The 57671-nt window shown below is 64.5% G+C and carries 52 protein-coding genes (1 of these 52 running past the window's edge); 31 read left to right on the forward strand and 21 right to left on the reverse strand.

All coding sequences use genetic code 11. The annotated features are described in order from the left end of the window. Window positions 1-475: 475 nt before the first annotated feature. Together rpoB and CH295_RS15435 are read left to right on the forward strand one after the other, a co-directional pair. The gene (gene rpoB, locus CH295_RS15430) at window positions 476-3982 is read left to right on the forward strand and encodes a DNA-directed RNA polymerase subunit beta (RefSeq protein ID WP_037191275.1); all 3507 of its coding nucleotides are present in this window, start codon (window positions 476-478) and stop codon (window positions 3980-3982) included. Window positions 3983-4082: 100 nt separating this feature from the next. Continuing rightward, complete coding sequence (locus CH295_RS15435; RefSeq protein ID WP_094741211.1) at window positions 4083-8039, forward strand: DNA-directed RNA polymerase subunit beta'; 3957 nt, start codon at window positions 4083-4085, stop codon at window positions 8037-8039. A gap of 185 nt (window positions 8040-8224) precedes the next feature. On the opposite strand, the gene CH295_RS15440 is transcribed toward CH295_RS15435, so the two are convergent. Together CH295_RS15440 and CH295_RS15445 are read right to left on the reverse strand one after the other, a co-directional pair. After that, the gene (locus CH295_RS15440) at window positions 8225-9049 is read right to left on the reverse strand and encodes an alpha/beta fold hydrolase (RefSeq protein WP_037191278.1); all 825 of its coding nucleotides are present in this window, start codon (window positions 9047-9049) and stop codon (window positions 8225-8227) included. Between the two features lie 22 nt (window positions 9050-9071). Continuing rightward, complete coding sequence (locus CH295_RS15445) at window positions 9072-10100, reverse strand: GlxA family transcriptional regulator (RefSeq protein ID WP_094741212.1); 1029 nt, start codon at window positions 10098-10100, stop codon at window positions 9072-9074. A 61-nt stretch (window positions 10101-10161) separates the two neighbouring features. Between CH295_RS15445 and CH295_RS15450 the strand changes: the two genes are divergently transcribed. Both CH295_RS15450 and CH295_RS15455 read left to right on the forward strand, forming a co-directional pair. After that, window positions 10162-10551 carry a VOC family protein gene (locus tag CH295_RS15450; RefSeq protein WP_094633965.1) on the forward strand — a complete coding sequence of 130 codons (390 nt, stop codon included), beginning with the start codon at window positions 10162-10164 and terminating at the stop codon, window positions 10549-10551. A gap of 71 nt (window positions 10552-10622) precedes the next feature. Then, window positions 10623-11162, forward strand: a complete 540-nt coding sequence (locus CH295_RS15455; protein WP_094741213.1) for an Rv2253 family sensor-like surface protein — start codon at window positions 10623-10625, stop codon at window positions 11160-11162. 24 nt (window positions 11163-11186) lie between these two features. Here the strand turns inward: CH295_RS15455 and CH295_RS15460 are convergent, their stop codons facing one another. Next, complete coding sequence (locus CH295_RS15460) at window positions 11187-11609, reverse strand: VOC family protein (protein ID WP_094741352.1); 423 nt, start codon at window positions 11607-11609, stop codon at window positions 11187-11189. Between the two features lie 121 nt (window positions 11610-11730). Between CH295_RS15460 and CH295_RS15465 the strand changes: the two genes are divergently transcribed. Then, window positions 11731-13344: an alkaline phosphatase D family protein gene (locus CH295_RS15465; protein WP_094741214.1), complete on the forward strand. Its 1614-nt coding sequence runs from the start codon at window positions 11731-11733 to the stop codon at window positions 13342-13344. Here the strand turns inward: CH295_RS15465 and CH295_RS15470 are convergent. Then, window positions 13341-14981, reverse strand: a complete 1641-nt coding sequence (locus CH295_RS15470) for a GMC oxidoreductase (RefSeq protein ID WP_094741215.1) — start codon at window positions 14979-14981, stop codon at window positions 13341-13343. The two genes, CH295_RS15465 and CH295_RS15470, sit on opposite strands and share 4 nt — an antisense overlap. A 133-nt stretch (window positions 14982-15114) precedes the next feature. Here CH295_RS15470 and CH295_RS15475 point away from each other — a divergent pair, with 133 nt between their 5' ends. Beyond that, a complete protein-coding gene (locus CH295_RS15475) occupies window positions 15115-16050 on the forward strand; it encodes an endonuclease/exonuclease/phosphatase family protein (protein WP_170945926.1) in 936 nt (311 codons plus the stop codon). Between the two features lie 14 nt (window positions 16051-16064). Here the strand turns inward: CH295_RS15475 and CH295_RS15480 are convergent, their stop codons facing one another. Continuing rightward, window positions 16065-16439, reverse strand: a complete 375-nt coding sequence (locus tag CH295_RS15480; protein ID WP_037191293.1) for a VOC family protein — start codon at window positions 16437-16439, stop codon at window positions 16065-16067. Between the two features lie 93 nt (window positions 16440-16532). On the opposite strand from CH295_RS15480, the gene CH295_RS15485 reads away from it, so the two are divergent. Then, window positions 16533-17495: an MsnO8 family LLM class oxidoreductase gene (locus tag CH295_RS15485; RefSeq protein WP_170945927.1), complete on the forward strand. Its 963-nt coding sequence runs from the start codon at window positions 16533-16535 to the stop codon at window positions 17493-17495. Here CH295_RS15485 and CH295_RS15490 read toward each other — a convergent pair. Further along, on the reverse strand, window positions 17471-18370 hold the full coding sequence (locus CH295_RS15490) for a LysR family transcriptional regulator (protein WP_094633958.1): 900 nt from the start codon (window positions 18368-18370) through the stop codon (window positions 17471-17473). The two genes, CH295_RS15485 and CH295_RS15490, sit on opposite strands and share 25 nt — an antisense overlap. Window positions 18371-18500: 130 nt before the next feature. On the opposite strand from CH295_RS15490, the gene CH295_RS15495 reads away from it, so the two are divergent. After that, window positions 18501-19835: an NAD(P)/FAD-dependent oxidoreductase gene (locus CH295_RS15495; RefSeq protein WP_094741218.1), complete on the forward strand. Its 1335-nt coding sequence runs from the start codon at window positions 18501-18503 to the stop codon at window positions 19833-19835. On the opposite strand, the gene CH295_RS15500 is transcribed toward CH295_RS15495, so the two are convergent. Genes CH295_RS15500 through CH295_RS15510 form a run of 3 tightly spaced genes read right to left on the reverse strand, consistent with a single transcriptional unit; the run spans window position 19832 to window position 22379 of the window. Further along, a complete protein-coding gene (locus CH295_RS15500) occupies window positions 19832-20482 on the reverse strand; it encodes a response regulator transcription factor (protein WP_094741219.1) in 651 nt (216 codons plus the stop codon). The genes CH295_RS15495 and CH295_RS15500 overlap by 4 nt on opposite strands. After that, window positions 20479-21795 (reverse strand): sensor histidine kinase, encoded by a 1317-nt coding sequence (locus CH295_RS15505; protein ID WP_094741220.1) that lies wholly within the window; start codon window positions 21793-21795, stop codon window positions 20479-20481. The genes CH295_RS15500 and CH295_RS15505 overlap by 4 nt, the downstream gene beginning before the upstream one ends. After that, on the reverse strand, window positions 21795-22379 hold the full coding sequence (locus tag CH295_RS15510) for a hypothetical protein (RefSeq protein ID WP_252342061.1): 585 nt from the start codon (window positions 22377-22379) through the stop codon (window positions 21795-21797). Before CH295_RS15510 ends, CH295_RS15505 begins: the two co-directional genes overlap by 1 nt. Window positions 22380-22559: 180 nt before the next feature. On the opposite strand from CH295_RS15510, the gene CH295_RS15515 reads away from it, so the two are divergent. The 3 genes from CH295_RS15515 to CH295_RS15525 all read left to right on the forward strand — a co-directional run bounded on the left by CH295_RS15515 (window position 22560) and on the right by CH295_RS15525 (window position 25554). Further along, window positions 22560-23891 carry a hypothetical protein gene (locus tag CH295_RS15515; RefSeq protein WP_141217033.1) on the forward strand — a complete coding sequence of 444 codons (1332 nt, stop codon included), beginning with the start codon at window positions 22560-22562 and terminating at the stop codon, window positions 23889-23891. Then, complete coding sequence (locus CH295_RS15520; protein ID WP_094741222.1) at window positions 23888-25291, forward strand: outer membrane protein assembly factor BamB family protein; 1404 nt, start codon at window positions 23888-23890, stop codon at window positions 25289-25291. Before CH295_RS15515 ends, CH295_RS15520 begins: the two co-directional genes overlap by 4 nt. Window positions 25292-25353: 62 nt before the next feature. Beyond that, window positions 25354-25554 (forward strand): membrane protein, encoded by a 201-nt coding sequence (locus CH295_RS15525; protein ID WP_027498199.1) that lies wholly within the window; start codon window positions 25354-25356, stop codon window positions 25552-25554. Here CH295_RS15525 and CH295_RS15530 read toward each other — a convergent pair whose 3' ends face one another. After that, complete coding sequence (locus CH295_RS15530) at window positions 25555-26079, reverse strand: SixA phosphatase family protein (protein WP_094741354.1); 525 nt, start codon at window positions 26077-26079, stop codon at window positions 25555-25557. Continuing rightward, entirely contained in the window at window positions 26066-26608 is a 543-nt protein-coding gene (locus CH295_RS15535) for a GtrA family protein (RefSeq protein ID WP_037191312.1), read from the reverse strand. The genes CH295_RS15530 and CH295_RS15535 overlap by 14 nt, the downstream gene beginning before the upstream one ends. Window positions 26609-26670: 62 nt before the next feature. Between CH295_RS15535 and CH295_RS15540 the strand changes: the two genes are divergently transcribed. After that, a complete protein-coding gene (locus tag CH295_RS15540; RefSeq protein WP_094741223.1) occupies window positions 26671-27864 on the forward strand; it encodes an MFS transporter in 1194 nt (397 codons plus the stop codon). On the opposite strand, the gene CH295_RS15545 is transcribed toward CH295_RS15540, so the two are convergent. Beyond that, a complete protein-coding gene (locus CH295_RS15545; protein ID WP_094741224.1) occupies window positions 27843-28448 on the reverse strand; it encodes a TetR/AcrR family transcriptional regulator in 606 nt (201 codons plus the stop codon). The two genes, CH295_RS15540 and CH295_RS15545, sit on opposite strands and share 22 nt — an antisense overlap. Before the next feature lie 66 nt (window positions 28449-28514). Between CH295_RS15545 and CH295_RS15550 the strand changes: the two genes are divergently transcribed. The 3 genes from CH295_RS15550 to CH295_RS15560 all read left to right on the forward strand — a co-directional run bounded on the left by CH295_RS15550 (window position 28515) and on the right by CH295_RS15560 (window position 30494). Further along, the gene (locus tag CH295_RS15550; protein ID WP_170945928.1) at window positions 28515-29156 is read left to right on the forward strand and encodes a GAP family protein; all 642 of its coding nucleotides are present in this window, start codon (window positions 28515-28517) and stop codon (window positions 29154-29156) included. 34 nt (window positions 29157-29190) lie between these two features. After that, window positions 29191-29442, forward strand: coding sequence for a hypothetical protein (locus tag CH295_RS15555; RefSeq protein WP_094633950.1), 252 nt, complete (start codon window positions 29191-29193; stop codon window positions 29440-29442). Window positions 29443-29546: 104 nt separating this feature from the next. Then, on the forward strand, window positions 29547-30494 hold the full coding sequence (locus tag CH295_RS15560; protein ID WP_252342062.1) for a CPBP family intramembrane glutamic endopeptidase: 948 nt from the start codon (window positions 29547-29549) through the stop codon (window positions 30492-30494). On the opposite strand, the gene CH295_RS15565 is transcribed toward CH295_RS15560, so the two are convergent. Then, complete coding sequence (locus CH295_RS15565) at window positions 30484-30993, reverse strand: GNAT family N-acetyltransferase (protein ID WP_094741227.1); 510 nt, start codon at window positions 30991-30993, stop codon at window positions 30484-30486. The two genes, CH295_RS15560 and CH295_RS15565, sit on opposite strands and share 11 nt — an antisense overlap. A gap of 74 nt (window positions 30994-31067) precedes the next feature. Between CH295_RS15565 and CH295_RS15570 the strand changes: the two genes are divergently transcribed. The 7 genes from CH295_RS15570 (at window position 31068) to CH295_RS15600 (ending at window position 38978) form a co-directional block, all read left to right on the forward strand. Further along, the gene (locus CH295_RS15570) at window positions 31068-33194 is read left to right on the forward strand and encodes an HNH endonuclease signature motif containing protein (RefSeq protein ID WP_141217034.1); all 2127 of its coding nucleotides are present in this window, start codon (window positions 31068-31070) and stop codon (window positions 33192-33194) included. Between the two features lie 152 nt (window positions 33195-33346). Further along, entirely contained in the window at window positions 33347-33898 is a 552-nt protein-coding gene (locus tag CH295_RS15575; protein ID WP_170945929.1) for a biotin transporter BioY, read from the forward strand. Then, on the forward strand, window positions 33895-35067 hold the full coding sequence (locus CH295_RS15580) for an AMP-binding protein (RefSeq protein ID WP_094741229.1): 1173 nt from the start codon (window positions 33895-33897) through the stop codon (window positions 35065-35067). The genes CH295_RS15575 and CH295_RS15580 overlap by 4 nt, the downstream gene beginning before the upstream one ends. 11 nt (window positions 35068-35078) lie before the next feature. Next, complete coding sequence (locus CH295_RS15585; RefSeq protein ID WP_094741230.1) at window positions 35079-36197, forward strand: thiolase family protein; 1119 nt, start codon at window positions 35079-35081, stop codon at window positions 36195-36197. A gap of 24 nt (window positions 36198-36221) precedes the next feature. Beyond that, window positions 36222-36902, forward strand: a complete 681-nt coding sequence (locus tag CH295_RS15590; protein ID WP_037191323.1) for an energy-coupling factor ABC transporter ATP-binding protein — start codon at window positions 36222-36224, stop codon at window positions 36900-36902. Next, a complete protein-coding gene (locus CH295_RS15595) occupies window positions 36899-37540 on the forward strand; it encodes an energy-coupling factor transporter transmembrane component T family protein (protein ID WP_094741231.1) in 642 nt (213 codons plus the stop codon). The genes CH295_RS15590 and CH295_RS15595 overlap by 4 nt, the downstream gene beginning before the upstream one ends. Next, window positions 37524-38978 (forward strand): AMP-binding protein, encoded by a 1455-nt coding sequence (locus tag CH295_RS15600; RefSeq protein WP_252342063.1) that lies wholly within the window; start codon window positions 37524-37526, stop codon window positions 38976-38978. The genes CH295_RS15595 and CH295_RS15600 overlap by 17 nt, the downstream gene beginning before the upstream one ends. On the opposite strand, the gene CH295_RS15605 is transcribed toward CH295_RS15600, so the two are convergent. The 5 genes from CH295_RS15605 to aroQ form a co-directional block, all read right to left on the reverse strand. Further along, on the reverse strand, window positions 38882-39673 hold the full coding sequence (locus CH295_RS15605) for an acyl-[acyl-carrier-protein] thioesterase (protein ID WP_502694502.1): 792 nt from the start codon (window positions 39671-39673) through the stop codon (window positions 38882-38884). The two genes, CH295_RS15600 and CH295_RS15605, sit on opposite strands and share 97 nt — an antisense overlap. A 21-nt stretch (window positions 39674-39694) precedes the next feature. After that, window positions 39695-41230: a C40 family peptidase gene (locus CH295_RS15610; protein ID WP_094741232.1), complete on the reverse strand. Its 1536-nt coding sequence runs from the start codon at window positions 41228-41230 to the stop codon at window positions 39695-39697. 119 nt (window positions 41231-41349) lie between these two features. Then, window positions 41350-41922, reverse strand: a complete 573-nt coding sequence (locus CH295_RS15615) for a vitamin K epoxide reductase family protein (protein ID WP_037191329.1) — start codon at window positions 41920-41922, stop codon at window positions 41350-41352. A 19-nt stretch (window positions 41923-41941) separates the two neighbouring features. Further along, window positions 41942-42697: a DsbA family protein gene (locus CH295_RS15620; protein WP_252342064.1), complete on the reverse strand. Its 756-nt coding sequence runs from the start codon at window positions 42695-42697 to the stop codon at window positions 41942-41944. Between the two features lie 79 nt (window positions 42698-42776). Continuing rightward, a complete protein-coding gene (aroQ, locus tag CH295_RS15625; protein ID WP_094741233.1) occupies window positions 42777-43211 on the reverse strand; it encodes a type II 3-dehydroquinate dehydratase in 435 nt (144 codons plus the stop codon). A 73-nt stretch (window positions 43212-43284) separates the two neighbouring features. On the opposite strand from aroQ, the gene CH295_RS15630 reads away from it, so the two are divergent. From CH295_RS15630 to CH295_RS15640, 3 genes are all read left to right on the forward strand, one after another. Then, window positions 43285-44574 (forward strand): MFS transporter, encoded by a 1290-nt coding sequence (locus CH295_RS15630; protein WP_094741234.1) that lies wholly within the window; start codon window positions 43285-43287, stop codon window positions 44572-44574. Between the two features lie 92 nt (window positions 44575-44666). After that, window positions 44667-46361 carry an MDR family MFS transporter gene (locus CH295_RS15635; protein ID WP_094741235.1) on the forward strand — a complete coding sequence of 565 codons (1695 nt, stop codon included), beginning with the start codon at window positions 44667-44669 and terminating at the stop codon, window positions 46359-46361. Window positions 46362-46451: 90 nt separating this feature from the next. Beyond that, window positions 46452-46643: a hypothetical protein gene (locus tag CH295_RS15640; protein ID WP_141217035.1), complete on the forward strand. Its 192-nt coding sequence runs from the start codon at window positions 46452-46454 to the stop codon at window positions 46641-46643. Between the two features lie 24 nt (window positions 46644-46667). On the opposite strand, the gene CH295_RS15645 is transcribed toward CH295_RS15640, so the two are convergent. Next, window positions 46668-47396, reverse strand: coding sequence for a TetR/AcrR family transcriptional regulator C-terminal domain-containing protein (locus tag CH295_RS15645; protein WP_037191334.1), 729 nt, complete (start codon window positions 47394-47396; stop codon window positions 46668-46670). 410 nt (window positions 47397-47806) lie between these two features. Here CH295_RS15645 and CH295_RS28115 point away from each other — a divergent pair, with 410 nt between their 5' ends. The 3 genes from CH295_RS28115 (at window position 47807) to CH295_RS15660 (ending at window position 52087) form a co-directional block, all read left to right on the forward strand. Continuing rightward, on the forward strand, window positions 47807-49198 hold the full coding sequence (locus tag CH295_RS28115) for an ice-binding family protein (protein WP_252342065.1): 1392 nt from the start codon (window positions 47807-47809) through the stop codon (window positions 49196-49198). Between the two features lie 3 nt (window positions 49199-49201). Next, a complete protein-coding gene (locus tag CH295_RS15655) occupies window positions 49202-49882 on the forward strand; it encodes a class F sortase (RefSeq protein ID WP_212556180.1) in 681 nt (226 codons plus the stop codon). Between the two features lie 102 nt (window positions 49883-49984). Then, the gene (locus CH295_RS15660; protein ID WP_212556181.1) at window positions 49985-52087 is read left to right on the forward strand and encodes an ArnT family glycosyltransferase; all 2103 of its coding nucleotides are present in this window, start codon (window positions 49985-49987) and stop codon (window positions 52085-52087) included. Between the two features lie 84 nt (window positions 52088-52171). Here the strand turns inward: CH295_RS15660 and CH295_RS15665 are convergent, their stop codons facing one another. Further along, the gene (locus tag CH295_RS15665) at window positions 52172-53947 is read right to left on the reverse strand and encodes an HNH endonuclease signature motif containing protein (protein ID WP_094741360.1); all 1776 of its coding nucleotides are present in this window, start codon (window positions 53945-53947) and stop codon (window positions 52172-52174) included. Window positions 53948-54129: 182 nt separating this feature from the next. Continuing rightward, complete coding sequence (locus CH295_RS15670; protein ID WP_170945930.1) at window positions 54130-55281, reverse strand: CdaR family transcriptional regulator; 1152 nt, start codon at window positions 55279-55281, stop codon at window positions 54130-54132. 162 nt (window positions 55282-55443) lie between these two features. Between CH295_RS15670 and CH295_RS15675 the strand changes: the two genes are divergently transcribed. The 3 genes from CH295_RS15675 to CH295_RS15685 form a co-directional block, all read left to right on the forward strand. Beyond that, window positions 55444-56874 (forward strand): sodium:solute symporter family protein, encoded by a 1431-nt coding sequence (locus CH295_RS15675; RefSeq protein WP_052047727.1) that lies wholly within the window; start codon window positions 55444-55446, stop codon window positions 56872-56874. 114 nt (window positions 56875-56988) lie between these two features. After that, window positions 56989-57387, forward strand: a complete 399-nt coding sequence (locus tag CH295_RS15680; RefSeq protein WP_094741238.1) for a RidA family protein — start codon at window positions 56989-56991, stop codon at window positions 57385-57387. Then, a protein-coding gene (locus tag CH295_RS15685; protein ID WP_094741239.1) for a D-amino acid dehydrogenase crosses the window boundary here: on the forward strand, window positions 57384-57671 show its 5' portion. The gene runs 1011 nt beyond the window's last position; 288 of the gene's 1299 nt are visible here — the first part of the coding sequence; it begins with the start codon at window positions 57384-57386; the stop codon falls past the right edge of the window. Before CH295_RS15680 ends, CH295_RS15685 begins: the two co-directional genes overlap by 4 nt.

The raw sequence follows: 57671 nt of genomic DNA on the forward strand, positions 1-57671 counted from the left end.
CCTCCGACCGCCCCGCCCCCGACCGCGTCAATGGACCGTTGCACACGTCTCGGCGGTGCAATGGTCCATTGACGAGCCTGGTGAGCCTGGTTCGAGTGCGATCTCGGGCAACGGATCGGGCCGAACCTCTTGACGAAGGGGGCGGCACGGTTCACTCTTGTCGTCAGGAGCACCCCCAGTGGTTTCGTGGCCGAAGCGGCATCGGGCGTCCGGCAGGCGACACGCTTTCGTCGAGTCAGCGCACGACTGGACCCCGGGTGCTACTTTTGATGCCCCCGTTGCGCTCTGCGCACATTTGGGGTACCTTTGGACGTTGCGCTGGCTGCCTCCTGTCCACCTCTCGATCGCTGTTACCCGAAAGCACGTTTTCGGGCCGCTGTGATGGGGATTCGGTCTGGTTGCACCAGCCGAAATTCGCCCCACATATAGCAAACAGATACAGCGGCGGTCGCACTGCACGAGCGACCCGCGTGAGGTGCTGGAAGGACGCATCTTGGCAGTCTCTAGCCAGACCAAGGCAGTTGTCGGAACACCGGGAGCCCCGAGGAGGGTTTCGTTCGCGAACATTCGCGAGCCGTTGGAGGTACCCGGTCTCCTCGATGTACAGACGGATTCGTTCGAATGGCTGGTAGGTGCGCAGAGTTGGCGTGACCGTGCCGCCGCCCGCGGAGACAGCAGTGTCGCCGGTGGACTCGAGGACATCCTGACCGAGCTCTCCCCGATCGAGGACTTCTCGGGCTCGATGTCTCTCTCCTTCTCCGATCCACGATTCGACGAGGTCAAGGCCTCGACCGATGAGTGCAAGGACAAGGACATGACGTACGCGGCTCCGCTGTTCGTCACGGCCGAGTTCATCAACAACAACACCGGTGAGATCAAGAGCCAGACGGTCTTCATGGGTGATTTCCCGATGATGACCGACAAGGGCACCTTCATCATCAACGGCACCGAGCGTGTCGTCGTCTCGCAGCTGGTGCGTTCGCCGGGCGTCTACTTCGATCACTCGATCGACAAGACCACCGAGAAGGACCTGCACAGCGTCAAGGTCATCCCCGGCCGTGGTGCATGGCTCGAGTTCGACGTCGACAAGCGCGACACCGTCGGTGTCCGCATCGACCGCAAGCGTCGCCAGCCCGTCACGGTGCTGCTGAAGGCTCTCGGCTGGTCCACCGAGCAGATCACGGAGCGCTTCGGCTTCTCCGAGATCCTCATGGCCACGCTGGAGAAGGACAACACCGCCGGTACCGACGAGGCTCTCCTCGACATCTACCGCAAGCTGCGTCCGGGCGAGCCGCCGACCAAGGAGTCGGCGCAGACCCTGCTGGAGAACCTGTTCTTCAAGGACAAGCGCTACGACCTCGCTCGCGTGGGTCGCTACAAGATCAACAAGAAGCTCGGCCTCAACTCGGGTCAGCCCATCGTGGCGTCGACCCTCACCGAGGAAGACATCGTCGCGACCATCGAGTACCTGGTGCGTCTGCACGCAGGTGAGACCTCGATGACCGCACCCGACGGCGTCGAGGTTCCGGTCGAGGTCGACGACATCGACCACTTCGGCAACCGTCGTCTGCGTACCGTCGGCGAGCTCATCCAGAACCAGATCCGCGTGGGCCTGTCCCGCATGGAGCGCGTCGTGCGCGAACGTATGACGACTCAGGACGTCGAGGCGATCACGCCGCAGACCCTGATCAACATCCGTCCCGTCGTCGCTGCGATCAAGGAGTTCTTCGGAACGTCCCAGCTCTCGCAGTTCATGGACCAGAACAACCCGCTGTCGGGTCTGACGCACAAGCGTCGCCTGTCGGCACTGGGACCCGGCGGTCTCTCTCGTGAGCGCGCCGGCCTCGAGGTCCGCGACGTTCACCCGTCGCACTACGGCCGCATGTGCCCCATCGAGACCCCGGAAGGCCCGAACATCGGCCTGATCGGATCGCTCTCGGTGTACGCACGCGTCAACCCGTTCGGCTTCATCGAGACCCCGTACCGCAAGGTCGTCGACGGCAAGGTCACCGACGATGTCGATTACCTGACCGCCGACGAGGAGGATCGCCACACGCTCGCGCAGGCGAACTCCCCGGTCGACGATTCGGGTCACTTCATCGAGGACAAGATTCTCGTCCGCCGTAAGGGTGGAGAGGTCGAGTTCGTCTCGTCCGACGACATCGACTACATGGACGTCTCGCCGCGCCAGATGGTGTCCGTCGCCACCGCGATGATCCCGTTCCTCGAGCACGACGATGCCAACCGTGCCCTGATGGGCGCGAACATGCAGCGTCAGGCAGTCCCGCTGGTTCGCAGCGAGTCGCCGATCGTCGGTACCGGCATGGAGCTGCGTGCAGCCGTCGACGCCGGTGACGTCGTCATCACCGAGAAGACCGGTGTCGTCGAAGAGGTCTCCGCCGATTACGTCACGGTCATGGCCGACGACGGATCGCGCAAGACCTACCGGATGCGCAAGTTCGCGCGTTCCAACCAGGGCACGTGCGCCAACCAGCGTCCGATCGTGGACGAGGGACAGCGCGTCGAGTCCGGCCAGGTCCTCGCCGACGGCCCCTGCACCGAGAACGGTGAGATGGCACTCGGCAAGAACCTGCTGCTGGCGATCATGCCGTGGGAGGGCCACAACTACGAGGACGCGATCATCCTGTCGCAGCGCCTCGTGGAAGAGGACGTTCTCACCTCGATCCACATCGAGGAGCACGAGATCGATGCTCGCGACACCAAGCTCGGTGCCGAGGAGATCACTCGCGACATCCCGAACGTCTCCGACGAGGTCCTCGCAGACCTCGACGAGCGCGGCATCATCCGTATCGGTGCCGAGGTTCGTGACGGCGACGTGCTGGTCGGAAAGGTCACGCCCAAGGGCGAGACCGAGCTGACCCCCGAAGAGCGCCTGCTGCGCGCCATCTTCGGTGAGAAGGCTCGCGAAGTTCGCGACACCTCGCTCAAGGTTCCGCACGGCGAGAACGGAAAGGTCATCGGCATCCGCGTCTTCTCGCGCGACGACGACGACGATCTGCCTCCCGGCGTCAACGAGCTGGTCCGCGTCTACGTGGCTCAGAAGCGAAAGATCCAGGACGGCGACAAGCTCGCCGGCCGTCACGGCAACAAGGGCGTCATCGGCAAGATCCTCCCGCAGGAGGACATGCCGTTCCTGCCCGACGGCACCCCGATCGACATCATCCTCAACACCCACGGTGTTCCGCGTCGTATGAACATCGGTCAGGTCCTCGAAACCCATCTGGGTTGGATCGGCAAGACCGGTTGGAACGTCCAGATCGCCGCGGACGGCACGAAGCCCGATTGGGCCGAGCGTCTGCCCGAGGAGATGTTGGCGGCTCCGGCCGACAGCAACATCGCCACCCCGGTGTTCGACGGTGCCAAGGAGAATCAGCTCGCCGGCCTGCTGGAGAGCACGATTCCCAACCGCGACGGCGAGCAGATGGTCGGATCCGACGGAAAGGCCACGTTGTTCGACGGCCGCTCCGGCGAGCCGTTCCCGTACCCGGTGTCGGTGGGCTACATGTACATCATCAAGCTGCACCACTTGGTCGACGACAAGATCCACGCTCGTTCGACCGGGCCGTACTCGATGATCACGCAGCAGCCCCTCGGCGGTAAGGCGCAGTTCGGTGGACAGCGCTTCGGTGAGATGGAGTGCTGGGCCATGCAGGCCTACGGCGCCGCGTACACGCTGCAGGAGCTTCTCACCATCAAGTCGGACGACGTTGTCGGCCGCGTGAAGGTGTACGAGGCGATCGTCAAGGGCGAGAACATCCCGGAGCCCGGTATCCCCGAGTCCTTCAAGGTGCTCCTCAAGGAGCTCCAGTCGCTGTGCCTCAACGTGGAGGTGCTGTCCTCGGACGGCGCTGCCATCACGATGGCCGACGGTGACGACGAAGACCTCGAGCGTGCCGCAGCCAACCTGGGAATCAACCTCTCCCGCAACGAAGCTGCCACGGTCGACGACCTCGCACAGTAGTTCTGTGGTCCGGTGGGCTTGCAGCGATGCAGGCCCACCGGGCGATATTTCTTGTTTTTGATTCGGTATCACAACACCCATAACGGGGAAAGGAAGTTACGTGCTCGACGTCAACTTCTTCGATGAACTTCGCATTGGCCTTGCCACTGCGGACGACATCCGTCAGTGGTCCTACGGCGAGGTCAAGAAGCCGGAGACCATCAACTACCGCACGCTCAAGCCCGAGAAGGACGGCCTCTTCTGCGAGAAGATCTTCGGCCCCACTCGGGACTGGGAGTGCTACTGCGGCAAGTACAAGCGCGTCCGCTTCAAGGGCATCATCTGTGAGCGTTGTGGCGTCGAGGTCACTCGCGCCAAGGTGCGTCGTGAGCGCATGGGCCACATCGAACTGGCCGCTCCGGTCACGCACATCTGGTACTTCAAGGGTGTGCCGTCGCGTCTGGGCTACCTGCTCGACCTGGCTCCGAAGGATCTCGAGAAGATCATCTACTTCGCTGCCTACGTCATCACCACGGTCGACGACGAACTCCGTCACAACGAGCTCTCGACTCTCGAGGCCGAGATGGAGGTCGAGAAGAAGGCCGTCGCAGATCAGCGCGACGCCGATCTCGAGGCTCGTGCGCAGAAGCTCGAAGCCGACATCGCCGAGCTCGAAGCCGAGGGTGCCAAGTCCGACGTGCGCCGCAAGGTCAAGGACGGCGGCGAGCGCGAGATGCGTCAGCTCCGTGACCGCGCACAGCGTGAGCTCGATCGTCTCGAAGAGATCTGGACCACGTTCACCAAGCTCGCTCCCAAGCAGCTCATCGTCGACGAGCTCATCTACCGCGAGCTCATCGACCGGTACGGCGAGTACTTCACCGGTGCCATGGGTGCCGAGTCGATCCAGAAGCTCATGCAGACCTTCGACATCGATGCCGAGGCGGAGTCTCTTCGCGAGACCATCCGCAGTGGCAAGGGTCAGAAGAAGCTGCGTGCGCTCAAGCGTCTGAAGGTCGTCGCTGCGTTCCAGGCCGGCCGCAACTCGCCGATGGGCATGGTTCTCGACGCCGTCCCGGTCATCCCGCCGGAGCTTCGTCCGATGGTGCAGCTCGACGGTGGACGTTTCGCGACGTCCGACCTCAACGACCTGTACCGCCGCGTCATCAACCGCAACAACCGCCTCAAGCGTCTGATCGATCTCGGTGCTCCCGAGATCATCGTCAACAACGAGAAGCGGATGCTGCAGGAGTCGGTCGACGCCCTGTTCGACAACGGCCGTCGTGGACGTCCGGTCACCGGACCGGGTAACCGTCCGCTGAAGTCGCTCTCCGACTTGCTCAAGGGCAAGCAGGGTCGCTTCCGTCAGAACCTCCTCGGCAAGCGCGTCGACTACTCGGGCCGTTCGGTCATCGTCGTCGGACCGCAGCTCAAGCTGCACCAGTGTGGTCTGCCGAAGCTGATGGCTCTCGAGCTGTTCAAGCCGTTCGTGATGAAGCGTCTGGTGGATCTGAACCACGCGCAGAACATCAAGTCGGCCAAGCGCATGGTCGAGCGTCAGCGTCCGCAGGTGTGGGACGTTCTCGAAGAGGTCATCGCCGAGCACCCCGTGCTGCTGAACCGTGCACCCACCCTGCACCGGTTGGGCATCCAGGCGTTCGAGCCGCAGCTCGTCGAGGGCAAGGCCATCCAGCTGCACCCGCTCGTGTGTGAGGCGTTCAACGCCGACTTCGACGGTGACCAGATGGCTGTCCACCTCCCGCTGTCCGCCGAGGCTCAGGCCGAGGCACGCGTGCTGATGCTGTCCTCGAACAACATCCTCTCGCCTGCATCGGGCCGTCCGCTCGCCATGCCGCGTCTGGACATGGTGACGGGTCTGTACCACCTGACGCGTCTCGACGCCGGTGCTGTCGGCGAGCGCGTCGACGCGTCGACCGATCAGGCCGAGTTCGGGGCGTACTCCTCCCCGGCCGAGGCTCAGATGGCCGTCGACCGTGGAGCGCTGACGGTGCAGTCGCAGATTCGGGTTCGTCTCACCACGCAGCGCCCGCCGCGTGACGTCGAGAACGAGCTGTTCCCGAACGGCTGGAACCGCGGCGAGGCATGGACCGCGGAGACCACTCTGGGACGCGTGCTGTTCAACGAGCTGCTTCCGGCGGACTACCCGTTCGTCAACGAGCAGATGCCGAAGAAGCGTCAGTCGACCATCATCAACGATCTCGCCGAGCGTTACCCGATGATCGTGGTCGCGCAGACCGTCGACAAGCTCAAGGACGCAGGCTTCTACTGGGCCACGCGTTCGGGTGTCACCATCTCGATCTCCGACGTCCTCGTGCCGCCGGAGAAGCCGCAGATCATGGAGACCTTCGAGGCTCAGGCCGATCAGATCGAGAAGAAGTACCAGCGTGGCGCACTCGACAAGGTCGAGCGCAACTCCGCACTGGTCAAGATCTGGCAGGACGCGACCGAGCAGGTCGGTAAGGCCATGGAGGCCCACTTCCCCGACGACAACCCGATCCCGATGATCGTGAAGTCCGGCGCAGCCGGAAACATGACTCAGGTTCGCTCGCTCGCCGGCATGAAGGGCTTGGTGACGAACCCGAAGGGTGAGTTCATCCCGCGTCCGATCAAGTCCTCCTTCAAGGAAGGCCTGACGGTTCTCGAGTACTTCATCAACACGCACGGTGCTCGTAAGGGTCTGGCCGACACGGCGCTTCGTACCGCCGACTCGGGCTACCTGACGCGTCGTCTGGTCGACGTCTCGCAGGATGTCATCGTTCGGGAAACCGACTGTGGCACCGAGCGCGGCATCGTCACGACGATCGCCGAGAAGACCGCCGACGGCAAGATGATCCGCGACGCTCACGTCGAGACCAGTACGTACGCCCGCACGTTGGCGAACGACGCTGTCGACGAGAACGGCACGGTCATCGTCGCTCGCGGACACGATCTCGGTGACCCGGCCATCGATGCGCTGCTCGCTGCGGGCATCACGTCGGTCAAGGTTCGCTCGGTGCTCACCTGCACCACGGGAACCGGCGTCTGCGCCACCTGCTACGGCCGCTCGATGGCCACCGGCAAGCTGGTCGACATCGGTGAGGCCGTCGGTATCGTTGCCGCACAGTCCATCGGTGAGCCCGGAACCCAGCTGACCATGCGTACCTTCCACCAGGGTGGTGTCGCCGGAGATGACATCACCGGTGGTCTGCCTCGCGTGCAGGAGCTGTTCGAGGCACGTGTGCCGAAGGGCAAGGCTCCGATCGCGGACGTGTCGGGACGCATCCAGCTCGAGGACGGCGATCGTTTCTACAAGATCACCATCGTCCCGGACGACGGCGGCGAAGAGGTTGTCTACGACAAGCTCTCCAAGCGTCAGCGTCTGCGCGTCTTCAAGCACGACGACGGCACCGAGCGCCTTCTGGCGGACGGTGACCACGTCGAGGTCGGCCAGCAGCTCATGGAAGGTGCTGCCGATCCGCACGAGGTCCTGCGCGTGATGGGTCCCCGTCAGGTGCAGATCCACCTCGTCAACGAGGTCCAGGAGGTGTACCGGTCGCAGGGTGTGTCGATTCACGACAAGCACATCGAGACGATCGTGCGCCAGATGCTCCGTCGCGTGACGATCATCGACAGCGGCTCCACCGAATTCCTGCCCGGTTCACTCACCGAGCGCAGCGAATTCGAGTCGAGCAACCGTCGCGTCGTCTCCGAGGGTGGCGAGCCCGCAGCCGGACGTCCGGTCCTGATGGGTATCACCAAGGCGTCGCTGGCCACCGACTCGTGGCTGTCGGCAGCGTCCTTCCAGGAGACCACTCGTGTGCTCACCGATGCGGCGATCAACTGCCGTAGCGACAAGCTCATAGGTCTCAAGGAGAACGTCATCATCGGTAAGCTCATCCCGGCTGGTACCGGCATCAACCGGTACCGGAACATCACGGTGCAGCCGACCGAAGAGGCACGTGCCGCGGCATACGCGGTGCCGTCGTACGACGATCAGTACTACAGCCCGGACGGCTTCGGCCAGGGAACCGGCGCTGCAGTGCCGCTCGACGACTACGGTTTCTCCAACGAATACCGCTAGAGCGACTTCGTCGCACGTGCACGGCTGGGTAGTGGGTCGTTCCGCAGGCTCCACTCCTTACTCGTAGTCCGCTACGAGTTTCCGCCCACGACGACAGAGCCAGCAGACAAAGCCCCGCATCGACTTCGGTCGATGCGGGGCTTTGTTCTTCGTTATGACCGTATGTTCGTTGTGACCGTGCTGCGTCAGGACCGGAAGAACTCCAGCATGTCGGCGTTGATCGTCGCTGCTTCCGTTGTCGGCATGCCGTGCGGGAAGCCGGGGTAGGTCTTCAGCGTGCCGTTGGGCAGTAGCTTCGCCGAGAGCACTCCCGCGTTCTCGTAGGGCACCACCTGGTCGTCCTCGCCGTGCAGCACCAGCGTCGGGATGTTCACCCCACGCAGGTCATCGCTGAAGTCGGTCTGCGAGAAGGCAACCACGCCGTCGTAGTGGGCTTTCGCGCCGCCGATCATTCCTTGACGCCACCAGTTGGCGATGATGCCCTCCGACGGAGTAGCTCCCGGCCGGTTGTAGCCGTAGAAGGGACCCTCGGCGAAGCTGCGGAAGAAGTCGGCACGGCGCGTGGCGACCTGAACCTGGACGTCGTCGAAGAAGGACTTCTCGATACCGCCGGGGTGGTCGTCGGTCTTGACCATGATCGGCGGTACCGAACTGATCAGCACCGCCTTGGCTGCGCGTTCCTCTCCGTGCCGTGCCAGGTAGCGCACCACCTCGCCGCCGCCGGTGGAGTGGCCGACGTGGATCGCGTCGGTCAGATCGAGGGCTTCGACCACGGCGGCGAGATCGTCGGCGTAGTGGTCCATGTCGTGCCCGTCACCGACCTGTTGGGACCGGCCGTGACCGCGCCGATCGTGGGCGACGACGCGATAGCCCTGCTCCAGAAAGAACATCATCTGGGCGTCCCAGTCGTCCGACGAGAGTGGCCAGCCGTGGCTGAAGACGATGGGCTGACCCGACCCCCAGTCCTTGTAGAAGATCTCGACGTTGTCCGGTGTTGTGATTGTTGGCATGGAAGCAGTGTCGCCCGGGACCTTAGCTGCGCGGTACCACTGTGTGGGTCGAGAACCGCTCGTTTTGCGACATCGTCGACTGGGATGCGAACCGCTGCTGATAGCTGCGCGGGGACGTCCCGATTCGGGCGACGAACGCGCGTCGCATCACTTCGCAGCTCGAATACCCGGCTCGACGGGAGGCCTCGCCGACGGTGTAGCCGGTGTGAAGGGCGTCGCGAGCCAACTCGAATCTCGTCGACGCGACGAATTCGGCTGGTGAGCTGCCGAGTTCGGACTGGAACAGCCGAGTGAGCTGACGGGTGCTGAGGGCCGCGAACCGAGCCAGCTCCGCCACGGTGTGCGGTAGCCGGGGGTTGTCCCGTATGTGGTCGGCCACTCGGCGGACTGCTCCCGTGCGGGGGATCGGGCCGAGGAGGGACGACGAGAACTGGGATTGTCCTCCGCCTCGCTGCATGTACACCAGCAGTCCTTGGGCCGCGGCCCGCGCCACTTCGGGTCCATGGTCCTCCTCGACGAGAGCCAGTGCGAGGTCGATACCGGCCGCAACACCCGCGGAGCTGTACAGGTGGCCGTCCCGGACGAAGATGGCATCCGGATCGACCGTGAGGGCGGGATAGAGGCGCTGCAGATCGGACGTGAACTTCCAATGTGTCGTTGCGGCTCGGCCATCGAGTAGGCCTGCCGCGGCAAGGACGAATGCCCCGGTGCACACGGACGCCATCCGACGGGTCCGGGCAGCGAGATCGGTTGCGGCCTCGACTAGTTCGGCGGTGACGAGGCGAATCGGATCGAATTCGCTACCGGAGATGATCACGGTGTCGAACTGTCCGGATCCCGCGACCGGGCGGGTGGACACCGTTGTCCCGATGGAGGTGCTCACGTCTGCGCCGCCGGGAGAGAGGATCACCACCTCGTAATCGACGGCGGGCTGCTGATTCGACTCGACGAAGACCTCTGCGGGGCCGACGAAATCGAGCATCTTCACCCCGTCGAACACCAGGAAAGCGATCCGCCGTGATCCGAGAGATTCCGAAAGCGCATCGTTCATGCCTACAGAAGCTACCGCCGCTGGGCGATGAGTTTTCGATGCGCCTCGAGTCGGTATCGACATGACCAACCAAACACCCAGCACCATCGTGAACATCGGCGTGGCCATGTTCACCGTCACCGACCAGGACGCCGCCCTCGAGTTCTATTCACGCGTGCTCGGTTTCGAGCTGCGCGACGATACGCGTTTCGGACCCGAGGGCGAGTACCGGTGGCTGGAAGTGGCACCGCCCGGGTCGACGGCGCGGCTTGCTCTGAATCCGCCGATGGGTGACTCGCCCGGCGGCGGGTCCATCGGAGTCGAAACCCCCGACGTCGGGGCGGAACACGCGCGTCTGACTGCGATCGGCGGTATCGACATGGACGCACTTTCCGGGACCGAGGACGGTGCGCCGCCCATGTTCGCGCTACGTGATCCCGACGGCAATTCGGTGTGGGTCGTTCAGGCTTGATTCGGTCTGTCGATGAGGCGAACTTCGCCGTCTCGGGCTCGGCGCGGGGTACCGGCCGTTACTGTTGCCCCATGCGAAAGACTGTGCTCGTGCTCGCGATGGTCATGGCGTGGATTTTCGCGGGAGCCCTTCCGGCCGGTGCGGCACCCGGCGGCGACCCGTCGTGGTCCGGCGATTATTCGCTGATGCGGTTCGCGGCGAGCAAGACGGGCACGAGCGCAGCGGCGTCGCAACGAGAACCGGATTTCTCCGACGTCTACACCTTCGCCACCGACTGCACCGACGGGAACTGCGTTGCCTCCGTCGTCGCCGGTCCACCTCCGGCGAACGAGTCTCTCCAGAACCGCCCGATCGACTACACCTGGGACGGGACGAGTTGGGTGCATACCTATGACTGGGTGTGGGACTGCTGGAAGGGTGCAGGAAATCCCAAGGAGTACAACGATGCACACTCGGTTGCCTACTACACGCCACAACCCGATGGCAGCTTTACGGGCGTGTGGACGACGACTATCTATGGCGGCTACTGCGACGGCACCGTCGTCATGAACGTTGCTGCATATCCTGTCTCGCCACTTCCCGCCTTGCCTCCGATGTTCGGCAGCAGCTGACCGAGTGAGTTCGCATTCGTCGACTCATTCGTGATGGCAGACGGCTTCGAGATCGATGCCGTTGAGGTCGCGCACGAACGATCCGTAGTAGTTCGCGTGGTACTCCGGCTGTAGTCCCGATGGCCGGAGCTCGATCGCTCCTGCTGACAGCGCTGCCGCGTGGAATGCATCGACAGTGGCGCGGTCCGGGGCACTGAACGCGAGATGGGTGTGCGGTCCGATAGCCGAACCCGGGGCGTCGACGATCCAGAAGAAGGGCTTCACCTGCGCCCAGCCGAAGGCGATCATGGCGAGTTGGTTCGCCTCTGGGGTGTGCGGTACCCGCATGATCTCGGTGATCCCGAGCGGTGCGAGTGCAGCACCGTAGAACTCGGCGCTGGCGGCGAGATCGTCGACGCCGATGTTGACGTGGTCGATTTGGGATCCGGTGCGGTCGGTGTTCGTCATGCGTTCGAGTTTTGCCGAGATCGCGGACGAGTTCGGTCCTGAATCGGATGGATCCGTCGTGTTCACCTCCACGTCGAATCGATGACGGGTGTAGTTTGTCCGGGCGCGAGAGTCTCGACCAATGGTGAGACGCGGTAACGAGATTGGGATTGGACAGGACATCTCCTTGCGGGCGGGGGCAACACGTCGACAGTTCCTGACGTGGAGTGCGTTGGTGGGGGCGCTGGCGTTCACTCCGGAACTCGCGGGAACGGCGGCGCACGCACAGTCCGTGGTGACTCCCGACTACCCGTTCCGCCTCGGCGTGGCATCCGGCGATCCACTGCCCGATTCGGTGGTGCTGTGGACCAGGCTCGCCACCGATCCCTTCGCGCCACTGGGCGGAATGACTCCCGGCGTCGTGCCGGTGCGGTGGCAGATCGCAACGGACGAGCGATTCGCGAACATCACGCGCGAGGGCGTCGAGCTTGCCACCGAGTTCGACGGCTGGTCGATTCACGTCGACGTCCGTGGTCTGGAGCCCGCTCGCGAATACTTCTATCGCTTTCTCGTCGGACCGCACGCCAGCTCGGTCGGGCGCACCAAAACTGCACCGGCAGTCGGGCAGTCGCTGAGCAGGCTCGATTTCGCCTGGGCGTCCTGCCAGAAATGGGAGGACGGCTACTTCGGGGCGTACCAGGACTTGGCTGCCTCGAATCTCGATGTGGTGTTCTTTCTGGGCGACTACATCTACGAGTACGCGATCAAGGACGAGGGTGCCAGGAAGGGCGAGCCGCGCACCGAATCGGCAGCGCGAGAGACCATGGTGCTCAGCGACTATCGCGACCGATACGCGATGTACAAGGCTGACGAGAACCTGGCTGCCGCACATGCGTCGGCACCGTTCGTCTCGACGTTCGACGATCACGAGGTGGACAACAACTGGGCCTCGCAGATCAGCCAGGACAACGACGATCCGCGAGAGTTTCTGTTGCGCAGAGCTGATGCCTTCAAGTCGTGGTGGGAGAACACTCCGGTGCGCGCGAATCTGAAACCCATCGGACCGGACATGACGGTCTACCGCCGGTTCTCCTTCGGCGATCTGGTGGACTTCTCGGTGCTGGACACGCGCCAGTACCGCAGCGATCAGGCACACGGGGACGGCGAGCATGCGCAGGACGCCGAGACGGCCGATCCGTCGCGCACCATAACCGGTGCAGCACAGGAACAATGGATTCTCGACGGGTTCGCATCACCGTCGACGTGGAACTTCTTGGCGCACCAGACGGTCATCTCGGACTTGGCTCGTGGGCTCGGCAGCGATCGCAAGGTCGGGATGGATCCGTGGAGCGGATACGAGGCGTCTCGGCACCGAATTCTGGACGGGGCCAGGGATCGTGGCACGAAGAACGTCGCGTCCATCGTCGGCGACATCCACCGCACGATCGTGTCGGAATTGCGACGCGACTACCAGGATCAGGTGTCGCCGATCCAAGGTGTGGAGATCGCGACCACGTCCATCGCGTCGGGCAAGGACGGTGCCGATGTCGACTCCGCCGGTGCGGCGATCACCGAGGCCTCACCGCACGTCAAGTACGGCAATGCTCGGCGCGGCTATCTCCGTAGCACGCTGACGAACACCGAATGGCGTTCGGAGGTAAGGGTTCTCGATCGTGTTTCCACACCGGGGGCATCGGTGCGAACCGCAGCAACGGTCACCGTCCCCGAGGGCCGCCCCGAGATCGAGTTGAGCTAGCGACCGTCGGCGATGATCTGCGCGACGTTGCGTTCGGCCAATGCGGTGATGGTCAGCGACGGGTTGGCGGCTCCGGTGCTACCGGGGATCAGTGCACCGTCGACGACGTAGAGCCCGGGGTGGCCCTTCACCCGCCCGTAATTGTCGGTGGCGTCGCCCAATACGGCACCGCCGAGTGGGTGGGCGGTGAAGGTGTCGTCGACATCGCGGGTGAACGGTTCGGCTGCGACGACGGTGCCGCCGGCCTGGGCCATCCGATTCTGTACTGCGCGTAGGGCTTCGACGGTGTCGCGGCTGCCACCCTTGGGCCAGTTCAGTGTCAATCGATCTGCGGCGGAATCGAATCCGAAGTTTCCGCGCAGCGGGTCGATGGTCATGCCGAGCGAGCCGATGAATCCGAGGTTGACGGGAACGCCCGGTACGTACCAGTTCTCGACGGTCAGTGGCAGTCCTGAGTCGTCGACGATGCGAGATGCGCAGGGCGCACCCTGCGGTCCTGCGGACATCGGCCCGAGCGACCGGGTCATCGAGGCGTCGCCGTTGGTGCCCCAGCCGGTGCCGACGAATTCGTTGAGGTTCGACAGTGCTCCGGTGGTGCGGGCGCGCATCAGCAGCTCGGTGGTGCCGATGGACCCGGCTCCGAGGACGAGGGTGTCGCAGGTGAGCGTGCGTGTCTCGACGACGTTGCCGAACGGGTCGAGGCGTTCGATCTCGACGCGGTAGCGGCCGCCGGATTCGGTGCCGATCGCCGCGACGCGGTGGCTGTGACATACCGTCGCGTTGCCCGTGGCCTCGGCCTGGGGGATGTAGTTCTGGGTCAGGTCGTGCTTGGCACCGTTGGAGTTGCCGAAGGTGCTGGCACCGACCGTCGCGGACGGCCTCGAGCGGCCGCCGATCTCGTCGCGGACGACGTTCCAGTTCCAGTTGCCGTCCACTGCCTGAGGGGTGAAGCCTGCCCGCCTGGCGTGGTCGTCCCAGGTGCGTGAGTGTGCGAAATTCGGGCTGTTGTAGACGTCCTCGGGCATCGCCGACGGCCGGAGCATCGAGCGCGCCTTGGGGTACCAGGTGGCGGCCATCTCGTCGTAGTTCAGTCGTCCGCCGAAGGAGAGGTCGAAGAACTTCTTGTCGGGGGCGATGGTGACGCCGGTGTAGACGATCGAGCCGCCGCCGACGGCCGCGCCGCGCCAGACGGAGAGGTTCTCGTAGCGGGTGGTGTCGAGAACGCCGCCGAACAGGTCGACCGGTCCGACGGGCATTCCGGTGATGTTGGTGAACGAGCTCTGCTGCCACAGTCCGCGTCCGTCGGCGGTCATGTCGGCGGTGAAGATCTCGCGCCACGGGTCACGTGGCCAGCGCAGTCCGCGTTCGAGGACGGTGACCTGGGTGCCGGCCTGCGCCATGCGGAGGGCGGCGGCGCTCGCACCGAATCCGGAGCCGATGACGAGGACGGGGGAGTGGTCCGGTGGGCGCGGGGGGTCGGCGAACAGCTCGGGAACCAGTGCTCGGATGCGTTCGGCGCCGATCGGCAGCGCACCTGCGGTGGCGGAGCCCGGCATTCCAGCCGAGTTCAGAACCGGAGCGGCGGCGGCGCCGAGCATTCCGGCAGCGGCCAACCGCAGCAGTTGCCTTCGGTTCACGGAAAGTCCCCCTACTTGACTCACGGACAGCGTTGTCAATTCTGTCGTGTTTGCGGCGAGAAAGCGAACAGTTCGGTCGGTCTCGAGGATGCTTCCCAGCTCGGCCTCAGGTTTGCCTGTAAGACTTCCGCTCATGGTTTCGGCATCGGCGGCTCTGTTACTGCTCGTCACAGCAGTACTCGGCATCGTGGCGCACCGCGTGGACGCGCGGGGGCAGGCGATGCTCGTTGCCGCGTCTTTGGCACATGTCCTCATGCTCGCCGCGGTGCCCGGCACGGCACTCGCGGCCGTGGCGTTCGGCTGGTGGGGGCTGGCGGCCGGCGCGGCTGTGGTGACGGGTGCCGTTGCAACGCAGATTCCTCTGCACAGGCACCGCGCCCGGACGACGGCCGAGGCACCGACTCTGACGGTGCTGCACGCCAATATCTGGCTGGGACAGGCCGATCTCGATGCGTTGGTTGCGTTGGTCGACAAACACCGGCCCGACGTGCTCACCCTCGTCGAGTTGACGCCCGAGGCCGACGCGGGGCTTCGCGGCAGACTGTCCGAGCTGTTGCCGCATGTGTACGTCAGTGCCGCCGCGGGCGGTGACGGGTCCGGTATCTACAGTCGCTTTCCGCTCGTCGACGAGCAGCGGCACGACGGTTTCGTGACCGAGCTGCTCTCGGCACGGGTGGAGATGCCGGGGCGGCCGCTGGTGTTCGCGGTTCATCCCGTGCCGCCGTGGCCACGGGAGCCGTCCGACTGGGTTCGCGAGCTCGCGCTGCTGCGTCAACTACTGGCCAAGATTCCCGTCGACGACGGTCCCGTGGTGGTGGCGGGCGACTTCAACGCGACGCAGGATCATCGGCGGTACCGAGATATGCAGGACGGTCGGTTCGTCGATGCCGCGGTGGCGAGCGGAGCCGGGATGCTCAGGACGTACCCGGCGCACACCTGGTACCCACCCGTCATCGCCATCGACCATGTTCTGGTGTCGGACATGGCGGTTCGCTCGGTCGAGGCCATAGAGATTCCCGGCTCCGACCACCGCGGCATCCTGGCCCGGCTGCAGTTCCGGCACCAGTAACTCCGGCACTGGGTTCAGGGCTGCGCGGGCAACTGCTGCACCGACCACGTGTTGCCGTCGGGGTCGGCGAAGTACACGAACGTGCCCCAGCCCTCGTCCTTGGGTGGATCGATGGTCAGGCCGGCTGCGGTGAGGTGCTCGTAGGCCTCCTGGACGTTGTCCACGACCAATAGGATCCCGGCTCCTTTGCCCGGTTCGGCGTCGGTGATGCCCTCGCCGATCGCGATGGAGCAGGCCGAGCCCGGGGGAGTGAGCTGGACGTACCGGATACCGTCCCAGGGGCGAGCATCGTGGTCGGCGACGAAGCCGATCGAGACGTAGAAGTCCTTGGCGCGGTCCACGTCGGTGACGGCCAGAGTGACGAGTTCGAGCTTCATGGTGAGGTTCATGGAGCAATGATGAGCGCCATTGCGGACATGTTCGGTCCGCGGTGAACGAACACTTCGAGAAATATGCCCGACGCCTCGTCGGTTGAGATATCCGTGTTCTTCTCACTCCTCGACAGATCCCGCACGCGATCCGGTTTCGACGACGGCTCGGCGCTGCGGCATACCGTCGAACGAGCAGTGCATGCCGAGGAGATCGGGTTGCACCGGTTCTGGGTGGCCGAGCATCACGGCGTTCCCGGCATCGCGTCGGGCGCACCGGCGGTTCTCGCCGCGGCGGTGGCGTCGCGCACCTCGCGCATTCGCGTCGGATCCGGCGGGGTGATGCTGCCCAATCATCAGCCGCTGGTCGTGGCCGAGCAATTCCTGATGTTGGAGTCCCTCTTTCCCGGCCGGATCGACCTCGGTGTCGGCCGCTCCCTCGGTTTCACCGAACCGGTTCGGGCAGCATTACGCAGTGAGCGGACCGACACGTTCGAGGCCGATATCGCCGAATTGCGTTCGTATCTCGACGGTTCGGGACCGGTGACTGCCCGGCCCGCTGTTCCGTCGCCGCCGGTGTTCGTTCTCGCGACCGGAGCCGGTCTCGAGGTTGCCGCTCGCGCCGGGCTTCCGGTCGTGGTCGGTGGACCGGTTCTCCAGCGTGACGATCCATTGGCGGTCTATCGCAAGCACTTTCGGCCCACGCCATCGAATCCCGAACCGTACGTGATTGTCTCGCTCGACGTGACCATCGCAGCGGACGCGGCCGATGCCCGCAGGCTCGCCGTGCCGGAGGCGTGGGCGATGGCCAGGTCCAGACGCGAGGGTGAGTTCCCGGCTCTGGAACGAGCGTCCGTGATCGACGAATCACAGTGGACGCCGCAGACGCGTAGCCGAATCGAGGCGTCGTTGGCGTCGAGCATCCTCGGCACGGCCGGGCAGGTCCGTCCTCGTCTGGAGGAGGTTGTCGAGCGCACCGGCGCGAACGAGATCATGGCCTCGACGTCGACGTACGATCGTGCCGAATTGTTCGACGCGGATGTCGCGTTCGCTCAGCTCGCGGGGGTGGCGGGCTGAACCGGTGCCGTCGCTGCGAGTGCCGCCACCAGGTCGCGCTGAATGTCGGTGATGGGCACGGTCGCGTCGACGACGGCCGACACCGGTAGCCGCAGCCTGCGGTCGGCCTCGGTGCGGAAGACCAGGCCGGTCTTGGGGGTGCTGTCGGCGGTGCTGGCGTACAGGATGGACCAGCATTGCGGGTTCTTGAGGAGTTCGGCGCTGGCGGTGTGATCGGACGCCACGGGTGGGCCGAAGCTCAGCGGCAGTCCACTGCGCTTCATCTCGCGCTCGATCACCCGGTGCAGCAGGATTTGCTCGCTCCGTTTGGGAAGTAGCAGGGGGTAGCCGGCGAGCTGGCTCAGGCTCGGGTTGTTCTCACCCGCCAGAGGATGGCCCTCAGGAAGGACGACGACGAGGTCCTCGGTCCACAGCTCGGTCACCTGTAGACCGGAGCGTTCGACGCTGCCGCGGATCAGCGCTACCTGGCAGTCGCCGGACGTCACCGCTTCGATCTGTTCTGCGAATCGTTTCAGGACGAAGTCGATCTCGGCGTCGGGATGGCGCTCGCGAACCGCGACGATGGCGGAGATGGCGTTGGCTGCGAACGTCATGTTTCCGGTCAGGCGCAGCTGATTGCGCTTGCGCGTCGTCAGTGCCAGGGCGGCCTGCTCGAGCTCCACCATGTGCCGGGCGATGGAGACCAATTGTGCTCCGACAACGGTCAATCGAACGGTACGAGAGGTGCGCTCGAACAGGGGCTCACCGATTTCTCGTTCCAGCTTGGAGATCTGCAGGCTGATCGCCGATTGCGAGACGTAGCAGCGTTCGGCAGCGCGAGAGAAGTTCAGTTCCTCTCCGACCGCGAGGAAGTACTTCAGCTGCCGCAGTTCCATTTCGCCATTCAATCATGAGTTCTACTCATAGATGCTATTTCAACTTCCGCGTTGATAGAGCATCTCGGTCGGAGTTTCATGGAGGTAGTTCTTCGCCCAGGGAAAGACTCGAGCCGAAAAGGAAAGTGCTGTGCAAACGTACGACGTCGTCATCGTGGGATCGGGATTCGGAGCATTGGCCGCTGCCAAGTCTCTGGGCAAGGCCGGTGTGACGTTCTCGCTGATCTCCAGCACCACAGAACACCTCTTTCAGCCGCTGCTCTACCAGGCCGCCACCGGAATGCTCTCGACCGGCGAGATCGCCCCTCCGATCAGGCGCATCCTCGCGCAGTACGACTCGGCCGACGTGCGTCTCGGACGCGTCGTCGATGTCGATCCCGAAGCTCACCAGGTCACCTATGTCGGTGCCGGCCAGAGCCACACCATCGGCTTCGGTCGATTGATCGTCGCCACGGGTGCCACGCAGGCGTACTTCGGCCGTGACGAGTTCAAGGACCGCACGTTCGCGCTCAAGACCGTCGACGACGCGATCGCTCTGCGTGTGCAGATTCTCAGCTGCTACGAGACTGCGCACCTGACAACCGATTCGGCTGCTCGCAAGGAATTGCTGAGCTTCGTCGTTGTCGGTGCAGGCGCGACGGGTGTCGAGCTGGCCGGTCAGATCAGGGATCTCGCGCATCGCTATTTCGCCGGATCGTTCCCGGACATCGAACCCGACGACGTCACGGTGACCCTCGTCGACGGAGTCAAGGAAGTGCTGCCGGCGTTCGGCGGCAAGCTCAGCGCGTACGCCCGTACGAAGCTCGAGAAGTCGGGCGTCGACGTCGTCACCGGGGCCATGGTCACCGATATCGCCGACGACGTCGTGACGGTGCAGGACGTGGACACCAAGACCTCGCGAACCTTTGCCGCCAAGACTGTCATCTGGTCGGCCGGAGTGCAGGCCAGCGAGCTGGCGGCCACGATCGCCGAGCGCACCGGCTGCGAGACCGACCGTGCCGGACGCCTTCTCGTGCACGACGACTTGACGGTCGGCTCGGCGAAGGACATCTACGCGATCGGCGACGTGACGTCGTTGAACAAGCTCCCCGGTCAGTCGCCGGTGGCGATGCAGCAGGGCAGGCACGTTGCCAAGATGATCATCGGAAAGGTCGACGCGGGAACCCCGTTCGAGTACACCGACAAGGGCAGCATGTCGATCGTCGGCCGATTCAGCGCTGTGGCGCGGCTGTTCGGCAAGGTCGACATGTCGGGACCGATCGCGTGGCTCATGTGGCTCGCGGTGCACCTGATGTACCTGGTCGGCTTCCGGAATCGCTACGTCGCGGTGGTGTCGTGGATGACCTCGTACATCGGCGACAAGCGACCGCACTTCCAGTACACCGACCACTCCGCCGCCACGATCGAACCGCGGGCCGAGGTCGCCGGCGAGAGCTCGGACGACGAGGAGCGCAACGCGGCCTAGGTCGCAATGCCGTTGCGGTAGGCCCAGATCACCACGTGGACTCGGGTATTGACGTCGAGTTTGCGACAGATGTTGCTCACGTGAGTCTTGACCGTGCTCTGTTCGAGGTGCAGTGCCCGGGCGATCTCGTTGTTGCCCAGGCCCTGCGCCAACAGTTGCACCACGTCCATTTCACGCAGACTCAGGTCGTGTTGCGGTGCAACGGACGTGGGTGGGCTCGGAACGCCGCGGCGGGTGAACTCGGTCATCAGGCGCGGGGTCAATCGAGGGGAGAGCACCGCGCCGCCGCCGGCGACGGTGACCACCGCGTCGGCCAGTTCGTCGGGATCGGTGTCCTTGAGCAAGAAGCCGGACGCTCCACTGTCGAGAGCTGCGAACACGTACTCGTCGAGGTCGAAGGTGGTGACGACGATGACGCGAGTGTTCTCGAACTGCGCCAGTATCTCGCGTGTGGCGGTCAACCCGTCGCCGTTCGGCATCCGGATGTCCATCAGTACGACGTCGGGTTGCAGTGCCGACACCTGCTGCACGGCATGCTTTCCCGAGCTCGCGTGGCCGACCACCTCGATGTCGTGATGGCCGGCCAGGAACAGCTCGAATCCCTGCCGAACCACGGGTTGATCGTCCGCGATGAGTACGGTGATCATGCGTGTGACTCCATCACACCGGCGCCGCGCTGAGAGATCGTTCCGCCGACGGGCAGTCGAGCCCGCACGGTCCACGTCGTTCGGTCGTCGGACAATCCGGCATCGAGGGTGCCGCCGAGTAGTGCGGCTCGCTCCCGCATTCCCGGAATGCCGAATCCCTGACCCGAGGACTCGCGCAGTACGGAGTTGCCCGAGGTGATCGTGTTGGTGACGGTGATCTCGATGGCGGAGGAGTGAACGGTCACCTGCACGCGCACAGCGCAATTCGGTGCGTGGCGTCGGGCGTTGGACAGCGATTCCTGAACGATGCGGTAACAGGTCAACTGCACCGCGCTGTCTGTGTCACCTATTTCGTCGGCATCGCCGGAGATGTCGATGTCGATGGACGCGAACGAGATTCGAGACTGTTCGATCAGCTCGGCGATATCGGAGATCATCGGTTGCGGAGCACTGTCGCTGTTGGAGCTGTAGGCCGTGTCGCTCGGGCGCAGGATACCGACGATCTGGCGCAGGCTGTCGAAGGTTCGCTGGCCGTGTCCGATTGCGCCGGTGAGTAGTTCGTGCGCCTGCTGGGGGTTGCTCGTGATGAGCGTCTTCGATGCCTTGGCTTGGATGAGCATTCCGGTCAGGTGGTGCGCCGCGACGTCGTGGAGTTCGCGTGCCATGGTTTTTCGTTCGTTGTCCAGGGCCTCGTTCAGCCGTTGCCGGTGTTCGATTTCGGCTCGCCCGAGGGCGGCCTCGCTCTCGAGTTCCTGGGCTCGACCTAGTGCGATGTACTTGCCCAGTGCGATGAGCACCGTGTAGTTGATGACGAGGTTCACGATCTGCTCGGCGAGCACGCCGATCGTGCCACCTGGGCCGCCCGTGGAATCCGGGTAGGACAGCCGGGTGTCGACGCTGACCGCGATCTCGAGGATCAGCCCGACGGCGATGGGGGCGAACAGGCGTGGCCCGGTCACTCGAATTGCCAAGGCGGCGATGGCAAACCAGTACAGCGGGGTGAATCCGAGGGTTCGGTCCGGCAGAACCAGGATCAGCGCGATGCTGATGGCCACCACGGACAGGTAGGCGGTGACCGGAAAGGACCGGCGAACGCACGTCACGCCGGTCATCGCCAGCAGGGCAACGACACTCGCTGCGATCAGGGGTGGGCTCTGGACGAGTTCGTCTCTGGTGTCGCCGACCATGCCGGTGGAGAGTTGGAATCCGGCGTAGACGAGCGTGGCCAGGAGCATCTCGATCGGCAGCACCACGGGACTGCGAGGTCGCCAGGACGGTCGAAGGGTGTGCAGCAGTCGGGAATCACTCAGCATCAGAGTCGACTCCGTTCTCCTGCCGCATCTTTCGCATTCCTCGAGCCCGCTGTCTTGGAACCCAGCACCCACAGAGGTCCGGTGACGAACCAGAAGAACGTGATGATGCCGAGTGGCTGGATCACGGTCTTCAGTGCTGCTGCTTGATCCGAGTCTGCCACGGTGTAGGCCAGTGCGTAGGTGATCACCAGAGCGATGGCGGCGGCGGTCAGCCACTTCACGAATCCCCGGATCTCGTTGCGGTAGGCCCGCGGACCGGTCTTCGGAGGCTTGATCGGTGCGGGTCCACCGGCGAATCGGTGCGCGAAGCGTACGTCGAGCCAGGCCACGGTGGAGTGCGCGAACACGACCGTCCAGCCGAGGTAGATGCCGGCGAGGCGGTGGGCGAACTCGACCTCCCCGCCGCGGTGCAGGTCTAGTGCCACTGCGGCGACGAGGACGACATCGAGGACCGGGAGCAGGGCCAGGGTGACGGTGCTGGCGCGTCGCATTCGTGCCACGTAGCGCAGGCACAGGCCGCCGATCACCAGAACCCAGAAGCCGACTTCGCAGATCGCGATCGTGAGAAGAATCGGATTGTCCATGGACCCGATCTCACCGCAGCCGACGTGCGCGCGATACCCCCGCGGAGGCGTCGTACCTGGTGGTTCGGCCGAAGGTACGACGCTGCGCTCCACCGAAAGTCGTAGCTCTACCGAAAGCCGTAGCTTCACCGAAAGTCGTGGAGCGTCGAGTCGGGCGATCGGCAGGCTAGGCTCGTCGCCGTGATGGACCTCGGCGCGTTGCACCTCGGAGCGCTCGGGCGTCAACCGAAGATTTTCTGGGTCTTCGTCGCTGTCGCTGTGGTCGCGGCAGGAGTCATCGTCGTGGAGTCACGCGCGTCCGGTCCTGCGGACTTCGCGTTGCCGGATACGCCTGCGTCGAGCGGGTTCATCGCGTCGAACTACGACCAGGGTGAGTCGTCGACCACGATTCCGGGGTGTGATGCCGTCGTCGTTCCCGAGTCCGGGGATTTTTCAGGGGCGTACTTCCGTCTCGATGGAGGACGCTACGACGACCCCCGCTATCCATGGTTCTCCGGGCGCAAAGCTACTGCGCTGTCCGATGCGCTTGTTTCTGCCTTGCCGGCCGAGACCGCCGTCGAATTCGCAGCACCCGGTACGTTCGCGTTCGGTGCCGAATCCGCGTTTCGATTCGGTCCTGTGCAAGGTCCCACGTCCGATAGCTCTGTCGGCGATGGTCCGACGGATGATCTGTCGATGTTCGCGAGCTCCACTGCCGCCGGGTTGCTGATTCGCAACGGCTCGGGTGCCGACGTGACCGTGACGATCTCGAAGTCGACTGCCGGTGTACCGCCCTGTGTCGGTGGCACTCTCGATCGCAGGCAGGTCGCGGCCGACGGTACGGTCGTGGACACGAAAGAGTCCACCAGCGAAGACGGTGGTAGAACAGCGGTGGTCAGGACGGCGACTGCTTACGCATCCGATGGAACGACGTTGCAGGCCAACGCAAGCCAGTTCGTGTCTTCGGACGAAGCAGTGTCCATGAACGACCTGATCTCCGTGGTGTCGTCGAGCGAGCTGCGAATCGATGCAGCGGTGCCGGGCGGAACCCGACTCCCTCCTCTGCCGTGTGACACGCGAGTTGGGTCGCAGGATGGACCAGCGGTGACTCGCGCCGACGCAGACCGTATCGGCCGCGCCCTGGACCAGGCTCGAATCCGCGCGCTTCGGGCAGTGATCGTGCTCGAGCAGCCGCTGGCACCGATGCAACGGAGTTCGTTGTCCCACGACTCGTTGTGTGCAGCCGGGACAATTCTGACGTCAGGATCTGAAGGTGTTGTGACCGTGGCGATCACGGGTGGACAGCCACTCCCGGAAATTCCCGACGCATATGACCCGACGGCTGATCGCTCGGTCGACACCGTGCGCCTGCCCGACGGATCGATGTCGGAGAGATCGAAGCGCGGCGTCAGGACCGTGACTGTGACCCGGCCGTCGGGCACTCGTGTCCGTATCTCGTCGACATCGGCGGGCGAGCTCGTCACGGTCGGCAATCTCGAGTCCATCGCGACGGCACCGGGCCTGGACCTGTGAGCTCCCGATGGCCGGTGTGGACAGCGGGAGCCGTGGCGTTGGCGACTGTCGTTGCTGCGGTGATCGTTGTCGCGCAGGACGACGGCCCGGCAATCGCGACTGCCCCCGCATGGACGACCACAGCTCCGCCGACGGTTCCGCGTGCGCCGGAAGTCCAGTGGTCCAGATCTGCAGAGGCCGTCTACGGCCGCGAATTCGCGCAGTTTCGTGATCCTGGTGCAGGCGGACGGCTCAACCCCAGCGCAGCGAGATTCATCGATGCGGGCGGGGTGTATATCGCTTCGGTGGGTCTGCCGGATCCTGCTACCGGGAATTTCGACGCTCCCGCGATGGTGGGCCTCGACGCAACGGATGGATCCACACTATGGCGGCGAGACGATCTCCGGGTGGAATCCTGTGCCGACCGGCCTTTGTCGGGATACCTCGTCTGCCTCTCCAGCACCGAGTCGGAAAATCCGGAATCGACGATTGTCACGGTGGACACCACGACCGGTGCTGGTCGCTCTGTTCGTGTGCCGCAACGTGTGTTGGCTGTGGGAACCGACGGGTTCTCGCTCTACTCGATCAGTTCTACTGTCACGCAAGCAGGTTACGAGGGAACGCGGCAGCTCGCCAAGGGTTCTGTGAACGATGTCGGGCGCGATTGGGTCACCGAATTTCCCGGCGAGGCCATTTACGCGGGTATGCCGGGGCCGGTCATCACCATCGACGGAAACTACGGCCTGGGCCGGTTCGGTTCGACGGCAATAGGATTCGACTCGGTCACCGGATCGATCACGTGGTACCGGGGTTATCCCGACAGTTGCGTGTCGCAACCTTTTCGGGTGCAACCGGCACTGGTGATCATGACCGAGGCGGTGTGTACACAGTCCCAGACGTACGCCGGCACCGTCGCGCTCGCCTCGGATGGTCGAACTGTCGCCAGATCTCCGCTGCCGGTGTATCCCTTCCTCGAGATCGACGATCCAACAGACCTGTCGCTGCCGATGGTCGTCGGTGACAGTGCGTTCGATCGGACGACCGGACAGTTTCTCTGGTCGAGCCCGCTGTTGGCGTCGACCAATGGCGTAGCTGTCGTCGGGGATGTGGTGATCGCACGTGCTCCCGGAACAGCTCATGTGACGGCATTGGATCTGAGAACCGGTTCGGTTCGGTGGGAGAACGATCCCGATGACTACTACCCGATCACGGCGTACGCCGACGGTCTCGCGTACTCCACCGTCGGCGGCACCGTGGAATCGATCGCGTTGGAAGACGGTACGACACGTCGGCGGTTGGAGATCGAGCCGACGCCGGACCCCTATGCAACGAATCGGTACCTGGCATCGTGGGTGATCGAATCCGGCGACCGTCTGGTGTATTCGTCCACAGCCACGATTGCCGTCGTCGACCGCGGGTAGCTGCTGTCGGTGCGCCTACAGTGGAAGTACGCATACAGGACATACGAAACAGGGAGTCCGACATGGCAGGCAAGAAGATCGACAGAGTGCACGCACAGTCCGCGTTGGAGACGGTTCGTGAGAATCCCGGCATCGCGTTGATTGCCGCCGCGCCCGCATTGGTGGTGCTGGCAGTGGTGTGGTGGCTGCTCGGGTTCCCTGCCGCGTTGATTCTGCTGATCGCAGCAGGCGGTGCCGGCTACCTGTACCTCAGGAACCGCTGATCACTGATCGGCGCGCGGGATGCAGAATTCGGTGATCGTGGCCGTCCCTGCTGCGAGCTCTGCCCAGGACGACTCCGTGGTGAGCACTGCTATCGCAGATGTGGGGAAGCGGTGCCGAACCTCACGGGCCACGTCGGTGTCGTCGTCGACCGCCAATTCGAGTGCGGTCCAGGGGATTCCGGGCTCATGCCCGACGACCAGCAAGGTCGATACCGTCACGTCGTCGAAGTACGTGTCGGCGAGGCGGATTTCGTCGATGATCTCGTCGGCGGATCCGCCGTAGATGTCTCGTTCGAAGCGGGTGGGAGCGTCGCCCAGACCGGTAGCGGCCAGGGTTTCGCGGGTGCGCAGAGCCGTCGAGCACAACACTGCGTCGACAGTGCCGACGTGTTCGGCGATCCAGGCTCCGGCGAGTGCCGCCTCGCGTTGGCCGCGCGACGCCAGAGGTCGTTCGTGATCCGGTACTCCGTCGGGGTAGCCGGATTTGCCGTGCCGCATCAGCACGAGGGTCCTAATGGTCGCCATGCCGTCCACCGTAAACGGTCAGGGCGACCGGATCGGGGAGAACGTTCACCGGTTCCGGGAAGACGAACTTGCGCATCGCCCACCATCGGAATGCGGTTGCCAGCAACGTGCCGATGATGGATCCGCTGACGAAGTCGGCGATGTTCTCGGTGAGGAAGGACACGTTCGGCGACCGCAGATCCAGCATGTAACTCGACACCCAGAGCGGGAGCTGGTTGATTGCCAGGCCGGTTCCGGCGACGGCGAAGAACAGCGCTGCCTCGTGGTGACGACGTCGTCCGCCGCGCGCTGTGAACGACCATTCCCGGTTGAGGATGTAGGACACGATCGTCGCGATCAACACGGCCAGAACGTTGGCCGTCACGGGCTTGTCCTGCAGGATCGTCCACTTCAGGCCGAAGAACAGGACGACGGTGACGACGAAGGTGATCGCTCCGACGATGAGGAACTTGAGGGCCTCTGCGTGCTTGACGAGGGGCTCCAGCCAGCGCTCGGGAACGTGGTCGGTGAGGCGGTCGGACACATGCATCCCAACGACGTTACCTCGAGTAAGGGGTTCGGCTCGCCGGTGAACGCTAGGCTCACGGCAATATGACTAGTGCCCGGTTGTCCGTTCTGGTCGTGTTCTTCGTCAACGGAGCGGTGTTCGCGAACTGGGCTCCGCGCATTCCGGAGATCCAGGACTCGCTGTCCATCGACGTCGCGACCCTCGGCCTGGCGCTGACCGGAGTCGGTCTCGGCGGGTTGGTGGCCGCACCTGTCGCAGCGGCGACGGTTCGACGGTTCGGCAGTCGGTGGGCGATTCTCGCCTCCGGTCTGCTGCTGTGCGCGGCGTTCGTGCTGCCTGCCGTGGCTGTGTCGTGGTGGACGCTGTTGGCGGCGCTGGTGCTGCTCGGCGGAGCGGACGCAGTGATGGACATTTCCATGAATGCGCAGGGCGTGCTCGTCGAGGAGCGAGCGGGGAAGTCGCTGTTGAGCAGCTTCCATGCAGCCTGGAGCGTCGGCGCCGTGGTCGGGGGAGTGACCGGCGCGGCCGCGGCCGGTATCCGGATGCCGGTCGCAGCGCACTTCGGGCTGGTCGCAGTGGTGTTGATGCTCGTTCTCGCTGCCGTCGGACGGGGTCTGGTAGGTCCGGAACCGGTGGTGCGCGACGATCACGAAGACCGAGCGCCGGGGCTCGTTCTCGCACGGCCGACGGCCGCACTCGCTCTGCTCGGGGCCGTGGTGCTGCTCGCCGGGCTCATGGAGGACTTTCCGCAGTCGTGGAGCGCTGTCTACATGACGACGGAAGAGGGTGCGGGCCCGGGTTCGGCCGGTATGGCGTTCGTTGCGTTCTCGGCCGCGATGTTGATCGGCCGGTTGGTCGGAGACCGAATAGTCGATCGGTTCGGACCGTCGACGGTGCTGACCGGAGGTGCGTCATTTGTGGCGGTGGCCTTCCTCGCCATCCTGGGTCTGTCGGTTCTGGCCGCGGATCTCCCGATCCTGGTCATCGGAGCGTTCGCGGTTGCGGGCCTGGGCGCGAGCCCACTGTTTCCCATCGTCTTCAGCCTGGCCGGGCGGCTTCCCGGGGTGTCCTCGGCCGCGGCCATCTCGATCGTGTCGCTGGTCTCGCGGATCGGATTTCTCGTGGCACCCCTGGTCGTCGGTCGCGTCGTGGATGCTTCGGGCTTCGGCTCGGTACTGGGGGCCATTGCCGTGGCAGGCGTCGTCGTCGCGGCGATCGGGTGGTACTACGGCCGCAGATTCCCCGTCGACTCGACTCAGGACCGCGGTTCCAGATAAGTACGCAACAACCGCCGTACCTCGTCGGCCGCGAGCTGCTCGGGATACGTCACTGCCTGCAGCGTCAGCCCGTCGATGAAGGTGTGCAGTTCGGCCGCTGCACGTTCGTCCGCGGTGCGCTCGAATGTGAATGCGGGGGAGTTCGGTCGATCGAGATCGTGCAGGTGTGCCCACGCGAGCCGGCACAGGTACCGGCTACCGAACCAACCGGCCGTCTTGAGAGCGGCGAGTCGCTCGTCGAATCTGGCACGCACGATGGCTTCCAGCCAGACGGACGCCTCGGCGCGGCGGTCCCCGTCGAGTGGCAGCATCTCTTCGAGGACGCGGAGAGCGCGGACGAGGCCGTCACCGTCGCTCGGCTGCGCCTCCAACCGATGTACGACGCGTTGCGTCATGGCCTCGGCCGCGAACAGGACGAGTTCTCCTTGGTCGGAGAAGTAGTACCGCAGTGATCCGGGGGATACGCCGGCCTCGGCGGCGACGCTGCGTACCGTCGCCCCGTCCATCCCTGCTCGTTCGATGACGCGCCACACGGCGGCGACGATCTCCGCCCGGCGTGCGTCGTGGTCGACGATCTTCGGCATCGGTCTGTTCTAGCACGCCCACATCTTTTTGATACAACTGTGCTGAAATCTTGTTACGGTACAGCTGTGTCAATTCAGCTGATCGGGCTCGCGCTGGTGGACAGCATCGGCGTCGGGACTCTTGCGGTTCCGCTGTGGATGATGCTGCGGCCGTCGTGCCGGGCGCGTGTCGTTCTGCTCCATCTGGGTGTGTTGGGGTTGTTTTACCTCGGGGTCGGTATCGCCGTGTGGGCGGCCACCGATGGCTCGAGCGTGGCGATTCCCGGCGACGCGTGGATTCGGTTGGCGGTGGGTCTTGCGGTTCTGGTCATGGGCCTGGTCTGTGACCGTCGGCGGCGAGTCCCGAGCAGTGCGTGGTGGACGCGGCCCCCGGCAGGTGTTCGGGGAGTGGTCCTGCTCGCCGTCGCTGTGGGCGCGGTGGAGGTGGCGACGATGCTGCCCTACTTCACGGCGATCGACGCGGTGGGTGATGCCGAACTGGGATGGGGGTTCTCGGTGTTGATTCTGGCGGCGTATGTGCTCGTGATGCTCTCACCCGCTTTCGTGCTGCTCGTCGCCAGAGTATGTGCGCAAGAACGTGTTTCGTCGATTGCACCGGCGCTGCTCCGGCGCGTGGATCGCTGGAGCGGGGGCGTGTGGGCGACGGTGTTGCTCGTGGTGGGCGCGCTACTGGCCGCGGACGCGGCAATCGAACTGAACCTGGTCTGACCTGATTGTGGTCCGAATCGATGAAAGGGAAGCGATGAAAGCAAGAGATGCGGGCAGCATCGTCGTGGTCGTCGTCGGAGCTGTGCTGGCGCTGTTCTTCTGGGACCTGCGGTTCTCCTGGTTCCAGGGCGGCCCGATCGGCTGTGTTCTGGTGGTGCTCGCGATGGTCGACGTATGGGAATCGCGTCGCGGCACCCCGAGGAAGGGGCTGCTCGCGGAACTACGAGACGACATCGTCGGCACGAAAGATTCGAGCGATGAGTCCGAGCGTGACACTCGGCCGTGAGTGGCACCGCCGGTTCGTATCGCCGGGACGGTACTGAATTCTCGGCCCAGGCGTGATAAACAAGCTGTTCGGCGATCTGTATGGAGCGGAATGGTGGTGACCTGGTGACGACCGGTGTCGACGCGGGGCTCGCTACTCGCTCGCCTCGGCGTGGTCTGACCGCTGCAGGCACCACGGTGATGGTCCTGGGTCTGGTGGCCGGTTGGGTTGTCGTCTACTCGGTGAGCCTGATGGGTGCGCTGTGGCGCTTCCGTGAACCCGACGCGCCCGCCCCGACGCTCTCGATCGGGGATCAATGGGCCGATCTCGCGGTCGGTGCAGCACAGGTGGTGGTAGGAGCGGTGGCGATCGCCCTCGTGTATTTCGCTCGACGTCGGAAGCTGCCTGCGGTGTGGCCGGCCCGCAGTGGCACCGCGCGCAAGGCGGCGCTCACCTGGTGTGCCGCGATCGGTGCCGCCTCTGCTTCGCTGCTCGTGTTGTCTCGCCTGGACATCGTCCGCTTCAGCTTCTCGGTTCCTGCCTCGGTCGAGTCCGATTGGCTCGCAGTGGTATCAGCGCTCGCCGTGGGTCTACGCGAAGAGCCGATCCTGGTGGCGTTGCCGGTGTTGCTACTGGTGGGCCGACTCCCGATCTGGGCGATCATGGCTCTGTCGGCCACGATGCGAGGCCTTCTCTACATGTACTTCGGTGGAGGCGGGTTTCTGTGGGCGCTGTGCTGGGGTGCCGCGGCGGTTTGGGTGTTCTACCGCTACCGGCGACTGTGGGTGTTGATCGCCATCCACGGACTGGTGATGAACATCCAGGTATTGGATCGCGTGATTCCGTCCGAGAATGCGGCGACCGTCCTGCAGGGGATCAACATTCTGATCCTGTTCGCAGCGCTGTTGTGGTGGCTCGCCCCCCGCGCGCTGGAGGCGTTCCTGCCGAATACGGTGGCCGTTCGGTACGGCGATGCGACCGTCGAAACGACTCCGATGGTGGCCGAGGTGGTCCTGAACCCCGAGAAACTCGATCCCGACGAGTCCCGACGAGAACCGCCCGTCAAGCCCTGACCATGCGGGCTTCGAGGCACTCCCAGATCGGGTCGAACTTCTCGGTGCCGTCCAGCTCGAACCGATGCTTGCGGTAGAACGCCACCGCGCGATCGTTGGCCGCTGCCACCCACAGATATGTGGATGCCTCCCGGTCGATCACGGTGGTCATGAGTTCTGTTGCGAGGCCGGTGCCGTGGTGCTCGGGTACAACGTTCAGTGACCACAGTTCGGTCGGTGCCGGCGGATCGAGCTCGCGTGGCGGGCCGCCGGTGGCGAAACCGACGATGCGTGAATCGTTGGTGTTGACGGCGCATCGGGTCCGCACACCGCGGCTCGCCTCCTCGTCGCGGCGGGCGATGATCCGCTCCCATCGTTCGATGCGATCGCGAGGGCGTATCGCATCGAGCCTGGCGCTGTTCATCATTCCCGCGTACGTCGCCTTCCAGATCGCCACGTGCGCTGCGCCGAGCTGTTCTTCGTCGCCCGGGCGGATGTCACGGATCGTGTATCTGGCCACCGTTGCAGTTATACCGATACGACTCGAATTGTTCTCGGAATTTCTTGTCGGACCCCTCTCGTATCATCGAATTCATGTTCGATACCGGGGGGTGGGGAGCGGCGGAGACGCCGCCGGTCGATGACTGCATTGCGGGGTTCCTCGACGTCATCGCACTCAACCGTGTCAACGAGAATCTCGCTCGAGCGGCCACCGTGCTCGCGTACTGCGATGTTCTCGAGATGCGCCTCGAGGCAGCCGAAGCTGCCGGCGGAGATCCGGGCGAGACCGTCCGCGGTGCCCTGTGCGATCTGGCCGTGACGATGACCGGAACGCGTCGTGATGCGTCGGTGGTGCACGATGTCGCGGAGCGTCTGCATCAAATGCCGTTGACCGCCTTGCGTTTTGTGACCGGCAGCTTCGACTGGTCGACGGTGGTCACCATCACCTCGGTGCTGCATCGTGCCAGTGACGAGACGATCGCGAAGATCGAATACGAGGTCTGTGCCTCGGGTGGCCGAATGCGTCCGCAGGCGCTACGCAATCGGATCTGGCGGCTGTGGATGAAGGCCGATCCGGTCGGTGCCGAAGCTGCCCGCGAGACCGCGAAGTCCGAGGAGGTCGGCGTGAGGATCGACCGCACCGGTCCGGGCGGGATCGCGTCGCTCATCGCGAAGATCACCGATCTCGAAGCAGCGGAAGCGGATGCCCTCATCGTCGAGATGGTCGGGACGGTCTGCAAGGGCGACCCACGATCGACGGGCACGCTGCGGGCCGCGGGTCTGATGGCGTTGCTGCACGGCGAGCATTCACTCGCGTGTCAGTGCGATCGCGGCGACGACTGCCCGGTGGCCGGCGCTGTCGACGACATTCCTCCTCGGCGCGGGCATCTCCTCCAGATCGTGGTGGCGGTGGAGACGCTGCTGGGACTGTCCTCGGAGCCCGCGACCCTCGCCGACGGGACACCAATCGACCCCGAAGTGGCGCGCATCGTTGCCACGGACGCGAAGTGGCAGGCGCTGCTGACCGAGCTGGTCCAGATGCTGAAGCCCGAACGAACAAACACGGGCGACGACGGATCGAACGATGACGGATCGAACGATGACGGCCGGGAAGATGACGGCCCTGACCTTGATGGGCTGGACGGTGGCCCGGACGACGGTGACCCGGACGACGGTGGTCCGGATGGCGGTGACCCGGACGACGGTGGTCCGGATAGCGGTGGTCCAGACGGCGGTGGCCCGGACGACGGTGGTTCAGGCGGTGGCGGTCCTCGCAACGGCGGCAGCGGCGCCACCCGGGGCAGCCCCGACGGCTCGGCCTCGGAACACCCCGACGGTCCTTCGCGCTCCGGCCCCGACCATGCCGACTCCGTCGGCGGCGATGGGTCGGGTTTGCAGTCGCGTTCGTTCGGACCGTTCTCGACGGCGGTGCCGTCGTTGTTGCGTCGGGTGGTCGGCATGGGTCGGGTACGAGGTGCCGCCCAGCTTCCCTCCGCACGTCTTGTGGGTGCCCACTGCCTGCCATCTGCAGTCCCGCTACTGGGGGAGGAGTCTGTCCGCGATGGGCTCGTCGCACGGTGGCTTGCCTGGATTGCCGAACGGCCCGAGCGTGCTCGCGGCATCTTTCCCGACGGTCATGGCGGCGAGTCCGTTCCGTCGCAGTCAGCGGTGACGTATCGGCCGGGTGCCCGTGTCGCCGCGTTCGTTCGTGCTGCGTACCGCACGTGTACGTTCCCGAATTGCGACGTGCCGGCGTCCCGGTGTCAGATCGATCATCTGGTTCCGTTCGATCACGACGATCCCGAGCGGGGCGGCTGGACGATCGTGACCAATCTTCAGCCGGTGTGCGTGTTTCATCATCAGGCCAAGACCTCGGGGGCGTGGTCGGCGGTGATGCTCGCAGGCGGAGCGATTCTGTGGTCGAACTCCCTCGGTCTGTGCAGAGTCACGGTGCCGGAGCTGTCGATCGCGACTCCCCGCGCATCCCGCCGACGCCGAAGGGGCTCGTCCAGGCCGGGAGCGAGCCTGCTCGAACCCACCCGCTGGGAGCTCGAGTACAGCGGGTGTACACCGCCGACTCTCGACGACTATCGCTCTGCGACAACGGATATCGACCGAAGAAGGTTGGCGGAGAAGCGGCGGGCCTACCTCGAACACTGTCGCGTCGTCCATGCACGCGTTCGATACGACCGCACCCGATACGACCCGCCACCCTTCTGAACAACACCCGTGCCGGTGTGGCACAGGCCGCTGGCCTGCTACCTTGAACGCCGTTCAAGTCTCTGGGGCAGTTCGCCGCCCCACTCCTCGAGGAGTCACCCGTGTCAGATGTCGACAGCAGTACTCGCCAGCCGAGCCGTAAGGTCGGGCGAATGAACGTCTCCGCCCGCGACATGGCGCAGATTGCGGTGTTCGCAGCACTCATCGCAGCACTCGGCCTGCCGGGATCGATCACCGTCGGGTTCTCGGGCGTCCCCATCACCCTGCAGACCCTCGGCATCATCCTGTCCGGCGCGATCCTCGGACCCCGCAAAGGCACGGCCGCGGTCCTGGTGTTCCTCGCGCTGACGATGATCGGTCTGCCGCTGCTGGCGGGCGGGCGTACCGGTCTCGCCGCCATGGCCGGACCCACCGTCGGCTACCTCATCGGCTGGATTCCGGCCGCATTCCTGATCGGCCTACTCACCGCGCGCATCCTGCCCAAGTACTCGATCGCGCTCGGCCTGCTGATCAACGCGGTCGGCGGAATCCTCGTCGTCTACGCATTCGGCATCATCGGACTCGTCCTGCGCACGGACGTCGGACTCTGGGCCGCCGTCACGTCCAACGGACCTTTCCTACCGGGAGACATCGCGAAAGTCGTCGTCGCCACCGTCGTCGCCAAGAGCGTCCACCGCGCGTACCCGGGCCTGATCAAGGCGTGACTCTCACGCTGGGAGGTCGAGGCCGCGACAACGACACCGCCATCTCCTGGGCGGGTCGCACACTCACCTACGCCGAACTCGACGCAGCGGTCGAGCAGTGGCCTCACCTCCTGGTGCACGGCGCTCGATCCCACAGCGTTCGATCCCACAGCGCTCGATCCCACGACGCGTCAGCGCTGGAGCTGCCGGACGCGTTGATCTGCGTGTTCGCGGCGGCCAGGCAGGGCAGCGCGGTCCGAGTGGAGGACCCGGCCGCCCGTCCCGAGCGCCCTGCGCACACCGATCCCGACGCGTTCCTGCTGGTGGCGACCTCGGGCTCCACCGGCCGCCCGAAACCGCTCGCTCGCACGGTCGCGTCATGGGTAGACAGCTTCCCCGAGTTCACCGACATCTCCGGTATTCGACCGACCGACACCGTACTGATCACCGGACCGCTGCACGCCACGATGCACCTGTTCGCCGCGGTGCACGCACTGTGGCTCGGGGCATGCGTCACCGACGATCCTTCGCAGGCCACTGCTGTCCATGCCGTGCCTGCGGTACTCCGTGATGTCCTCCGCGGGATGCCCCATGCACGAGTTGCCGTCGCTGCCGGCACCGGCCTCGATGATGCTGCCGCGCAGACGATCTCGGCACAGAACGCCTCGACGCAAGAGATCAGGCTGGTCGAGTACTACGGCTCGGCGGAGCTGTCACTGGTGGCGGCGAGGGTGGTGGGCGAGCACTCCTCACTGAGACTGCTTCGGGACGTCGACGCACGCACCGAGGACGGGTACCTGTTCGTTCGTTCGCCGTACGCTGCGCTCGGTGCGCGCGGCTGGTTCGGCGTCGGTGATCTGGCCGAACTGAACGGCTCCGAACTCCTCGTCCGCGGCCGCGGGGATGCAGCGATCAACGTGGGCGGAACCACCGTGATCGCCGAGGACGTGGAGAACATCCTGACCGCACTCGACGGCGTCCGAGCTGCGGCAGCGATCGGCACACCACACGCGGTTCTCGGCGAAACGGTCTCTGCTGTCATCGAACTCGACGGAACCCGCGACCTCGACCTCGTGCGCGCCGACGCTCGCGCAATCATGGCCAAGGAAGCACTGCCGCGACGCTGGACGGTGGTGCAGCAGTTGCCCCGTACCTCCAACGGCAAGATCGCCCGAAGGGCCCTGCTGTGAATGTCGCTCCTGTGAATGTCCCCGTTATCGTCGCGGCGAAACGTTCGGCAATCGGTATCGCCGGGCACGGCTTCGCCGATGTCACCGCCCCGAACCTAGCCGCACCTGTCCTGAAAGCTGTTGCAGCAGAAATCAGTTTGCTCGAAATATCGATCGACGACGTGATTCTCGGCAACTGCCTCGGTCCCGGCGGCGACGTTGCACGTGTCTCGTCTCTGCTCGCGGGCCTCGGCGTCGGCGTTCCCGGCGTCACCGTCGATCGGCAGTGCGGATCCGGGCTCGACGCGGTGGCGCAGGCCGCGTCGCGTATCCGCAGCGGCGAGGAGACGCTGATACTGGCCGGTGGCGTCGAGTCTGCCAGCACCAGCCCGTGGAGATTCTGGCCACCGGTCGACGGCGGAGAGCCCGTCCGCTACACCCGAGCGCCGTTCGCTCCGCCCGGCTTCGCGGACCCGGACATGGGTGTGGCAGCGGATGACCTCGCGCGAATCCGAGGTATCGGGCGCGAACGCCAAGATGCTTACGCTGCACGGTCGTTCGCGCGCGCGGCGGCCTGCGACTTCTCGGCCGAGATCGTCACGGTGAACGATGTCGTAACCGACGAGCGCATCCGCCCCAACATGACTGCCCAGCGGCTCGGCAGACTGCGCCCCACGTTCACCTCCGACGGCACCGTGACCGCGGGCAACTCGTGCGGAATATCGGACGGCGCAGCAGTTCTGGCCGTCACCACGGCCGAGCGGGCAGCCGGGATGCCGGCGTTGCGCATCCTCGGCAGCGCGGTCGCAGGGTCCGACCCGGCTCTTCCGGGACTGGGTCCGGTGCCGGCGATCGGGAAGCTGCTCGCCCGGACCGGGGTGAGCCTCGCCGACATCGACACCGTCGAGATCACCGAGGCTTTCGCGTCGGTCGTGCTCGCGGTCTCGGATGAATTGGGCCTCGACGAGGGCCGCATCTGTCCGGAGGGCGGAGCCATCGCGATGGGGCACCCGTGGGGAGCGTCGGGCGCAATTCTGCTGGTACGGTTGGCCTCTCGAATGCTGCAACCCGGGGGCCCGGCACTGGGCCTGGCGGCCTGCGCCATCGGCGGCGGGCAAGGAATAGCGATGCTGGTGGAACGAGCGACATGAGCAGGGTTACATGAGCAGGGTCATATGAGCACAGTCAAGTTCGAGAACATTTCGCACTCGTTCGGGGAACGGCAGGTGCTGCACAGCATCGACCTCGAATTCGACGAGCGCCGAATCGGCATCATCGGTTCCAACGGTTCGGGCAAGTCGACGCTCGCGCGGATGATCAACGGTCTGATCAAGCCCGATACGGGCCGCGTCACGGTCGACGGCGTCGATGCCGCGAAGAAGGGGGCGCAGGTTCGCAAGAAGGTCGGCTTCGTGTTCACCGATCCCGATTCGCAGATCGTGATGCCCACTGTCGCAGAGGATCTCGCGTTCTCTCTCCGCAGGTCCGGTTTGAGCAAGGCCGAGGTGGCCGAGCGGGTGGAAGAGATTCTCGTCCGCTTCCGTCTCGATCAGCACCGCGACCATCCGGCGCACCTGCTCTCCGGTGGACAGAAACAACTGCTGGCGATCGGTGCCGTCCTCATTCGACGACCGGAGGTGGTCGTTGCCGACGAACCGACGACGCTGCTCGATCTGCGCAACGGACGCGTCGTCGCGCAGGCTCTGGACTCCATGGACCAGCAAGTCATCGTCGTGACCCATCAACTGGCACTGCTGGACAGCTTCGAGCGCGTCATCGTCATCGACGACGGCCGCATCGCATTCGACGGAACCCCCGCCGCCGCGGTCCCGGCCTATCGGGAGCTGATCGGATGATCGGTCTCTACCGGCCCGGCACCTCGCTGCTGCACCGGATGAGCCCGGGATCGAAGCTGCTGGCGCTGATCTTCGCGATCCTGTCGACGGTGATCTTCGCGCGTACTCCGCTCGAAGTGGGTGCGGTGGCGCTGCTGGTCGCGGCATTGTTCGCGGTGGCCCGTATTCCGGCGAAAGTTGCACTGGCGCAGCTGCGTCCGGTGCTGTGGATGTTGTTGATCATCGGCGTGTTCCAGGTGATCATCACCACCTGGCAGCGCGCCGTTGTGGTGTGCGGGGTACTGGTGATCTCCGTTGCTCTGGCGGCTCTGGTCACCCTCACCACCCGGGTGACCGACATGCTCGATACCGTCACCCGAGCGCTCGGCCCCGTTCGACGCTTCGGCGTCGATCCGGATCGCATCGGACTGCTCTTGGCCCTGGCCATTCGATGCATCCCGTTGCTCGCGTCCATCGTCCAAGAGGTGTCGCAGGCCCGCAAAGCACGCGGACTGCAGTGGTCGATGACGGCACTGGCAACGCCGGTCCTGGTGCGTGCTCTGCGCACCGCCGACGCGATGGGAGACGCCCTCGTCGCCCGCGGTGTCGATGATGACGGTGTAGATGACGACGGTGTCGATGATGATGACCACAAGTGAGCTCCTCGCCGCCCGAATAGCGCAGCATTCCGACCGTCGCGGGTCGGCCGTCGTCGACTCGACCGGGGAGATCTCCTACCGGGAATTCTGGGCTCGGGTGACACGCGCGGCGACCGCAATGGCAGGGATGCGTCGTATCGCGGTACTGCCGACGTCGGATATCGGGTCATTGGTGGTCGTCGTCGCGGCGATGCATGCCGGAGTCAGTGTCGTTCTGCTGCATCGACATCTGCTGGCTCATGAATTCGCCGATGTCACGGCGGTGTGCGAGCCGTCGCTGATTGCCGCGCATCCGCGTCAGCACGCGAGATTGCGTGGCTGGGGCGCAGTCGACGTGTTCGCACCCGAGGACGTGGCTGCCGACCCGACCGCCGCCATCTCTACTCCCGCAGCGAATTCCGAGTTGCTCGTGGGCGTCACCTCCGGAACCACCGGCCCGCCCAAGTTGTTCGTGCGCAATCAGGCGTCGTGGGCTGCCACGCTGGACCGCTCCGATGCACTGTTCGATCTCGGTCCAGGCGATCGGGTGTCCGCACCCGGCACCCTCGATCACACCCACTTTCTCTACGGTGCGTTGCACGGGCTGACCCGGGGTGCGACGGTGGACCTACGCAAGGTGCCGGTCGCTCTCGAAGATGCTCCGACACATCTGTATTCGGTACCGACCATCGCCTGGGACATCGCTCGCTCGGGAGTACGGTCGGACAGTGTCCGCGAGGTGCTCTCGTCTGCGGCGCGATGGCCGCAGTCGGGTCGAGCGGCACTGGCGAGAGCGCTACCGAAGGCAACCACGACGCACTTCTACGGGGCGTCCGAGCTCAGTTTCGTCTCCTACGACCGACGCGAAATCACAGGCACCGAGGTCAGCGGACAGCTGTTCGACGGGGTCGAGGTCGAGATCAGGGACGAGCTGCTGCACGTGCGCAGCGACATGCTGTTCGACGGCTACCTTAGCCGAGTGGGAGGCCACACGACCCTGACGAACGGGCCGGTCGACGGGTGGATGACCGTCGGCGATCGCGGCAGTGTCGAAGAGGGACGACTGATCTTGCACGGCCGCGACAGCGAGACGATCGTTCGAGCCGGACTCAACGTCGAGCTGGCTCCGATCGAAGCGGCACTGTTGTCGATCTCCGGTGTGCTCGAGGCCGGGGTGGTCGGCTTGCCCCACGACCGAACCGGTGCGGAGCCCGCGGCCGGAGTTGTTGTTGCGCAGACCGATCCGATATCCGTGGATCGGATCCGCCGCCATCTACGCACCGTGCTGCCGGGTCCCAGCCTGCCGGTGGTGATCGCCGTCGTGGATTCGCTGCCCCGCACACCACGCGGCAAGCTCGACCGTCACGCCTTGGGTGCAACCTTGGCCACGGTGCGGACCGTCGGCTCGCCCGATGCTCGTGTGACGACGAACCAGACGGTCAACGCGCCGCCGTCGTAGCGGTGGCGCAGAGTGACGCGTTCACCTGCCAGCACCGGGGTCAGGTATTCGATGACGGCGCGGTGCGGTGCCGCAGCCAGCTCCGGCACGTCCACCAACAACTCCTCGATCGCATGCCAGTATGCGGCGTTGTTGAGGTGGTTGAACGGGTCGATATCGGTTGCGCGCAAAGGGAACTGAACGTCCGCGTGAGATTCCGCCGGCACCGGCTCGGTCAGCCATGCCTTCCAGCGCAACCGGTGTTGATCGGTGGTTCGCGCCAGCATTTCCAGGGCACCGTCGCTGATGCGGGTCGGCATTCCGGTGTCCTTGCTGATGTTGATCCAGAAGCCCTCGGTCTCGATGCGTCCACCCTTCGGTGTCGTCAATGCCACCCGCATGTTGGACCATCGGGTCGACATCGAGGAACACCAGCGCCGCATGTGCACTCGGTCCGGGAAATGGATCGGCTCGAAGACATCGATGACCGTGCGCCGCACGATCCACATGGGATCCGTCTTGCCCAGAGGAGTGGCGTCGAGGTTGTCGGTACCGATGTCCTGCAGGTAGCGGGCAACGCCGTCGAACCGTAGTCGGTTGCTCGGATCGATGTCGCCGGTCCGCACCGGCCAGTTGGTCTCGAAGCCTTCACCGGGCGGCGGCTCCGGTGCCAGTTCGTCGTCGAAGCCGGCCGGTTCCACGCGTGCATTGGTCACGACCGCACTGTACGCGCGCACCTAGACGATGTGACGGGCGCGCATACCGTCGAACGCCGGTGCCACGCGCACCACGTCCCCGGTGGTGGGAGCGTGCACCATCTGGCCGTTGCCCATGTAGATCGCCACGTGGCCCGGCCCGGCCGGTCCGAAGTTTCCGAACAGCAGATCGCCCGGTTGCGCGAGCTCCATAGGGATCTCGGTGCCCACGTTCCACTGAGTTTCCGAGGTTCGGGGCAAGGTGACCTTTCCTCCCGATGCCTTGTAGAGGGCATACGACGTCAGGCCCGAGCAGTCGAATCCGCCGCCGGACGGTCCGTTGATGTTTCCGCCGCCCCATACGTACGGCAGTCCCAGGTAGTCCATCGCCAGCTGCACCGATCGGCCGCCGATTCCGGTGAGGTCGAGTCCGGCGAACGGGGTGAGGATGGCGGCGAACTGCGCTTCGGTCGCTCTGATGCGAGACACGTACGGCTTGGTCTGAGTCTCGTAATCGACTGTGCCCGAGGGCATACCGCCCGATCGCAGTACAGCTCCCGCTCCTGCGTTGTATCCGGCCAGGGTCAGATCCAAGGTGTCACCGGACACCTTGCCCTCGCGCTTCCAACCGTCGACCTGTCCGTAGATGTCGCACAACAGTGTGCCCGACGCCATCACCGAATCACCGATGCTGTTGACGTCGGTGACGCCGTTGCCGTCGTAGTCCTTGCCGTATGTCGCCCACGTGCCGGGCATGAACTGCCCCGGTCCCTGCGCGCCGGTGCTCGAGACCGGAGCAGTGGGGCCGTGCCGAAAACCGTTCTCGGCGGCATACAGTGCCGCGATGGTCGTGGCTTTGACGCCGCCGCAGATGTTGCCTGCCTTCTGCAGCCAGGGCACGAAGGCGGTGATGGCTCCCACCGCACCCAAACCGATCGAGCCCACATTGATTCCGGTGAACGTGGCGGGTTGACCGGGAAACAGCGCGCGCCTGATGGCCTCGGCCGACGCCATGAACGCGGTCTGGGTGGCGATATCGGCGGCGGTGTACGTACGGCCGGCGAATTGAACGGCACCGGCCCCGAGTGCGGCTGCGGTGGTGGACACCGCATTCGAGGAGAACACACTGAACGGCAGTGGCGTGGAGGGGGAGCCGGCAGCAGCTACGGCCGCGGCTGTGGTGGCGGCCAGTGCATCTCCCGGCGCGGTCGGCACCGCTGCCGTATCGCCGGCTGCTGTGCCGGCTGGTTCTGTGTCGGCTGCTTCTGTGCCGACTGCTTGGATGTCTTCCACCGTCGGTAGGTCGGGGAGCATCGGTTCGGCGGCGGTGTGCAAGCCTTCGGCGGCGTCGGAGAGGGTGCGATCGGCGATGTCGGCGGCCGGTTCGGGCATGGTGCCCAGTAGTTCGGTCCACTGATCGCTCATCGTCTTCGCCTGATCCTCGGCGTTGGCCGCGATCTCCGCTGCCTGATCCTGCACCGCCTGATCGGGAATCGGAGCCGGGGCATCGGTTCCGGCGACTACACCGGCGGCTGACACGATGACGGCAACGATGACTGCGAATGGATCGCCTGCCATGTATCGACTCCTGCTACTCGAACGATCTTCCCCGAGCCAGGAGCTGTGATCAGTCTCACTCGGGTGCTGCACCCATCATGCACGGTGCAGACGTTCGACTCATGAGTTTTGCGAAACTGTCAGAGCAGGGATGCCCAGTAGTCCGAGAAGCGGATTCCGATGAGCGCGACGACGATTGCGTACCACACCGCGAGCAGTGTCCAGCGCCATTCCAGGAAGAGACGGCCGACTGTGCCGCCGTTGTTCGGGCCGGAGCCGACCAATCGGCTCAGAGCGAGCACGAACAACGGCATCGTCACCGCCCACACCACCATGCAATAGGGGCACAGGGCATTGATCTCGTACAGGCTCTGGAAGATCAGCCAGTGCACGAAGACTTCGCCGAGCAGCAGGCCTGCACTCAGTCCGAGCCAGAACCAGTGGGGCAGTTCTACGCGGCCGAGCCAGAGCACCCCGGCGACGAGCGCCACCGAGAACGCGGCGATGCCCAGGATGGGGTTCGGAAACCCGAAGAGCGCCGCCTGTTTCGTCACCATCACCGAACCGCACGAGAGCACCGGATTCAGGCTGCACGACGGGACGTACGACGCGTCCTCGAGCAGTTTGAATCGCTCGACCGTCAGCGTCAGCGCTGCGAGTAACCCGAAAGCGCTGAACAGGGTGAAGACAGCGGCACCTGCGCGGGTTCTCATGTCGATTACCGGATGCTGCTCAGTTACCGGCTGCTGCAGCGGCAGCGAGGATGTTCTCCGGCGTCGGGTTGGAGATGTCGGTGCCGTTGACGCGCACGTTCGGCGTTCCGTTGATGCCTTCGCCGAGGACCGACTGCGTCTGGGTGGTGACCCAATCGGTGTAGCTGCCGTCGGTGATGCACGACGCGATGGCGGGGGAGTCGGCACCTGCGGAGGCGGCGATCGCGACGAGCTCGTCATCGGTCAGTCCGGTACCGCCTTCGGACGGCTGCTGCTCGAACATGGCGGTGTGCCAGCTCATCCAGTTGTCGCGGTCGTTCTCGGCGACGCAGATGGAGGCACCGGCCGCGCGGGTCGAGTACATGGTCCCGTTCGAGAACCGGTCGAGAATGGAGATGGGTCGGTAGTCGACGGCGACGTTGCCTGCCTCGGCCAACTGTTGCAGCGTCGATCCGCTGATGGACTCGAAGTTCTTGCACGCCGGGCACTGGAAGTCCTCGACGACGCTGACGACGGTGGTGGCGTCGGGGTTGCCGAATCGGATGGCACCGTTGTCCGTCAAGGTCGTGGGGGTGAGCTGGGCCCCGGTCGCGCCGGAGCCTGCCGCGGACGATGCATCCCCCGACGTCGAATCCTTGTTGACGATGAAGAGGGCAATTGCCGCCACGAGCGCTATCAGAACGACTGCGACGACGACCTGAACGAGAGTCCGACGATTCTTGTCACCGTTCTGCATGGCCTTGATGTCTTTGGAGACGTTCTTGCTCGTGTTCACGGCGACCAGTTTAGGCAGTCGATCCTGAGCGTCGGATGAGAGCTGTGTCGGATTGGAGCTGTGTCAGATGAGAGCTGTGTCAGATGAGAGCGGCGAGGCGCTGGATGGCGAATCGGTATCCGTCGATCCCGAGTCCGGCGATGACGCCGCTGGCGATGGGGGAGACGAAGGAGTGGTGCCGAAACTCCTCGCGGGCGTGCACGTTGGAAATGTGCACCTCGATGATCGGTACCTCCGGGATGACGAGTGCGTCGCGCAGCGCCACGGACGTGTGCGTCAACCCGCCCGGGTTGATGACGATGCCCGACGCCACCCCGCGGGCCGCGTGGATCCAGTCGATGAGCTGTCCCTCGTGATTGGACTGCTCGGTCTGGACGGTGAGTCCGAGCTCGGCGGCGGTCTTCTCGCACAGGGTGACGACATCGGCGAGGGTGGCGTGGCCGTAGACCTCGGGCTGCCGGGTTCCGAGCATGTTCAGATTCGGACCGTTGAGCACCAACACCTGCTTGGCCATCGCGCCACTCCTTTTCCTGCTTCGGTTACTACCGGCTCCGACTATTCCACAGCGTGGTTGACACAATCGTCCGGTGAGTATTGGCAAGACGGTCTGGGTGGTGTGGGGCATCGGTGTCTTCGCCTACATCATCGGAGTGCTGCATCGAACGTCGTTCGGCGTCGCCGGACTGAGTGCGGCGGATCGGTTCTCGGTGTCGCCGTCGCTGCTGTCGTCGTTCGTTGTGCTGCAGGTGATCGTGTATGCGGGGATGCAGATCCCGGCCGGGGTGCTGCTGGATCGCATCGGTTCGCGGAAGATGATCGCCGCGGGCGCGCTGATCATGGCGTCGGCGCAGATCACGTTGGCGCTGACGGAGTCGCTCCCGGTCGCGGTGGTCGCACGCGCGTTCGTCGGCGTGGGAGATGCTCTCACCTTCATCTCGGTGCTGCGGTTGGTGCCGGTGTGGTTCACGCCGCGACGAGTGCCGATCGTCTCGCAGCTGACCGGCCTGCTCGGCCAGCTCGGCCAGGTGCTCTCGGCGGTCCCGTTCCTGATCCTGTTGAACGGACCCGGTTGGACGTTCGCGTTCGGTAGCGCGGCTGCGCTCGGGCTCCTTGCACTCGTACTGGTTCTCGCGCTCGTCAGAGATCGCCCCGACGACGGAGCTGCCCCCGCGTTCGAGCCGACGACGCTTCGACAGACCCTCGTCTCCATTGCGGACGTGTGGCGACGCCCCGGCACCCGGCTCGGCTTCTTCTCCCATATGGGTACTCAGTTCTCGATCACGGTGTTCGCGTTGCTCTGGGGTGTGCCGTATCTGACGTCGGCACAAGGGCTGTCGGCATCGACGGCCGGAGCGTTGCTGACGGTGTCGGTGGCGTCCGCGGTGGCGTCGGGCATCGTGGTGGGTGTTCTCACCGGGCGGTACCCGATGCGACGGTCGTGGCTGGTGCTGGCGATCATGATCAGCAACGCGACCATGTGGGCGATCGTGTTGGCATTGCCCGGACCTGCTCCGCTGTGGTTGCTGGTGCTGCTCGTCGTGGTGATCTCGGTGGGTGGCCCCGGTTCGGTGATCGGTTTCGACCTCGCCCGCACGTTCAATCCGAGCGCCAATCTGGGGACGGCGCAGGGGATGGTGAACATCGGTGGCTTCCTGGCGTCGCTGTTGGTGATCGCGGCGATCGGATGGATTCTCGACGCGATGGGTGGTTACACGTTCGACGGCTTCCGGGTGGCGTTCCTCGCGCAGTTCCCGGTGTGGATCATCGCGATCACCGGGGTTCTGTTGACGCGGCGCAAAACTCGTAGGGTGCTCGCTGCCGAGGGCATTCACCCACACACGATGCGTGAGGTGCGAGACCGGATTCGCCGTAAATAAACCTTTGCAGAGACGGCGTTCTGCGAGCATGCTGGTGGTCCGAATATCGTTGTAGGACACAAGTAAATGCTATGTAAAGGTGAATCCAAGAGATGGTTACCGATCCTGAAGTGAAGCCCGCGACCGGCGAGTATTCGCATCGCGAGATCATGACGATTCTGTCGGGCCTGATGATGGGCATGTTCCTCGCCGCCCTCGACCAGACCATCGTCTCGACGTCCGTCCGGACCATCGCCGACGACCTCAACGGGTTCTCGGTCCTGGCGTGGGTGACCACGGCCTACCTCATCACCTCGACGGTCTCGACCCCGCTCTACGGCAAGCTGTCCGACCTGTACGGACGCAAGCCGTTCTTCATGACGGCCATCTCGATCTTCGTCGTCGGGTCGATGCTGTGCGGCATCGCGACGTCGATGTACGAGCTCGCCGCCTTCCGCGCCATCCAGGGCCTCGGTGCGGGCGGTCTGATGTCGATGGCGCTGGCCATCATCGGCGATATCGTGCCGCCGCGCGAACGTGCCAAGTACCAGGGCTACTTCCTGGCCGTGTTCGGCACGTCCAGCGTGCTCGGGCCGGTCATCGGTGGACTGCTCGCCGGGCAGTCGTCGATCCTCGGAATCACCGGCTGGCGTTGGGTCTTCTACATCAACGTCCCGCTGGGCATCATCGCGCTCGTGGTGGTGTGGCGAGTGCTGAACCTGCCGGTGTACCGCCGCGAGGCGCGCGTCGACTGGTGGGGCGCAGTGCTTCTCAGCGTCGGCCTCGTACCGCTGCTCATCATCGCCGAGCAGGGACGCGTGTGGGGATGGAGTTCGCCTCGGGCCCTGTTGTGCTTCGGAATCGGCATCGTCGGCGTCATCGCGTTCGTACTCGCCGAGATCAAGATGGGCGACGACGCCCTGATCCCCATGCGATTCTTCCGAAACCCGTTGTTCTCGTTGTGTATTGCCGTCAGTGTCATTGCCGGTGCGGCGATGTTCGGCGGCATCTCGCTGCTGCCCCAGTATCTGCAGGTGGTCAAGGGCTCCTCGCCGACGCTGGCCGGCTACCAGACTCTGCCCCTCGTCGGTGCCCTGATGATCGCGTCGATCGTCTCGGGTCGCATGATCTCGAAGACGGGCCGCTACAAGATCTTCCCGATCGTCGGTACCGCACTGATGGCGATCGCGATGTTCGTCTTCCATTACGTGCACGCCGATACGCCGCTGTGGCAGACGATGATCGTCATGGGCGTGTTCGGCCTCGGGCTCGGTTCGATGATGCAGCCGCTGACCCTGGCCATCCAGAATGCGATGCCGCCCAAGGACATGGGTGTATCCACTTCTGCTGCAACGTTCTTCCGGCAGATCGGTGCGACGGTGGGTGTTGCCGTCTTCCTGTCGATGCTGTTCACCCAGCTGACCCCGAAGACCGGCGATGCACTGATCGCCGCGAGTTCGACGCCGGAGTTCCAGCAGGCAGTGCAGAGCGCCGCAACCAGTTCCGACCCGCTGGAATCCGGTTTCGCCCAGGCGATAGCGTCGGGTGACGCCTCCGTCGCAGGTAGTGCGTTGCAGGACAGCTCGTTCATCCAAAAGCTCGAACCCGCACTGGCCGAGCCGTTCCGGATCGGGTTCTCCGACGCCATGGACTACGTGTTCCTCGCCGTGTCGATCCTGATGGTCATCGGCTTCGTGCTGGTGTTGTTCCTCGAGGAGGTGCCGCTGCGGACGATGTCGGGGCTGGCTGCGGCGCAGCAGCAGCGTGACGAAGAACGAGCGAACGAAGCGGGTACGGGTCTACTTTGACGTCGTGAATTCCGACGCCGTGAGTTCTGGGAACTGGGTACAGCTCGGTCCGGTGCGGACGTGGTACGCGGCGTGCGCAGGCTCGACGACATGCACAGCGCAGAGCCGGCGCTGACGCCCGAGATGCTGGCCGAGTTGGCGGTCCGCACGCTGGTGATGATCGACGACGACGACGAGGTGAGCATCGAGCACGCCACCGAGTTCTATCGCAGCGTGCCGGTCGCCGAACTGTCGATCGTGCCGGCACGTCCCATGGGCTACTGGTCGAGAAACCCGAGCTGAGCAACGCGATTTCGGTGGACTTCCTCACCCGTGACCCAGTGCAGAGGTTTGCCCCGATCCGGCGGGCGTGACGGTCTCGGCGGTGCGCCCGAGACCCTCGAACAGCACGTCGAGTCCACGCTCGAGCTCGAGGGCTCCGTCGTATTCGGTGATCAGCGCTGGAAGCGTGGACAGCAGCGGAAATTCGGCGGTGGGGAGGCGGCGCAAGGCGAGGGTCAGCCGATCTCCGGTCTCGTCGGGTTTCTCGGGCATCTCCTGCGTCTCGCTCAACAGGTGTCCCCGTAGGAAAGATTTCAGCATCCGGTACGTCGACAATGCCTGGGGCACGGTGAACCCGGCGGCGGTCAACAGTGCCAGTACGCCCTCCAACGATCTCAAAGATCTGGTGGTGCCCAGCCCGAGCGGCGTTCGATGGGGGCGAGTGGACAGCAGAATCACCGCGTGCGGATGCTCGAGTGCAAGACAGCGATAGTGCCGGGCGAAGATTCTCAGCTGTCCCTGCCAATCGGGGTCGGTCACATCGACCGTGACGAGCGGGCTGAGTATCGCGTCGGCGATGGCGTCGAGCAGTGCCTCCTTCGTCGGGAGATATCGGTACACCGTCATCGGATCGCGATCGATCGACGACGCCAGGCTGCGAATGGACAGGCTGTCCAGGCCGGTTCGGTCGACGATGGACAGAGCTGCGGACACCACGTATTCGCGGTCGATCTTGTCCTTGACGTGTGGGCCCGTGCGATTGGACGGTGACAACGAGCGTCACCACCTTTCCGGAATCAGAACTAAGCGGTATATCGAAGGTTATCAGACCCGAAAACAAACTTGTTGTCCTGCAGGCATTTTCGCTTGACCCGTGAGAGTACACATGGTGTGCTGTAGTTCTACACCGTAGAGATACGGGGAAACTCTTTGTTGCGGAGTGGGCCAGGAGCCTCCGCCTACCTCTCACTCCTATCGCGTGTTGCAGAAAAGTCGGCACGCGATGCCATCGAAGTGCACAGACCGCGAGACCTCGACGCCCCTGGTGTATGCCAGTGAACATCGTCGAAAGTCGCGAGATAACTTACCGCGCAATCGAACTCGTCGGGGGATCGATGTGCGTGATCCACGAAGCGAGGCAGCAAGCCCGCTTCGTCCCCCACCATCAGATCGGTATGTAATCCATGCATGCTTCGCAGCGCACCCATGCGTCCACCACCACCGGCCGCAGCAAGACGCTCATTCCCGTCGTAGGAACAATTGCCCTGGCCACCAGCGCACTCATGATGATCACTGCATCTCCCGCCGTTGCCCAGCCCACCACCGTGGGCCTCGGAACCGCAGAGACTTTCGCCGTACTGGCCGGCTCCACCGTCACCAATACCGGCACCTCGACCATCAGCGGCGACGTCGGCGTCAGTCCAGGTGAGGGCGAACCACCGAGTGTCACCGGCTTTCCGCCCGGCTTGGTCACGGGTGGAGTGATCCACGACCGCGATACCGTTGCAGCACAGGCACAGTCGGATCTCACCGTCGGCTACAACGATGCGGCCGGTCGAACCGGCCCGGCGAATGTCGGAGTGGAGCTCGGTGGGCAAACTCTTCTCGCCGGACTGTACGGAGGATCGGGGACTCTCGGCCTGACCGGCACCCTGACACTCGATGCGCAGGGCAACTCGAATGCCGTATTCATTTTCCAAGCGGCATCGACGCTGATCACTGCCTCCAACAGTCGGGTATCGCTCACCAACGGAGCGAATCCCTGCAATGTGTTCTGGCAGATCGGCAGCTCCGCGACACTGGGCACCGACACCCAGTTCGTCGGTACCGTCATGGCGCTGGCGTCCATCACCGCGACCACCGGTGCCACCGTCGACGGACGCCTGCTCGCCAGGAACGGTGCCGTGACGTTGGACTCGAACCGCATCACCAGCCCGAACTGTGAGACCGTCATTCCGCCGACGACCACAACACCCCCCACGACCACAACGCCTCCGGTGACCACTACGCCTCCGGTGACCACCACTCCTCCGGTCACGACAACGCCTCCGGTCACGACAACGCCTCCGGTGACCACCACGCCTCCGGTCACCACGACGCCTCCCGGCGACGGCGGCGGTACACCGGGTACCCCGGGTGATGGTGGAGGTACGCCGCCGATAGTCATCGAAGTACCCCCGATCCCAGGCCTGCCTCCCGTCCCCGGCATCACGATCCCGCCGATCCCGGGTATCCCGAACCAGCCGAACGTGCCGAATCAGCCGAACGTGCCGAACCAGCCGAACGTGCCGAATCAGCCGAACGTTCCGAACACCCCCAACACTCCGAACACCCCCAATACCCCGAACACGCCTGATCAGCCCAACCAGCCGAGCACACCGGGTGGCCCGGATCAGCCGGGCACGTACAACCCGGGTGGGCAGATCACGCAGATCCCGAACGGTGGCGTCGAGACCGGTGACGGCAGCACTGTGTCATCCTCTGACACAACGCCGTTCGTTGCGATCTGGACGTTGCTGGCCGTGCTTGCGGTCGGTGCAGTCTCTGCCTTGACTCTGACTCGTCGTCGGCACTGATCGGTGAGACCTACCGTCGAGGTATCGATACCTCTGGCCGAAACCGCCCGCACCACGACCCGACACCGGGTCGTGGTGCGGGCGGTGGCAGCGGCGTTCCTCCTGCTGCTGTCGCTGGTTGCCGGCTGCGCAACGCCCTCGGATCCCGGCCCGTCGCAGAACGATTCGATGTCCTCGGTTTCTCCTGCTCCTGCCGCCGTCGCCCCGTCGGGTGAGGTTGCCGCCGAATCGTCGTCGGCTCCTGGGTCACCGCCCGCGCGGCTCGAGATCGGTGCGATCGGCGTTGATTCCGATGTGATGGGTCTGGGTCTGCGTCCGGACGGCTCGATGGAAGTTCCCGCGGGTGGTTTCCCCGCCGGCTGGTACACCGGGTCGCCGGTTCCGGGGCAATTGGGACCGTCGATCGTTGCGGGGCATGTGGATTGGGGCGGTAGCCCCGGCGTCTTCTACCGGCTCCGCGAACTCGAACAGGGCGACGATGTCACCGTCGTCAGCCAGGACGGCAACACGGTCCGATTCGTCGTCAGTGCGGTGGAGCAGTATCCGAAGGATGCGTTCCCCACCGACAAGGTCTACGGAGACATCGACCACCCCGGCTTGCGATTGATCACCTGCGGCGGTCAATTCGACTCGGACATCTCGAGTTACGACGACAACATCGTCGTGTACGCCGATCGCGTCTGAGCGAGGTCTTTCGCTCACAGCAAGTTCGCAGGCTGCTCCCAGCGTGGCCGACGGTCCATCGCACATTCTCGTAGTCGACAACTTCGACGAACAGGATCTGCGATGACTGCCCAACTCGACCGACCGGGCGCGATGCCTCCATCGCATGCCCGCCAGCCGTCCCGGCAGAACGGGTGGCTGTATCGCCGCCGGCACCTGCTCGGGTTACTGGTTCTGCTCGCGGCCACCGCAACCCTGTACCTGTGGAACCTGACCGCAAGTGGTTACGCGAACTCGTTCTACGCCGCGGCGGTACAGGCCGGTACCAAAGACTGGACGGCGTGGTTCTTCGGATCGCTCGATTCCGAGAACTTCATCACCGTGGACAAGCCACCGGCCGCACTGTGGGTGATGGGACTGTCGGCTCGTGTGTTCGGGTTCTCGAGCTTCAGTTTGCTTCTGCCGCAGGCATTGATGGGTGTCGCCTCTGTGGCGACGGTGTATGCCGCGGTCAAGCGGGTCGCGAACCCCACTGCCGGGTTGCTCGCCGGCTTCACTCTGGCGTCGGTCCCGGCGGCGGCGTTGATGTTCGACTTCGACAATCCCGACGCGCTGTTGGTCCTCCTCATGACACTCGGCGGCTACTTCGTGGTGCGATCTCTGCAGACGGCTGCCGGGCGACGGGCCGCGATGTGGCTGGCCTTCGCGGGCGTGGCGCTCGGGTTCGCCTTCCTGACGAAGATGTTGCAGGGGCTGCTGGTGTTGCCGGCGTTCGGTCTCACGTATCTCGTGGCAGGACAGGCGCAGTTACGGGCCCGGTTGCTGCACCTCGTCGGCGCGTTCGCGGCGCTGATCGTCGCTGCGGGGTGGTGGGTGTTGACGGTTCAGCTGTGGCCGGAGAACGCCCGACCGTACATCGGCGGGTCCACCGACAACACCGTGATGGATCTGGTGCTCGGGTACAACGGCCTCGGCCGAATCTTCGGTAACACCGGCGGTGGCGGGATGGAGGCTCCGGCCGGAATGAGTGCCGGGGCAGCCGGGTCCAGCTTCGGTGGGTCGACCGGTCTTGACCGACTGTTCGGCAGCGAGATGGGAATCCAGATCTCCTGGCTCATCCCGGCGGCCCTGGTGGCGCTGGTCTTCGGGTTGATCGCTCGTGGCCGAGCGCCACGTACCGATCTGCTGCGTGCGTCCCTGATTCTGTGGGGCGGTTGGTTCCTGGTGACGGCGCTGATCTTCAGCTACATGTCCGGCACGATTCACCCGTACTACACCGTCGCGCTCGCTCCTGCACTTGCGGGCATGATCGGAACCGGCGGCTATGCACTGTGGCTTCGACGCGAATCCATGTGGGGCAGAGCAGGTATGGCAACGATGATGATTGCGGCCGGTACCTGGAGTTGGGTGCTGCTGCACCGCAACGCGGACTGGCTGCCTGCGTTGAAATGGATTCTGTTGGTGGGGACCATCGTCGCGGCCGTGATGATTCTGCTCGCCGGGCGGTACCGAAAGCTCACTGCCGCTGCGTTGATCCTCGGAGCCGTGGCCGGTCTCGGCGGCGGCGCGTCGTACGCCATCGCCACGACGACCAACGCACACAGTGGTTCCGTCCCCACTGCGGGCCCGACAGGTGCAGTCAGCGACGGAGGCCCAGGCGGCATGCCGAGCGGTGGAATGCCGAGTGGCGGTATGCCGAGTGGTGGTATGCCGACGGGAGCGATGCCGGGCGATGCGATGCCGGCTGATGCTGCGTCGGGCGATGATGCGAGCATGCCGGCTGATGCTGCCGATCTTCCGGCCGGCTTCGGCAGCGGCGACCTGCCGAGCGGTATGTCGATGGGCGGTATGTCGATGGGCGGTATGGGTGAGACCGACGAGGAGTTGACGGCTCTGCTCGAGTCCACGACCACGCGGTGGTCCGCTGCTGTGAACGGTTCGATGTCTGCAGCCGGATACGAGTTGGCGTCCGATACGGCAGTGATGGCGATCGGCGGATGGAGCGGCGATCCCACCCCGACTCTCGACGAGTTCATCGAGTACGTCTCCAATCACGAGGTGGCGTACTACGTGTCGGGCGGAATGGGTGGCGGAATGGCGCGCGGCGGCATGGGCGGTGACTCCGCGAGTACTTCCTCGCAGATTCAGGAATGGGTCGAGGCGAACTTCACCGCCAGCACCGTCGGCAGCGCGACGGTGTACGACCTCAGCACCTACACGGGCTGACACCCGCGACGCCGGTTGGGCACAGTTGTTCCACCGCAGACGCTTCGACTGCGGTGGAACTTCTGTGTACTGACCCGTGATCGATCAGAAAGGCGGAGGATCATCGTCGGGTGCCGACGTAGGTACCGGCGCGGGCAGCGGCTGGACTATCTCGAGGCTCGGGGTATCTGTCTGCATCGCTTCACCTTTGGGCCTGCGATAGACAACGGGCAGATGGCTCATGTCTGCGAGTTGCGTGGTGCCGGGAACAGTGATCGCGGTGGTGCCGGCATTCGAGACCCAGAACTCGACACCGTCGGCGAGCATCATCGGCGTCCACAACCCCATGGTCTTGAGACTGTGGTGGTAGCGGCACAGGCAGTGCAGGTTGGTGTCGATGGTCCAGCCACCGGACTCGGGATCGCGATGGAAGTACGGCACGATGTGGTCGATCTCGCATTGCTGGGCCGGGACGTCGCAGCGGGGGTGCCGGCACGTGCGGTCGCGGTACCGAATACGTTCTGCCAGTGCAACAGTCGGGCGATAGACGAGGGCTCCGGGTGGAGGCAACACGAGACCTCCATGACCGTCCGGGTGGAGCGCGAGCCCAAGAGCGGGATCTGCGGTGATGGCCGCTTCGCGTTCGGCAACAAAGGTGTAAGTGCCCCGATACGGAGTGGCAAGACAGGTGCTTCGCGGTGGTTGTGCGGACTTCGGGGGCCGAGGAACCGAACCGCCGACGCGACGGCGACCACGCCCAAGGGGATGAAACACCACCTGCGACCTGCTGCTGCTTTCGGCGCCCTTGTCTTCAGTGCCCGTGCCATTGTCGGTATCGGTATCGGTATCGGTATCGGTATCGGTATCGGTATCGGTATCGAGGTTTACGAGTGACTCCAGGTCCTCGCCGTAACCGAGCTTCTCCGCCAGATTGCGGGCTTCGGTGAGCAGGATCTGCCAGTGTGCGTTGTCTGCTAGTTCCCGGGCGTACTCGGCATCGATGGGGCCGTGGCCGGCCAGGTGAGCAGGATTGGACAGCAGACCGGCGAGAGTGGCGAGGTCGACGGTGATCACCGTCAGTGGGGCGCGTCGATCAGGACGCACAGTATCGGCCGTGCACGGATTGTCGTCATCGGGTTCGCACATGCATGCCATCGACGACTCCTGCTGCAGCAGAGCAACATACGCTGCGGCACGCTTCTGCCCCTTGTTTCGCGGATCACGTCGGCACACGGTCGCGGCCATCTCGTTGATCAACTGCCAAGCAGCTGCGGCGTCGGCGGCGGTGAGGTCGGCTTTGAGCGTCGAGAGCACGTCTTTGTCGGTGTACGTGACGTTGGTGTGCCGTTCCAAGTCCTTGCGCAGAGCGGCGGCCTGTTCGGGTGCGATGCGGTACATGATCGACCAGATTTCCGTCGCCAGCGGACCCGGTGACAGGCGTCGGGCAGCGTGCAGAACCTCCCCTTGGACGGCCGTCGTGGCGTCCTGCGTCAGATTGTGGGTGCAGCGGTATATCGCGCGGACCCGGGGCAGGTCGAGTTCGCCTGCCTCGAACGCTGCTGCAACATCGGTAAGCCGGAGCCGTAAGTCCATGCCGATCTCGGCGTACCTGTTCGCTACGGTCTTCGAGCAACCCAGAACGTGCGCAATCTCCGACGCCGCGTAATTGCCCGCGTCCTGAATGACATCACCGACGAGCACGTTCTGATGAATACACGCGTCCCAGATCTCGGCGGCTACAGCCACTTTCCGTGCGCACGCCTGATTCTCCAGCGTCGCGACATCTCGAATCTCGGCCAGAGAAGCAGCCTCGATGTACGGCTTCGATTGCGGCCCGAGATAGGCCGCGAATCGACTGCGTGTCGAGCTGGATGTGGTCATTGTGTAGTCGCCCCCCGGCATGTGTTCCCACTGGAAGTAGAACGCATGTTCGATACTAGCGCGGAATCCGATGCCGGTCAACTCCAATTCCATTGCACTGAAGAAGGATTGGAGAAGTGGCACCCATACACCAACCTACCGACAAGTTGCTCGGCCGCGTTGTGGGAAGGCGCTCGAGGAGCTCAGGCCGAGTCGTGCATCAGCGCGGCGATGTACAACAGGACGGAATCGCTGCCGGGCGAGGTCGTGTACCCGGTGAGCTTGTCGATCTTGACGAGCCGGTAGGTGAGCGTGTTTCGGTGCAGGTGAAGCTTTTCGGCTGTCTTGGTCGAGTTGAAGCCGCTCTCGCCCCACGTCATCAGTGTTCGCTTCAGGACTTCCCAGTCCGGGGCATGGACGATGTCGCCCAGCACCGTGTCGACCAATCGGCGACGGGTGCTGTCGGGAACAGCCCGAACGGCGTGCAACAGACGCATCCGGTCGATGTCGTGGATGTGTCGTTCGGGAAAAACCTGCCGCCCGAGCTCGAGTGCGTCACGTGCGTCCTGGGCCGACGCGTTCAATCGAGCGACGCCGGACGCGCTCGGCCCAACCCCGACCGATACCGACCATGCGTTGGCCTTGCCCCGCTCGACGAGCGTCTGCCAGCGACGGTCGTCGTCGGTGGTGCTACCCACTGGAGGCATCACGGCGACGACATTTCGGGAGAGTCTGCCGGCTATTTCCTGCGTAGTGTCGGCTGTGTGTCGAATCCATTCCAGCACAACGGTAGTGGGGTCGGCGTCGGCGCGCTTGCCGACCTCGGTCGCCGGTGCCGTGTTGTCGGTTTCGACCAGAAAGACACGGCGCGGAATGTCGATGTCGAATGACAGTGCAGCAGCTCGATTCTCGACACTCTGCATGGACGCGTCGCTACGGTGCCAGTCGAAGACGTCACGCAGAAAGTCTTCGACGGCGCGCTGGCGGGAGACCCTGGTTCCGATGCGGCTGGCCTCGCTCATGAGGATTTCCGTCTGACGTTTGACTATCTGCCCGAATTGCTCGACCAGCTCGGGAGCTCCGGACAGACCTACGGTGCCGACCACTCGACCATCGAGGGTCAGCGGAAGCGTGGTGCCGGGAAGGCTGCCCTGCAGGCTCCGAACGTCGGCGCTCGAGTGACTGCGCGTGCTGTTGGTTTCTATCACCACGATCGACGCCTCGTGGAATTGCCCGACGCGTCCCCGCTCACCGCTACCGAGGACGATCCCGGTGGCGTCGGTGATCAGTACGTTGTGCCCGATGATCTCGGTGATGTCCACTGCGATCTGCTGCGCCAGCTCGGTACTGAGCACGACGAACTCCCGTCCGATTAACTTCGACGTAACGCCGAATCTGGGCATGTGTGCAACTTGCCCAAGAATATAGACGTACGGGAGCTGATGCTGGGCTTTTTGATGAAGACCCGAAAGCGGTCTCCGTCATACGATTTTTCCATCGTCGACAGAGGAGAAGTCATGCAAGTATTGGATTGGATTGCGGTAGCCGGGTATTTCGTAGTGCTGATCGTGGTCGGTGTACAGACCATGAAAAAAGTCTCGAATGCCGATGATTTCGCGGTTGCCGGCAATCGTATTGTCTGGCCGGTCTTCTTCGGCAGCCTCGCTGCTGCCTTTCTGGGCGGCGGCGCATCGTTGGGTGTCGCCGGGGCGACGATGCGCGACGGGTACGTCTACATGTTCGCCTTCTGCGCCTTCGGAATCCAGACCGTACTGGTGGGACTCTTCGTCGCGCCCAAACTCAAACGCTACCGCGGTGCACACACGCTCGGTGACGTGATGCATGCGCACTACGGCAAGCCCGCTCGCGTCATCACGGGCGGATTGTCGATCGTGTTGTGCACCGGAATTCTGGGCGCACAGGCATTGGCGATCGGTACGGTCGTCAACGCAACTCTCGATGTACCGCCGACACTGGCGATCATTCTGGGTATGGGCGTGACCGTCCTCTATTCCGCGTTCGGCGGAGCCTGGGCCGTCATTCAGACCGACCTTCTCCAGTTCGTGTTCCTCGGCGTCCTGATCCCCGTGACGTTGCTCATCGGATTGCATGCAGTGGGAGGGCCTTCGGCTCTCGTCGACGCCCTGCCGTCCGATCACCTGACGCTGATGGGTGATTACAGCGTCATGAAGTTCGTCGGTTTGTTCGCGGCCCTGCTGCTCGGTGAGACGTTGGTTCCTCCGTACGCGCAGCGCACCTTCTCGACGCCCGACTCCTCGCACGCCCGTAAGGGATTCGTCACCGCCGGTATCTTCTCGTTCTTCTTCTTCTTCATCTCGGCCTCGATCGGAGCGGTGGCATTCGTGCTCTACCCCGACATCGAGCCGGATTCGGCACTCCCGACCGTCGTCACCAACCTGATGCCGATCGGCCTGCTCGGCTTGTTGGTTGCGGCGCTCCTCGCGGTCGTGATGTCGACGGCATCGAGCTACATCAACTCCAGCGCAGTGGTGTTCACCGACGATCTCTACCGGCCACTGGCCAAGCACGAGGCCTCGCAGCGCAAGCGGCTGAACATCGAACGAACCCTCAGCGTGGTCGTCGGCGCCGGTGCCACCATCTTCGCGCTCACAGTTCCGTCCATCGTGGACGCCCTGCTCTACAGCTACACACTCTGGGCACCGACGATGATCGTGCCGCTGTTCGGAGCAGTGCTGTTCGGTGTTCGTTCCGCGCCTGCCGCGCTGTGGGGTATCTCCGCGGGTGCTGCGGTCACGGTCGTGTGGCAGTGGGTACTGATGAGCCCGTTCGGTCTCGACGGTCTTCTCCCCGGTGTCGCTGCGAACTTCATCGCCTACACCGTGGCAGCGGTAGCGACGAGCAAGAAGTATCCACGAAGAACACAAACCTCGAACGAACCGATCCTCGATAACACCGGAGCGCACTGATGTTGGAAATACTTTTCTACGGAGCGCCGATTGTCGCAATTGCTGTCACTGCCTGGTGCGGCTTTCTCGGGTGGCGATTCTATTTCCAAGAAGTTCTGAAGAAAGAGGAATGATATGACCCTCGTATCTGCAAATCTCGCAGGCATCGCCGACGAGACCACCAGTTACCCCGCGTATGTGCAAGATGGACGAAATATCCATGTTTCGGGTCAGGTGTCCTTCGCCGACGACGGGTCGATCGTGGGCGAGGGTGATCCGACGAAACAGACCGAGGTCGCTATCGATCGTCTCGAACGAGTACTGCACGCCGCCGGGTCGGATCTGAACCACGTCGTCTCGACGACCGTGTACCTGACGTCGGCGGCGTACGCCGCCGAGATGAACCGGGTGTGGCGTGAGCGGTTCGGTCGGCACAGGCCGGCCAGGGCCACGGTCGTCACCGGCCTGCTCGACGAGAGACTGTTGGTCGAGATCACCGCTGTGGCTGTGCATTCCGACGAGGGTGTCGAATGAGAATCGCAGTTCTCGGTGGCGGCATCATCGGTGTGACGAGTGCGTTCTATCTGGCACGCGAGGGCCACGAGGTGGTGGTCTACGACGAGCGCGATCGCGTCGCAGACGACACCACCGCCTCGACGGCCGGGTTGATAGCGCCGGGGCATTCGTATGCATGGGCGTCTCCGCAAGCACCGAAAATGTTGCTTCGATCGCTGGTCGGAGGACAAACCTCCATTCGGGTGAAACCTCGCCTGGATCCAGCGTTGATCCGGTGGGGCCTGGCATTCATGCGTGAATGC

The organism is Rhodococcus sp. 14-2483-1-2 (genome assembly GCF_002259405.1).
Classification (GTDB): domain Bacteria; phylum Actinomycetota; class Actinomycetes; order Mycobacteriales; family Mycobacteriaceae; genus Rhodococcoides.

What these genes read in the sequence shown, in the direction of transcription:
- CH295_RS15570 (WP_141217034.1), top strand. Translation starts at nt 31,068, where the DNA reads ATGTTCGATACCGGGGGGTGGGGAGCGGCGGAGACGCCGCCGGTCGAT.
- CH295_RS15455 (WP_094741213.1), top strand. Translation starts at nt 10,623, where the DNA reads ATGCGAAAGACTGTGCTCGTGCTCGCGATGGTCATGGCGTGGATTTTC.
- CH295_RS15450 (WP_094633965.1), top strand. Translation starts at nt 10,162, where the DNA reads ATGACCAACCAAACACCCAGCACCATCGTGAACATCGGCGTGGCCATG.
- CH295_RS15600 (WP_252342063.1), top strand. Translation starts at nt 37,524, where the DNA reads ATGATGACCACAAGTGAGCTCCTCGCCGCCCGAATAGCGCAGCATTCC.
- CH295_RS15675 (WP_052047727.1), top strand. Translation starts at nt 55,444, where the DNA reads ATGCAAGTATTGGATTGGATTGCGGTAGCCGGGTATTTCGTAGTGCTG.
- CH295_RS15545 (WP_094741224.1), bottom strand. Translation starts at nt 28,448, where the DNA reads ATGCCGAAGATCGTCGACCACGACGCACGCCGGGCGGAGATCGTCGCC.
- CH295_RS15500 (WP_094741219.1), bottom strand. Translation starts at nt 20,482, where the DNA reads ATGATCACCGTACTCATCGCGGACGATCAACCCGTGGTTCGGCAGGGA.
- CH295_RS15445 (WP_094741212.1), bottom strand. Translation starts at nt 10,100, where the DNA reads ATGAACGATGCGCTTTCGGAATCTCTCGGATCACGGCGGATCGCTTTC.
- CH295_RS15595 (WP_094741231.1), top strand. Translation starts at nt 36,899, where the DNA reads ATGATCGGTCTCTACCGGCCCGGCACCTCGCTGCTGCACCGGATGAGC.
- CH295_RS15680 (WP_094741238.1), top strand. Translation starts at nt 56,989, where the DNA reads ATGACCCTCGTATCTGCAAATCTCGCAGGCATCGCCGACGAGACCACC.
- CH295_RS15475 (WP_170945926.1), top strand. Translation starts at nt 15,115, where the DNA reads ATGGTTTCGGCATCGGCGGCTCTGTTACTGCTCGTCACAGCAGTACTC.
- CH295_RS15460 (WP_094741352.1), bottom strand. Translation starts at nt 11,609, where the DNA reads ATGACGAACACCGACCGCACCGGATCCCAAATCGACCACGTCAACATC.
- aroQ (WP_094741233.1), bottom strand. Translation starts at nt 43,211, where the DNA reads ATGGCCAAGCAGGTGTTGGTGCTCAACGGTCCGAATCTGAACATGCTC.
- CH295_RS15510 (WP_252342061.1), bottom strand. Translation starts at nt 22,379, where the DNA reads ATGGACAATCCGATTCTTCTCACGATCGCGATCTGCGAAGTCGGCTTC.
- CH295_RS15530 (WP_094741354.1), bottom strand. Translation starts at nt 26,079, where the DNA reads ATGGCGACCATTAGGACCCTCGTGCTGATGCGGCACGGCAAATCCGGC.
- CH295_RS15525 (WP_027498199.1), top strand. Translation starts at nt 25,354, where the DNA reads ATGGCAGGCAAGAAGATCGACAGAGTGCACGCACAGTCCGCGTTGGAG.
- CH295_RS15660 (WP_212556181.1), top strand. Translation starts at nt 49,985, where the DNA reads ATGACTGCCCAACTCGACCGACCGGGCGCGATGCCTCCATCGCATGCC.
- CH295_RS15635 (WP_094741235.1), top strand. Translation starts at nt 44,667, where the DNA reads ATGGTTACCGATCCTGAAGTGAAGCCCGCGACCGGCGAGTATTCGCAT.
- CH295_RS15590 (WP_037191323.1), top strand. Translation starts at nt 36,222, where the DNA reads ATGAGCACAGTCAAGTTCGAGAACATTTCGCACTCGTTCGGGGAACGG.
- CH295_RS28115 (WP_252342065.1), top strand. Translation starts at nt 47,807, where the DNA reads ATGCATGCTTCGCAGCGCACCCATGCGTCCACCACCACCGGCCGCAGC.
- CH295_RS15555 (WP_094633950.1), top strand. Translation starts at nt 29,191, where the DNA reads ATGAAAGCAAGAGATGCGGGCAGCATCGTCGTGGTCGTCGTCGGAGCT.
- CH295_RS15540 (WP_094741223.1), top strand. Translation starts at nt 26,671, where the DNA reads ATGACTAGTGCCCGGTTGTCCGTTCTGGTCGTGTTCTTCGTCAACGGA.
- CH295_RS15490 (WP_094633958.1), bottom strand. Translation starts at nt 18,370, where the DNA reads ATGGAACTGCGGCAGCTGAAGTACTTCCTCGCGGTCGGAGAGGAACTG.
- CH295_RS15535 (WP_037191312.1), bottom strand. Translation starts at nt 26,608, where the DNA reads ATGCATGTGTCCGACCGCCTCACCGACCACGTTCCCGAGCGCTGGCTG.
- CH295_RS15480 (WP_037191293.1), bottom strand. Translation starts at nt 16,439, where the DNA reads ATGAACCTCACCATGAAGCTCGAACTCGTCACTCTGGCCGTCACCGAC.
- CH295_RS15575 (WP_170945929.1), top strand. Translation starts at nt 33,347, where the DNA reads ATGAACGTCTCCGCCCGCGACATGGCGCAGATTGCGGTGTTCGCAGCA.
- CH295_RS15610 (WP_094741232.1), bottom strand. Translation starts at nt 41,230, where the DNA reads ATGGCAGGCGATCCATTCGCAGTCATCGTTGCCGTCATCGTGTCAGCC.
- CH295_RS15640 (WP_141217035.1), top strand. Translation starts at nt 46,452, where the DNA reads ATGCACAGCGCAGAGCCGGCGCTGACGCCCGAGATGCTGGCCGAGTTG.
- CH295_RS15440 (WP_037191278.1), bottom strand. Translation starts at nt 9,049, where the DNA reads ATGCCAACAATCACAACACCGGACAACGTCGAGATCTTCTACAAGGAC.
- CH295_RS15505 (WP_094741220.1), bottom strand. Translation starts at nt 21,795, where the DNA reads ATGCTGAGTGATTCCCGACTGCTGCACACCCTTCGACCGTCCTGGCGA.
- CH295_RS15615 (WP_037191329.1), bottom strand. Translation starts at nt 41,922, where the DNA reads ATGAGAACCCGCGCAGGTGCCGCTGTCTTCACCCTGTTCAGCGCTTTC.
- CH295_RS15665 (WP_094741360.1), bottom strand. Translation starts at nt 53,947, where the DNA reads ATGACCACATCCAGCTCGACACGCAGTCGATTCGCGGCCTATCTCGGG.
- CH295_RS15465 (WP_094741214.1), top strand. Translation starts at nt 11,731, where the DNA reads ATGGTGAGACGCGGTAACGAGATTGGGATTGGACAGGACATCTCCTTG.